Origin of the sequence: Microcoleus sp. FACHB-SPT15, from assembly GCF_014849525.1 — a bacterium.
In the GTDB taxonomy this organism is placed as follows: Bacteria; Cyanobacteriota; Cyanobacteriia; order Cyanobacteriales; family Coleofasciculaceae; genus Symplocastrum; species Symplocastrum torsivum.
The window spans coordinates 1-51059 of the sequence record NZ_JACJNU010000030.1 but is presented as its reverse complement, the minus strand read 5'-3'; the positions used below and the strand labels follow the sequence as shown (position 1 = coordinate 51059).

Below are 51059 nucleotides of genomic sequence, written 5' to 3'. Positions count from 1 at the left end.
AACAAATTGCCTGTGGAGGGGACGGAGCGGGGGCAGCAATGCCTAGCTACCACCCATTGAAGCAGGAACTCTTGAAAGTGATTTCAGGAAGCCAGCGCTCTACCCGTTAGGGTAGAGCGTAGGCGAGGTGTCACGAATTCCATCTAACATTAGCGCCTGCCTCCTTGTACTAATCACTGACTTGGCGCTCTAGGAATGGTTTAAATACTGGAACCAGTTCAGGGCTACTCGCGACGAGTGTGGGGAAGGACTTCGCACTATAATCCTGTCCAACTTTAAGGGGAAAAATTGGCTGTGAATCCAATGGCACCCAAGCGCCACCTGCTGCTTGCACAATCACCCACGCCCCAGCAATATCCCAAATTTTCGGTGTCGCTTCAACACCACCTAAAGCTGCACCCGCAGCAATGGTGAGGAAGTTGTAACTCGCAACTCCCAGCATCCGAATCTTGCAGGGTAGGGGCTGCTGCAATAAGGATGCACTGCGAGAGCAAAGGTTGAAAAAGTGGTTACTGCTGGGATCGTCTGTGCTGCTGCGGATGGCGCGTCCATTGAGAAATGCACTATTTTCTACGTCTGTTATTCCCGATTTACCACTCCAAAAGCCATGAAAGGTTTGTCCAATAGGTGGGAAATGAACGTAACCAAATACAGGCGTTCCTTGATAGAACAATCCTATAGAAATTCCCCAAATCGGAATTCCCCTGGTAAAGTTCGTGGTGCCATCTAGAGGGTCGATAATCCAGCACCATTCTGTATCAGGAAATTTGTGTTCTGCCTCTTCACTCAAAATCCCATGGCGAGGATAGTGAGAAGCGATCGCTTTTCTTATCTCCTCATCCGCCCATCTATCCGCTTGCGTCACCAAACTACCGTCAGCTTTTTGCGATGCCTGCACTTGTCCAAAATCTTGCAACAATTGGGTGCCGACTCTAGCTGTTGTAGTCTGGGCAAAGCTTAAAACGCCTGTCCAAAAATCTGTCATCTGATTTTAGAGTCTGTAGATTGTTCTTTGTTAGTAGTCAGTTGTTGTTTAGTACTGACCACTGACTACTAACAAAAAGTAATTTAGTCGAGATCATTTTCTATGACAGTTGCGATCGCTTCTCTGGCATTAGTGCGAAACTCTTGCACGTTCACTCGCTTAAGAAACCAAACTGCCAGAGCCATACAGATAGCTTGAACAGCAAAGACCAACCCATATGCTAACACCAGGTTGCTAAACAGCCTCTTCCCTGTATCAAACACAACCCCTCCAGTCACCGTCGCCACTCCTCTTGCTAAAGCCTGTGCTAACCCCCAAGCACCAATAAATGTCCCTGCTGTTTCTGCTGCCGTTAGGTCTAGCATCAAAGTAAGAGCGCCTGTTGTTAAGACTCCAGAAACCAAACCAAAAAACAGCAAAGCGATTTGCAGTTGTTCTGGCTTATGGGTAAATCCCGATAATACGACCCAGACTAAGGAGAAGATGACTAATAGACCACCTAATCTAGTCGTCTTGCGCTTCCCCAGACGCGGAACCAGAAGGAAACCCGCCACGCATAGACCAACTAATGTCCCAGTTCCCCAGAATGCGTTGAGAGTAGCTGTTTTACCGACCTCCATGTTGAAGACATCACCACCATAGTTTTCCAGGATGGCGTCTTGCATGAATAACCCAATGGTCATTAGCACTAAGAAAGTAAAAAATAACCCAGTTTGGGGCGTTGCCGTCAAGATGCGCCAAGCTCGATTCAGCGTAATCTTTTCTTCTTGGTTAACTAATGTAGAGCGCAAGGTATAGCGAGAATATTTTTTTTCGACACCCCAGGTTGCCACAAAGGCAAGCCCAAAAACCAGCAAGGGCACAATCAGAAATAAGCGATTAATTTGTACCTGTAGTAACTCAATCGGGGCGTTTAGAGTTAATTTTTTGAGCAAGACACCAATGAGGATTGCCCCAATAATTGTTCCCCCAATCAGCATTGACCAGTCAATGCCCACCAACTTGGAGCGATTATCTTCATCGGAAACATCCACCAAAAGCGTTGCAAAGGGCGTAGAACAAGCGCTGACTGCCAAACCATACAGCGCAAACAGTAGAGCTAGCAAACCCGTCCAAGCATAAGTTGGGGTAGTCCAGCCTCCTGCCTTTAAACTATCGCCCACCTGCCACATCACTTGTACAAGTAGAACCGAAACGATAGCCAGACTTGCGGCGCCAACCCAGATATACCCCGTGCGATGATACCCCCACAAAGGCTTTGTATCAGACATATGCCCAAACCAAATCCGCGCTGGAGCAACAAACAGCGTCAAGGCAAGGATGATTGTACTCAGCGTTGCTGGCACTCCTAACTCTCTAATTAGGACACGGTTGAGTACCCCAAAAACCAGTACTGACATCATTCCCAGTCCTGTTTGAAACAGCCCTAGCCGGAACATAGTCAGTAGCTTGAGTCTAGGAAGCGCCTTATTTTGAACTGAAGAGGTAGGTTGGGAATTGGAGAAATCACTAGTTTCCATAGCTCTCTGTTAGCAATGCTTGCAGAAGTAAGTATCTTATTTCTTCTTATATCTATCCAAGGATATACGTTTTCACGTTCTCTTCCTTGCTGTCGGTAGCTGTTTGTAACGATACACTGAGTGAATATGAAGAAATATAAAGAAGAGGATTGATAATGCAGACTTTGCAAACCACCACATTAGGTGAAAATGGACCAACCGTTACATCTTTGGGGATTGGCACTTGGGCATGGGGAGACAAAATCTTTTGGAACTACGGCAATGACTACGGTGCATCACAAGTACAAGAAGCTTTCGAGGCAACCTTAGATGCGGGTATCAGCTTTTTTGACACTGCTGAAATTTACGGATTTGGTGAATCTGAATCACTTTTAGGGCGGTTTATGAAGCAGTTGGGGCGTCCTGCACAGATTGCCACTAAATACTTTCCCTTGCCTTGGCGATTTTCAGCTCATTCCGTCTCTGATACTCTAACTGAAAGTTTAAAACGTTTACAGGTTGAACAAGTTGCACTGTACCAAGTCCATATGCCCTTTGGCTTCCTCATGAGTCAAGAGACACTGATGAATGCTTTGGCAGATGAAGTGAAGCGCGGCAGAATTGGCAGTGTTGGTGTGAGTAACTACTCTGCTGAGCAAATGCGAGAAGCGCATGGTTACTTGGCAGCACGAGGAGTGCCCCTAGCCGTAAATCAAGTACGATACTCGCTGCTGGCAAGGAAAATTGAGAGTGATGGCATTATGGATACAGCCCGTCAGTTGGGTGTTACTCTGCTTGCCTATAGTCCTTTAGCCCAAGGATTGCTCACTGGAAAATATACGCCTGAGAAACACGTTGAACTACGTGACGCACGCCGAATTGACCCACAATTTAGCAAAAGCGGTTTAGAAAAAATCGCTCCTGTTGTGAAGCTATTGCAACAGTTTGGGGAAAAGTACGATCGCACACCTGCCCAAGTTGCCCTGAACTGGCTGGTTGCTCAAGGTAATGTTGTTCCAATTCCTGGCGCAAAAACAGCACAGCAGGCACAACAAAACGCTGGTGCTTTGGGATGGAGTTTAAACCCAGAGGACGTTGCCCAATTAGAGCAAGTCAGTCGTCCCTGGCTTAGCTAACAAAGGGAGCAGGACTTACGCAGAACCTCTAAGAAGTAGGGTGCCCCGTGACGCACCCTACTACTCCAAAACAATCAATTTATGACTTTTTGGGCTTAGCTGCTTCACTAGGAACCGAAACAGCACGCTCACTCCGCTCAAGATTGGTGTTAATCAACTCCAGCACGGATTTGGCTATTAATTTATTCGCACTCTGCACGAAGTGTCCATCACCAATAAAGTTTTTCAAATCCGTAGCTGGTGCAATATTGTGGGTACTGACATAGGGAATTGAGTTGCTTTCCAGAGTTGGCTTCAGGGCTTGGAACAAATGATCGTCATATCCTCGATCATTAATAATCAAGACAATCGGTAGCTTGCCATCTGCTTTTGCCGTTGCTGAAAATTCTTGAGCAATAGCGCTTAAAACTGGAATATCTAATTCTTTGTTAAACCCAGTAGAATTATGAACCTGATTGGTAACGGCTGTTTGATGGCGTTGTGCCGAAGCTCTACGAATCAAGCGTACAATCGCAGAGTTATCCAGCCAATTGTGTTCAAACAGGAATGAATTAAAGAATTGATCGTGTTCTCTTAGCTGGTTTACCGCCGCGTCCCATTGTTTCTCGTTTTGGAAGGCAGCGCGAAGTTGCGCTAACGATTGAATTTTGGGCGAAATTTCCTTGAGCTTCCCATTATCCACCACGTACCGTGGATAGCTGTAAGGAGCAGGGGCTTCAAACTGCCACGTCGAGCCATTCATGGTTCTCAGTCCTTTGACACTGGATGCCAAAATGCCTAGAATCACGACATTAGCTTGGTGTCTGCCCCGATCTAACTTGTAGGCGGCGTAGGAGTAGTTGGGTGGCGCAGCGGGTCCCGCGATCGCTCTTACACCTAGCTTGGAATCCATTGCCTTCATCTCATCGCCGATGTAGTTTGAAAACGACATGCCGTAGATGGCAACTAGCAAGTCTTGGTCGGGTTCAGGGCTAACGGGTAAATCTAATTTTTTCCATAACTGAGGGTCTAACCAACCCGCCACAGCTAGTGATGAACTTGATTCATCTGTTGCGCCCACCATCCGTGAGAGCTTTCCCTCAACCGATCGCCCATACTCAAAATAGGTATTGAGTTGCCCAGGAGACGTCGCCTGTGGATCGGATGGATAGGGGAACAGAATATTAACGGCAAAATCGAACACAAGCAGGAAGAAAACAATCCAAAGTCCCATGACTAATGACTTACGGATTGCTGGGTTTTTCGGGGAATCAGAACTGAGAGTATATGAACTGTGCAGGTGCATTGCTTTGTCCCATTAACACAATAATGATCAGTGCTGCATAAAGGGCTGCACGCGCTGGGGTTGGGAAGCGACGTTTTAGTTGTGAATTTTCAGCCAGGTATTCAACAACCTCATAGCCAATCAAAAGAGGAATGCCCAAGAGTGCAGGTAAGGGTGGCTTAGGAATACTCAAGGTCAAATTGCCAAAATCGAGAAATAGAATCTTTGTGAAGGTGATAATCTGAGCCAGAGACGTGGCGCGGAACAACAACCACCCGTAGCACGTAAGGATAAAGAAGAATAAGGTCGCTCCTAAGCCGCCTAAGAGACTCAAACCAGTCTTGCTAGGTTGCTGTTTCTTAGCTTTAGGGGTAAAGAATCGATACCCGCATAGCAACGCCCCTTGATAAAAGCCCCAGAGGACAAAGTTCCAGGCAGCACCGTGCCAGAGTCCGCCCAGCACCATTGTTGTCATCAAATTTTGATAGGTTTTGCGATCGCTTTGACGGCTTCCTCCGAGGGGGATGTAAAGATAGTCTCGCAGCCAAGTGGAGAGGCTAATGTGCCAACGCCGCCAGAACTCGCTGGGGTCTTTTGAGAAGTAAGGTAAATTGAAGTTCAGCATCAGCTCGATGCCGAACAACTTAGATACCCCTCTCGCCATATCTGAGTAGCCGGAGAAATCGCAGTAAATTTGGATTGCGTAGAGGAACGTTGCCAAAACAACATCAATCCAGGAAACCGTCCCACTTGTCCCATAAATCGCATCAACGGAAGTCGCAACTCCATCTGAGATTGCCACTTTCTTGAACAAGCCAAATAAGATCAAGTAAACGCCTTCGCTGGATTGCTTAAAACTCAGCTGACGTGGTTTGGCGAACTGAGGCAGTAACTCCGATGCTCGATCAATTGGACCCGCTAGTAATGGGGGGAAATAGGCTAAGAAGAGTGCAAAGTTTACAAACTGCGGTGTTGCTTCGATCTTGCGTCGGTAAACATCAACCGTGTAACTAATCGTCTTAAACGTGTAGAAGGAGATTCCTACAGGTAAAACGATGTTTAAGTGTAAGAGTTCCGCCTGAATACCAAAGGTACGAATCGCTCCCTCTGCGCTGCCAATAAAGAAATTGAAGTACTTGAAGAAGCCGAGAAGGGCAAGGTTAGTAAATATACTAATAAACAGGAATAAGTCACGGCGCGGCTTTTCGTCCATTGCGGTGAAGCGTGGATACAGGAGATTTGCGATCGCAACAATCACCCCTGTCCCCAGGAATACCAGCCAACCTGACCAAGCTGTCGGTAAAAGTTTTGCCCACTGCACAGATAGAGATAAGGGTTGAGTCGTTAACCCAACCGCATCCCACTGCACCGTCACAAAGAAAAACGCGGCGCATACGGCAAACAAAGAAGCCACGCCACGTTTCTCTTTCGACAACTGCCCTCTTCCAATCATTGATCCACAGTAGAAGTCAACTACAGTAGATAGACTGATTAGAAACAAAAACCATACGTCCCACCAGCCATAGAATACGTAGCTGGCAATCAGTAAGGTCAAGTTTTGCCCTCGCAAAGTTAGGCTGCGGTAGAGGCAATAGGTAACTACAAAAAAGACTACGAACTCAATCGAGTTAAATGTCACCTTTCAAGCACCCACATTAACTAGTAGAAGTTCAAAAGTTCCTTCTGACCTAAAATTTCAATACAAAACTTAGCTCAGAAAAGGATTTGTGTTCAAACTTGAGGCGTATTATTGCATGGCTCCCAAGGCAGTGCCACCGATTTTTATCAGCTTCATCAAAGCTTTACTTTATTGCAAAGTTGAACTCATAAGCCTTACGTTCTGGTAGGTTGAGCCAAACATTGTCTTCGTAACACGAGGCTTTCGGTAGTCACGGCTACAAGAAGAAAGATTCTTTCCAATGGCTGAGCCTCGTTGTTGGGAAATATCATATACTCAACTATATTAAGAATGTTTGCGTATGCTTGCATAATGCCAGCATCTACTATCTACCTAATATCTCGTGAGGAATAGCATCAGTGACATCACAGCTACAGATTGCTCAGAAAACTGAAGAACCCTTAATTGCAGCATTTTTCCGAAAATCATCAGGTAACTGGCGCTCTGAACGCCGCTACTATACGCTGCCGGACGGAGACACAAAGGAAGTGGTTAGCCGGATTAATATTCGTTTTTTGGAGCAAGGCTGTGATGAACTACTACAGCTACAGCAACTGCATGAGCTACCCACTGACATGGTTTTGACCTGTGGTGCTTGTGTTAGCTGGAAAAGCAGCGATTCTGTAACGGGAAAAAAGCAGTCAGAAGATTCAACCTTGTTTGGAGCGCTAGGAGATATACTTTATCGCGATCGCGGTTTTGCAACCTCCAAACCAGTCACCGCTCAGTTCTACTTCCCCAACCCTGAAACCTTGTGCTTACGAACAGAATACAAAGGTTCTGTGTTTGAGGAAGAACTAAAACTCGTGGGTGAACACTACCGTACAAGGCAAACAATAATCTCCCGTGCTGGTGAGCAACAGATGATTGGGCAGTACTTGGAAAAGCGGTTAGAGATTGCTGAATAACGGTATGATTTCCGCCAATTCCCCGACTTCTGTATCAAAATTATCCAGTAGCAGTTAGGTTTTGACAAAAAATCGGGTCTGGGTTGTCTTTTATGTAATTCCCTATTAGGTTGGATCTTACTCACTTAACAACTAGATTATGGAATAGATAGATACATCTGGACGGGAAAAATCATCAGTGTACTTATTCAACAAAAATGGGGGATAGAGCTTAAGAACAGCCGCATCTATGAAATTCTTGATTCCCTCAAGAAGCCGATAATGCAAATCTTGGAATTCCTGATGAAGATGTGCTGGCATTTGCTATTAGTGATAATCGCATAATTCTCACACTCAATCGCTCTGATTTGATTCGAGTGTATCGTCCATCAAGATGAAGACACCGTGCGATCGCCTAGCAGCTATTGCGCGATCGCAACATACGGAACGATATTGGCACTTATAACGAAGAAATCGATTCGATGCGCTCAAGATTACCTTGGCAATTTATGCGATCGCACTCTTGTCAATGCGATACTTGATGTTATCAAGCGCCATCTCCAAGCATTACCTACAAGGCGCTAGCTTCAGTCAGGAAGAGCATTCTACTATTCCAGATACCTTACTTGAGTTAGTAGAAAGTAAGTAATAGTACTCTCTTGGCGGCTTGATATGCCACATATTCACTACCTGCCTGATGAAAAACGCATTGAGGTTGATGAAGGCGAAATCATCCTTGAGGCTTCTTTGCGCTTCAAAATTCCTCATACTCACGTCTGTGGAGGGCTAGCCCGTTGTTCTACCTGCCGTGTTCTAGTCGTCGAGGGCTTAGAAAATTGTGGTGAACGGAACTCAGCAGAAAAAGCGATCTGTGAACAACTGCACTTTACTCCAGCGATTCGGCTAGCTTGTCAGACGCAAGTTTTTGATGATGTAACAGTACGCCGAATGGCAATCGACACAGAAGACTTGGAAATAATCAACGATGAAATGAGGGGAAAGGTTGTTCCCAACACCATCGATCAAGAAAAACAAATAGCCATCCTTTTTGCTGATATACGCGGATTCACCTCCTTTTCTGAAACAGTACTTCCCTACGATGTCATCTATGTTCTAAATCGGTACTTCCGGAAGATGGGGCGAGTCATCAATCGCTACGGTGGCATGATCAATAACTACATGGGTGATGGACTGATGGCACTCTTTGGGATGGAAAACTCTCAACAAGCTGCTGAACAATCTGTGAGGGCAGCCCTTGAAATGCTTGAGGCGATGGAAAAATTCAATTCCCACTTAGAAGCGCTGTATCATCAAAGTTTGAAAATTGGGATTGGTATCCACTACGGAAGTGTAGTAATTGGTGAAGTTGGAGCCTCCGATAATAAAAGAGTAACGGCTATTGGTGATGCTGTTAACTTAGCCTCGCGTATTGAATCAGCTAATAAACTTGTCGGCACCAGCTTGCTGATTTCCGAATCCATCTATACACAGGTAAGAGAGCAAGTCATTATCAACCAATCCCATAAGGTGCAACTTCCTGGTAAGAGTGGCGAATACCTACTGTATGAAGTCGTGGGAGTGACTTCCCCTAGTATTCGCCAAGAGATTCTCCCCAATGTCAGTCAAAGTTCATTCTTACGACGTTTTTTCAAGTTTTTTAAACGATTACTCGCTTTTGGTTTAAAGCGGTTGAAGAGAATTTTGAGATAGTTAATTCATTCAACAGGAGCCACTAAACAGTTTACTCGGCTGACCTTTATCAGCCTTGCAAGGAATTATTTAGAGAGCAGTGTCGCTCCCAAACAATACCAAATTAATAGATTGTAGTTGCTGTTAAGTAGAGCAAATGTTTCGCTGAGGCTACACCAACATTGACAGAGGGAAAAAGTACCCATGAGGGTACCGTCAATACCCAATGGCAGTTCATAGAGTGAGATATAGGTTAATTGAATTTGTCCTTCAACTAACAAATATCTTTCAGTGAGTTGCCAATGCAAATCTCTTCAAGATTTGGACAATTTAACCTGCTTTTACTCAGCTTCAAACGGCTAAAAATTCTGCTAAGTAAGCTATTCAAGCAGCCGATTATTCAATCTATTCCTACTGAGCCTATCAATTTAACAGGAGACTTTACGATGCCTGATGTAGTAATTGCCTGGAACAACATCCTGTTGGAAACCTACCGCAAGGTCGGGGGGGCACCTACTCTGCTAGCAAGAGCAGGTGCAATGATGCACGCAGCGATGTACGATGCCGTCAACGCGATCGAGCAGAAATTTGAGCCTTACCTAAATGGACTACCGACTCCCACAGAAGGTACTTCTGCTGAAGCGGCAGCAGTCTATGCCGCTTACGGTGTGTTGAGTCAGCTTTATCCGAGTATATGCCCTCTCTACGACGGGGAATTGAAAATCTCGTTAGCTCAAATTCAACGGTGTGCAACTCAGGCAGAAATCGACAACGGACGCAGTTTGGGAGAAGCGATCGCCAACTTGATAATTGCTGAGCGTGCTGAGGATGGCTCAGATGACAAAACACCCTATGAACCGGGAATGGAGCCAGGAGACTGGCGACCTACTGGGTCGGGTGAGGCAGTCAGTCCTAATTGGTTTAAGGTTCGTCCGTTCACAATGAAGAGTGGTCGCCAATTTCGTCCGCCGCTTCCGGGTGGGTACTGCGACAAGCAGGAATTGCTACGGAGCAAAGAATATGCGGCTCAGTTTAATGAAGTGAAACGCCTCGGTGCAGCTAACTCCACGTTGCGGACGGCAGAGCAAACCCAAATTGCCTTCTTTTGGGCAAATGATTTGGATGGTACCTACAAACCGCCTGGACATTTGTTCCGCTTGACTCAGATTGTTTCTGAACAACGGGGAGTATCATTGGTGGACAATGCTCGCTTGTTTGCACTGGTAGGGCTGGCGTTGGCAGATGCCGCGATCGTTGCTTGGGATGCAAAATACGCTACCCCAATTGACTTGTGGCGACCAGAGACAGCTATTCGCCTCGCTTCTACTGATGGCAACCTACTGACCAAGGAAGATGTTCAGTGGGAGCCGTTGTCAGTGAATCCGCTAACAGGTGAGCGCTTTTCTCCCGCGTTCCCAGCTTATGTTTCGGGACACGCCACCTTTGGGGCAACCCATTCTGGCATCATGCGGAATTTCTTCGGCACCGACAACATCACCTTTGAACTCGACACTGACGATCCTAGCGTCGAGGGGGTAAAGCGGACGTTCAACAGCTTCTCCTCGGCAGCGCTGGAGAATGGCAGAAGCCGCGTCTACTTGGGAGTTCACTACCAATGGGATGCTGATGCTGCCTATATTTCGGGTACTGAGCTAGCGGACTATGTATTCGACAATTTCCTGAAGCCAATATGCTGAAGCCAATATGAGCCTGACAAGAAAGAATCGATCTACTGAATAAGTCTATCTTGTCAGATTCATAGTTATCAGGGAGCCTAGAAGCAACAAAAATTGTGCTTCTGCTTCCTGTTTCTCTTTGTGCTTGAGTTGAAGTTACAGCTCGTTGGAGGGATTAAGGGATGGAGTTTGAGGAGTAACTGAGCAAAAAGCGATCGCAACTATGTCCTATCAGTAAAAGCGTAGCCGTCTTGCCGATAAGTTCTTTTATAATCCAAAAAGTCTAATTTTGTTAGAAACTCCTTAACTTCTAAAGTCACTGACTTGTAAATTAGCAATGAACGTCAGCACTCATCGAATAGATCTACTCAAGATTATCCGCCTACCCTTACAGGCTGTGATTCTAGGACTTAGCCTTGCTAATGGAGGGCTTCTCGCGCAGACACTTCCAGTTTCCTCAAATCTGATTAACTTCAACTCCGCTGAGGGAGAAGAGTTACTGATGGAAAGCCAATCGCGACAGGATTATTTGCCACTGAGTATTCAATTTATTACCCAGAAAAATCAAGCTTACTGTGGCGTTGCAAGTAGCGTGATGGTGCTGAATGCGATCGCAATTCCTGCCCCTGAAGCACCTGAGTTTGGTCAGTATCACGTCTTTACTCAAGACAACTTTTTTAATGCACAAACCCAACAAGTCATAGCGCCAGAAGTTGTTGCTCGTCAGGGTTTAACACTGGAGCAATTAGGCAACCTTTTAGAAAGCTATTCTGTTAAAGCGGAAGTTCACCACGGTGGTGATGTGACACTAGACGAGTTTCGTAACTTGGTGAGCAAGAATCTGCAAGAACCAGGAAACTTTGTTTTGGTCAACTACTTGCGTAAAGCCATTGGTCAAGAAACAGGAGGGCATATCTCTCCTGTAGCCGCCTACAACGAAGAGACTGATCGGTTTCTCATCTTAGATGTATCGCGCTATAAATATCCCCCAGTTTGGGTAAAAGCCGAAGAACTCTGGAAGGCAATGGCGACAGTAGATTCTGTTTCCGGCAAAACACGAGGGTTTGTCCTGGTAAGCGCCCAACAATCATAATAAGTTATGAGCTAAGACAGGCTTCCCGGTAGATATAACCTGTTCGACAATATCAGCGGCTCGGCTTACTCCACCTGCACGAGCGATCGCCTCAGCTAACCTAGAAGCATTGTTTCTGTAAGAATCGTCCTTCAACACCCCTGCGATCGCATCTCGTAATTTGGGAACACTCAAGCGATTAAGAGGTACAACCTCCCCAGCCCCAGTCCAGGCTAGACGTGCGCCCACCCCTGGCTGATCATTGGCAATTGGAATCGCCACCATCGGCACTTCGTTACTTAAAGATTCCAGAGTGGTATTCAAACCCGCATGGGTGATGGTAAGGGTAGTTCGTTTGAGCAGTTCCAGTTGAGGCGCATAGCCAACAACCAGGGGTGAACCAGGAAGATCTGGCAAGGCTTCTGGGCTAGTTGCACCACCCAGAGAAATCACCAACTGGGCATCTAGTCCCATACAAGCCTCAGCAATAGAATGAAAAATTCCTAACAAACGATTTTGTATTGTCCCCATTGAGGCATAAATCAGGGGTTGTCCAGTCAGTTTTTCAAAGGGAAAAGCGACAGGTTCTCGACTGGCTGGATTGTGATAGGGTCCGGTGAAATGGAAGCAAGGCGGTAAATTCTGCCTGGGGAACTCAAACTCAGCAGGCTGTTGACTTAGCTGTGCCAGTTGGGAGTACCTATCATTCGGGGTCAAGTGTTTGGGTAACTTCCACTGTTGGCGATACTCTGCGATTGTCTCTCGCAATGGTCTTCCAACGCGGTTCAGTAGAGAATATGCTCCTCGATTCCTTAGAACTGCCCACCAGGCAGGGTTATAGCCCCAGGATGTATAAAAAGGAGGAACACTAGGTTCTCGATTCAGCGGCAGGGCACTGCACACACTAATGAAGGGAATGTTCAGAAACTCTGCAACAGTTCCTCCTTCCGGTGAAACCTGATCTACTAACAATGCCTCTACACCAGCTTCTTTAAGTGCTGCTGGAGCTTCACGTAGGAACATTACTGCCATCTTTTGTATCCAACTGCTGGTGTACTGCAAGGCAGCAAACTTGCTCTTGGTTCCCAGTTCGGCAAACAACTGCCTCATTGCCCCACTTGGAAACTCAGACTCACCAATTGCCCAGAATTCTAATCCTGCCGCTAGTGTCTTGGGTTTAGCATCAAGTATCCCGATTAATGTGACGCGATGACCACGTTGTTGCAGTTCACGACCTAAAGTAGTCATCAGGTTGAGGTGACTAGCAGTGGCAGGACAGGTGATGCCAATGTGACCCATATGCCAATCCAGGAACAGGGAAAGTTTAAGTTAATCTTAGCTTCCCATCAATTGCCGAAGAAATATAGTGATATCTCTATTTCCTTTTACATACAAGTGCCTGGTAAAGGCGATCGCGTTTTCACCTCAACATTCTTGTACCCTGCTGTGTTCAATAACTGCGTGACTGCGAGTTGAGCGCGATCATTTGCTTGCTCTAGCACACGCTCTCTACAGGCAGTACTGACAATTTTTTTCAATGTCTCTTGTTGAGCGAACGTCTGTAACTGTGGTGCGACATCTGGCCCCAACCCCAAGAAACCGCGATCGTAGTCGTACACACTAGAACGATTCACGTCAATCTTACTATCCAGGAGACGGGGAGGCGGGAGCTGAAGCTGAATGGTATCGTTGACAACTTGCACATTCTCTGGAGTTAATTCTTGTAAATCAACCCCAGCCCTCACCTCACCATAAGCAATGTAGAGAAGAGTCGTTGTGCCAACCTTATATCCCGCCACATTTCTATCCTGACGGGCAGGAACAACAGCTTCCATCGTAAAGACAGCCGTTGTCAGTTCACTTGCACCACGAATTTGATGGACAACAAGGGTACGGACATCAACCTCTGGTTTAGGTTGTGGCGCATTGAATATCGCATTGATTCCCTCAAAGAACCGCGCGCCCGATCGCAACATCCCAATTCCCAAAACCAGTGCAATCAGGATAGAAGCACCTGTCGTCATCAGCATCAAGTTTCTAAATAGCCCAGAAGTCATGTAGCTCATTGGACGCTTCTGAAACTGTTGAAACTGATCTCTCATTTCCTTGATCCTCTTCTTGAAGGCTGTATTGATATTAGTAGTGGTTGAAAGCTGATTACGAATAAATCTACCTAATGGTAAAGCACTCTGCCTATTACTAACGAGTTAGTGCTTTATCTATTATGTCTTCTGCAAAAAAGCGATCGCTGCCTACCATAACAGTGAGTAGATAAGGGCGAAGAGACATAGAGCGACTCCTCATTCGGATATATCTGCCTAACTATAGCCAACAAAAGATTATACAACTCTCTTTCGACAGAAGTATTCCATAGAGTCTACGGTAAAAATTCTTCAAGAGAGAGTTCAGATTAGATTACAACTGAGTACATCAATGAGTTCATTAATCAGACAAGCTAAACGGTTATTACTCAGCACAGTAATAGTGAGTGTTGGATGGACACTACCAGTACAAGCCCAATTGTCTGATGCCCAAGTGGGTGCGCTAGTAGAGGCGCTACGATTGGCAGCACCGCAAACTGGCATTGAAAACGACGGTCTCTATAGTGATTGGCAAATAAAACCGGAAAATATTCCGCGTTGGTCTAGACAATGCACTGGTAAGGAACTGACACCAACACAATTTCAGGATAGTCCTGCAACGGCTCGTTCGATCCTCGTGTGTGTGATGCGTAATGTGTTCAGAGAGCAGTATGGTGCTAGTAACAACAACGAATCATTAGCTGTGCAGCGTACTGCTTCCTGGTGGATGACTGGCGACGCTACACGCTACAACAGCACGCCCACTACTTCCTACACTCAGAAAGTATTAAACTTCTACCAGCAGCAGCGCAGTAATCGCCAGTCTCAACAACCCGCTACTCCTCAACAACCTGCGACTCAAGCTACAGCAAGTCAGCCTCAACCTGCATCCCAATCGGCTACTCCTCAACAACCTGCGACTCAACCCACAGCGAGTCAGTCTCAACCTGCACCCCAAACAACGCAAAGTACAGCACGTTCATCATCTTCATCTCAGATTTCTGATCCCCAGGTTGGGAGGCTAGTAGAGGCGCTACGATTGGCAGCACCGCAAACGGGAGTTGAGAATGACGGTTTATATAGCGAGTGGCAAGTCAAAGCTGAGAATATTCCCCGTTGGTCTAAGCAATGCACGGATAAGGAACTGACTCCAACGCAATTTCAGGATAGCCCTGTAACTGCCCGTGCAATTCTGGTGTGTGTAATGCGTGATGTGCTAAGGGAGCAGTACAGTGCGAGTAATAATAACGAGACTTTAGCCGTGCAGCGTGCCGCTTCTTGGTGGATGACTGGTAATCCAGGACAATACAACAGTGGCTCAACAGCTACCTACACCCAAAGAGTCCTAGACTTATACCAGCGGTCGGAACTGAAGTTCTTCTCTCATATCTAAGTTGAAAATAGGTGTTAGGTAGGAGTTAGGTTGTAGGTGGTAGGGGAGAGGGATTTTCATCGCAACGTTAGTGAGCAACTGTTCATAGGCATCTAAGTTGAAATTAGGAGGGTAAGGGGAAAGGAGAGGTAATCTCCAGCTACTTTTTTTTTTACCTTTCCTCTAGCGCTTACTACAAGCCAACAGCCAAGAATGCCTCCAAACTTGGCACCTTGACCCAGCTTCCGGTTTCATGGGATTGATGGGTTAAATCCATTAATAACTGCGAGTAGACACCTTCTTTGAGTGAGGGTGTTATTGCCTTACCACTATCAATTCCTTGTACCCATTGGTCAACTACCCGAATAAAGGGTGCTAGACGTCCATCGGGATAGACATTAGAGAACGCTAAGCGCTTAGGGATTTTTACCTCAGCAAGCGGTTGACCAGCAGGGGAAGCCAACAGACTAAATCCATGCACATAATCTTTCTGATTGTCGCTTCCTAAAACTAGGGTACCGCGATCTCCATAGACCTCAACGAAGTGTCCCCGTCCCTCATACGCCACGGAACTGATACAAAGTTGGCAAGGTGTTCCATCTTCCAATTCCAGCATCATGAGACAGGTATCATCAGCATCCACGGATTTCAGCCTACCGCTATCCGTAGGGTCTGGTCGTTCTGAAATCGCTGTACTCAGTTGAGCGCACAACCGACGCACTGACCCAAACAACCAACTAATATAGTCAAATGCATGAGAACCTACAGCTCCCAACGCTCCTCCTCCCTTGTCTTTTTGAGCGTACCAGTTCCAGGGACGTGAAGCGTCGGCTCGGCTTGAGACTAACCAATCAATTTTAATTAAGCGCTTCTGCCCGACATAACCTTCTGCCAGATATTCTGCGAAGAGTTGCCATGCGGGGACAAAGCGAAATTCAAAATCCATCATCGCAACAACGCCATTGGCTGACGCAAGTTGGTAGAGTTCCCTCGCTTCACTTGCTCTCAGAGTTGTCGGTTTTTCAAGTAATAGGTGCTTTCCGGCTTGCAATGCACTTTTTGCCATTTCATAATGCAGAAATGGTGGCGTTGAGATGCTGACGGCGGTAACTTCTGGTATGGCTAGGGCATCTTCAAGGCGATCGCAAACATGAGGAATATCATGAGTAGAGGCGATCGCTTTTGCCTTCTCCCTATCGCGGTGATAAACCGCCACAACTTCTGTCCGTGGATGAGCCTGAAAGCCAGGAATGTGAATCTTTTGCCCAAACCCAGTACCAACAACTGCTACACCCACCGTTGCCATCTGCGTAGCAGCACTTTTGTCAGAAAGATTAGCAGGTGAGGAAGACATCATCGCTTTGTTTGTTCCACCCATTCGATTACTTGTTCACCCAGACGCACATTATTGAGCCTGTCGATCTCACGGATACCAGTAGGACTGGTAACGTTCACTTCGGTGAGATAGCCACCAATAACGTCAATACCAACAAAATATAAGCCATCCTTTTGTAGCTGTGGCCCGACTTGTTCGCATATTTTCTGATCTTGGGGAGTCATCTCCGTTGCTGCGACTCTACCGCCAACCGCCATGTTGCCACGAAACTCTTTCCCCGTAGGAATCCGGTTTACAGCTCCAATCGGCTTGCCATTGAGCAGGATAATTCGCTTATCTCCCTCTTTTGCGGCTGGTAGGTAAGTCTGAATCATCACTGGCTCTCGACCGCGTTGGGTGCTAACTTCAACTAGAGAATTAAAGTTGCGATCGCTCGGCTCTAAAAACAAAATTCCTTCACCCCCTTTGCCACCTAACGGCTTGAGAACCCCTGCTCCTTGTTTCTCAACAAATTTCTGAATAACCGACTTATCCTGGCTGACAATCGTCTCCGGAATCACTTCCTTGAACTGGAGGGCGTACATCTTTTCATTTGCCATCCGTATCCCAGCAGGTGTATTAACCACTAAGGTTTTCTGTGGATCGATGTAGTCCAGAATATACGTGGCATAAAGGTAAGGAATCGTTACAGGCGGATCTGTTCGCATGAAGACTGCATCCATGTCTTCCAGCGATCGCAAAACTGCCTCAGAAACGGCATACCACTGCTCACTGACTACCCAACGCCCTTCTACTAGTTCGGCTGGTATTAACTGCACCTGCTCCAAGAGCGCCCATGCCTGAGCATTCATAACACTCAACTTCTCAGCTTGAGTCACCCAAACTTCGTGACCCAGTGCTTGAGCCGCTTCCATAAGCGCTACACTCGTATCGTGACCAGGGTCAAGCTTGGAGAGGGGGTCTATGATGAACGCAAATCTCACACAGGAAATCCTTTAACTCGTCGGACAAACGCCCAGAGCGTTTCTTCTATTAAACCGTTAGAAGGGGTGTTGAACGTTTAATTGCGGAAAATCTCATTGACAAGATAAGTCTAGTAGCCAGCATTTAAACGTCAGTGAAACGTCTTTGAAGAAGAACCACGTACCCTGTAGAGTGGCGATCAACGAGTTGCGGCACCACCTTGCAACAATGGGTCTAAATTTCCCTGAGCTTCCAGATCATAAAGATCATCACAGCCGCCAATGTGTTGGTCATTGATAAAAATTTGGGGCAGACTGCGGCGTCCATTTGCTCGTTTAGCCATCTGTGCCCGTGCCACCTCATCACCATCAATACAGTATTCGGTATAGTCAACGCCCTTGTCATCGAGCAACGCCTTTGCACGAATACAGAAGGGACAGCGGCTCCAAGTATATATTTCCACGTTCGGTTTCATTTCACCCTCCGGTGTTATGCAATACTTCTTAAATTTTAGATCGGCATCGGTTACACAAGCTTAATTCAGGTATTCTTCAAGGGCAACGAACAACAGGTAAGTTGATGGGCATTTCAATTAGAGATTGACTCTAGTCACTTTGTATTGACTGATAACGGTCAACAAAGAACAATTACTTATATGTTCAAGTTGAAGATGAGGGTTGCTTAACAAGCTTGGATTTTAGATCTCACTAATAAAATGCAAAGTACCTTATTTTGCCTTAAAAAACTTATTTGGCAATTTAAGGACAACGTGGTGTGAAAGTTTTATCCTGGAAGTAGCGACTTAGATTGTATGATGCGATACTTCCTTAGCTAAATAGTACTCGAAGCAGGATTTTCCCTAAATGGATGGTTCCTGTCTTCCCCTGTGTATCCGCCGACTGGACTCGAACTAAATCAATCAGGGTTTATTGATTCGTCGCTGTGCCATTACCTAAGTGATCAAAGTCACATATTTTTGTTGTGTAAAGTGCAGGACATCTTGAAGCTGAACCTGCTAACCTTTTGGAAAAGGTAGGTATGGTTTAAGAGCCTACGCTTCAAGCTATGTGATCCTAAAACAGGAATTGGCATAACTGAGCGAGGGTGGCAACCCAAAACCGAAATGAACTTAGCTGCTTTGTGCAACTACTACAGAGGAGCAGTTGGGAGAAATACTTCATTTGTAAGATCTCGTTTGTCTTCTGTCGTGAAAAATTCTCCTTGCTCAGCAAGCTCAACTTTCGTTTAGAGTAGATGGCAATCCCTAAGCAAGCATAGGTCAAATTGGCTAAAGCTCACTACCACCTCGATTGGACTGAGCGCAAAAACAAAACTCTAAATTAACGCTCCGGCAAACGCTAATCAACAACAGTAAAACTTACTAATGGACTGCCTGAAGAAGCCTCTAAGGAAAAATTATGTCTAGTACGCACAACTTGTTCACTATTCAGTTTTGGGGCGTCAGAGGGAGTATCGCCTGTCCAGGGCCGGAAACAGTTCGGTATGGAGGTAATACACCTTGCATCGAGATGCGCGTGGGTAGCGAACGTTTAATCTTTGATGGCGGTACGGGCTTGCGAGTTTTAGGGCAGTCATTGCTATCGCAAATGCCAGTGGAAGCGTATATGTTTTTCACCCACTCCCACTGGGATCATATTCAGGGTGTTCCGTTCTTTATCCCTGCCTTTGTCAAGGGAAATTGTTTTCATATCTATGGAGCGCTTTCGCCCAACGGAGCGAGCCTTAAGCAACGTCTAACTGACCAGATGCTCCACCCAAATTTTCCGGTTCCCTTGCAAGTTATGCAAGCGGATTTACGCTTCAACGACTTGAAAATCGGGGAAAAAGTTGAGATTGGTGAGATTACAGTAGAAAATGCCCTGCTGAATCATCCTGGTGAGGCGGTGGGATATCGCGTAAGCTGGCGCGGGTATTCAGCAGCTTACATCACTGATACAGAACATCTGGCGGACGGTTTAGATAAGAATGTCCTGTGGCTAGCACGTAACGCAGATGTGATGATTTACGACGCTACCTACACGGATGAAGAATACTACTCCAAAGCAAGCAGTAGAGTTGGTTGGGGACATTCAACTTGGCAGGAAGCCATCAAGGTTGCCAAAGCTGCCAATGTGAAAAAACTGGTGATTTTCCATCATGACCCACTTCACAATGATGATTTTCTGGATCATGTTGGGGAGCAAGCCGCTCAGCAATTTCCCAATACATTGATGGCTCGCGAAGGTCAAACCATTCAGCTAGTGGGAGCCTCTACGCAAAATCTAGTTGCTCTTGAAGAAGCAAAGGTTTCTGTTTAAGAAAGCCAGTTGCGATCGCCTTTTAGCTTGTCAGGACATTCTCAACAACGCACTTCGGATAAAACACTCATTGCCGTGGTAAAAAGTTAGCACGTCACTACTTAAATATGTCAAAATGTTAAGCGTGTGGGTTACTTCTTCTCCAGCCACTGCTTTAACACCAACCGCTGTTGCCCTAGGAAACTTTGACGGCGTTCACCGAGGGCATCAACAGGTCATCCAGCCTATTTTACAGACTTCTAAAGCCATTGTAAGGACATCATCGATCGGGGATGAGCAAGAGCCGTATGATTTTAGCGGAGCGAACCTTACAGAGAATTTTGAGCGCAAGGTTAGTGTAGGGACAGGACACACCTATGCGACTGTGGCAACATTCAATCCTCATCCGCGTGAGTTTTTTTCGGGTGAGAAATGGAAGTTATTAACGCCACAGGCCCAAAAGGTGCAACAGCTAAGTCTGATGGGTGTTGAACAGTTGGTGCTATTGCCTTTTGACCGGGAATTGGCTTCCCTAAGTCCACAGGAATTTGTCGAAAAGATTTTAGTGGAGCAACTTGGCGTAACCCATGTCAGTGTAGGACAAGATTTTTGTTTTGGGCATCGACGCGCTGGGACATCCAGTGATTTAAAAGCGATCGCATCTTCCTATGGTATTCAGGTCACCATTGTATCGTTGCAAACTTGTCAAGGAGAGCGCATTAGCAGCTCGAAGATTCGACAATCTCTCCAGCAAGGGGATATTCTTCAAGCCAATGAATTACTGGGACGCCCCTATAGCCTCACGGGAGTAGTCGTCAAAGGTCAACAACTTGGTAGAACAATTGGCTTTCCTACCGCTAACCTCCAACTTCCTCCAGAAAAGCTTTTGCCTAGGCTGGGTGTTTACGGTGTCCGAGTTTATGGTGTTTCACCAGCATCACCGACATCGTCTCAAGTGGGAGTGATGAATATCGGACAACGCCCTACCGTCAACGGCACTAGTTTGACAGTTGAAGTTCACCTGCTAGATTGGTCAGGTGACTTGTATGGACAAACCTTGACCGTGAGTTTAGAGCAATTTTTGCGACCCGAACAAAAGTTTGCTTCCCTAGATGACCTAAAGACACAAATTCAGGCAGACTGTGCAGCAGCAAGAGCCTTTTTAGGAACTAGAGACTAGGATTAGGGACTGGGGATAGCTAGAAGAATTTAGTTAGAACAATTAAAGAATATGCGATCGGGAGAAATCTACCACTGATGAGGCAACAGATTGAGACGTTAACAGAAAACCTTGGGCGTACCATTGTTGGGAAAGCAGATGCAATTCGCTTGGTGATTGTTGCTCTACTAGCGGGTGGTCATGCTTTATTGGAAGATGTCCCTGGCGTTGGTAAAACGCTCCTAGCTAAATCTCTCGCACGTTCTATTGATGGGCGGTTTCAGCGGATTCAATGTACACCTGACCTTCTGCCTACTGATATTACAGGGACTAATATCTGGAATCAAAGCAGCCGTGAGTTTGAATTTCTTCCGGGTCCAGTGTTTGCGAATATTCTGCTAGCCGATGAAATCAATCGAGCAACACCTCGTACTCAGTCAGCATTGTTAGAGGTGATGGAGGAACGGCAAGTCACCGTAGATGGCGTATCGCGTAGTGTACCGAAGCCGTTTTTTGTAATTGCTACCCAAAATCCGATTGAGTATCAAGGTACGTTCCCCTTGCCTGAGGCGCAGATGGACAGATTTACACTGTCTTTATCCTTGGGTTATCCTAGCGAGGCGGAAGAACTTCAGATGCTGCAACGACATCAAGGTGGAATGCTGATTTCGGAGCTTAGCCCTTGTATATCTACAGAAGATGTTTTGGAGTTACGGCAGCTATGCAGTGAAGTCAAGGTAGAGACATCATTACAACAGTACATCCTCAACTTGGTACGCGCCTCCCGCGAAGCTGAAGAAGTGAGCTTGGGGGTAAGTCCTCGTGGTACTGTTGCCTTACAGCGAACAGCTCAGGCACTGGCTTTCCTGGATGGTCGAGAGTATGCGATTCCTGATGATGTAAAGTATCTTGCCCCCCATGTGCTAGCCCATCGTCTAATTCCCGCAGGAGGGCGTCGAGCTAAGCCAATTGTGGAGCAGTTGCTGCGTTCTGTGCCAATTCCTTAGAATTGTTTTTTTAGTAGGTCAAAGCGTGTGAGGTCAAGAATTCGCCAAAAGAAACGAGGGAAGCGTAAAAATCGCTCTCCTGCGGTTTTGTTGCTATTACTGCTCGTTTGGAGTATTTGTTTAGGGTGGGGAATGGCGATCGCACTAGGGGCATCGGAACCGATCGCACGAGGAGCTAGTCCCAACCCTGAAATAATTGCTCAAGCATCACCAGCAACAACAGGTACAGTTGACACTGTCGCAGCTCGCTACCAACTAGGGAAAGAACTTTACTTAGAAAATTGTGCCAGTTGCCACGTTGCTCTGCCACCACAGGTTCTACCTACAGAAAGTTGGCGTCGGCTACTTCAGGAGCCAGACCAGCACTATGGTCAGAAGCTACCACCGCTGATTGGGCCATCCCTCCTGATTATGTGGGACTACCTGCGAACTTACTCTCGTCCCTTTGTAACAAAAGAACCCGTCCCTTATCGGCTTTCCGATTCTCGTTTTTTCAAAGCGCTGCATCCACAAGTTGACTTACCTCAACCTGTAAGACCCAATAGCTGCGCTAGCTGTCATCCTGGTGTTGCTCAATACGATTACCGTAGTCTCAGCGCAGAATGGGAAAACTCACCTTGATGTTATGGCAGAAGGTAGAAGACAAAAGGTGCTGTATGTGGTCGTTTGAGAGGGATAAGTGGCGTTCAGATGTATTCATCGTAGTGCGCCTAAATTAGCTTAGCTAGCTGCGGCTAAGTGAGTTTCCTTGAGCATATTCATAAAGGCATAGACAGCAGGAGGGTGAAGGGCATCTGCTAAGACAGCCACACCAACAATCCGTTCTAACGGGACTGGTAACTGGCAAACTTTCACCTCTGGAGGAATCGGTAGTGCTGCTAGCCGGAAGAGAATAGTAGCCCCCAAACCTTGAGCCACCATACGCACCTTAGTTGAGTCTTCTCCAATTTCGTAAGCAATAGGCAACGAGATACCGCAGTTTTGTAAGTAGTTGCGAAGTCTTACATAGCAATCATTTCCAGAGGCTTCAAAAATCAGTGGATAGGTAGCCAACTGCTTCCAAGTTACCTGAGGAGAGGTGACGTTCGCCGTTGGTGGCAGTAGGGCAACATACTCATCCCGCAGAATTTCGCAGGTTTCAAATTCCTTGCTGGTTGGGAGATTCGTAAAACCAACGTCTATCTTACCTGCCCGTAGGTCGCGTTCGACCTCTAAAGTATCAAGGTATTCAATAAGCGTGACAGCAATATCAGGAAAGCAACTACGAAACTGAGCAACGAGTTCTGGTAGGATATGAGTCGCCACACTCCGGTAAGCGCCAACCCGTACCTGTCCTCCTTTTAAGCCTCTGTGAGAATTTGCTGCCTCAACCATCCCATCTAGTAGTTGCAGTACCTGTCGGGCGTAGCTGATTACACCCTCTCCGGCTGGGGTGAGATTAGCACCGTGGCGTCCTCGTGCTAGTAGAGGGACTCCCAACTCTTCTTCTAAAGTTGCGATCGCATGGCTAACTGCCGATTGCGAAATCTCCAAGTGAAGCGCTGCCTCGCTAAAGTTACCATGTTCAGCGACGACAACGAGGGTACGCAACTGGGATAGCTTAATCCGGTTTTGGTTAATTCCATTCATGGCAGTGCTGAAAGTCTCTTAACTAGGACACAAACCGTTACTCAGTCCAATTTTTATCTATCTATTATATTCATGCATACAATGAATTTTATTTTTTGATTCTTAAGTAAGACAAAAATATAGTGTATTCAGAAGCAAATATCAATCAGAATACATTGTTTGAGGAGTGTTGATTCAATGCATAACTCTATATACGACCTTAAAAGAGAAGAATTAGAGCGAATCTTTCATCAACAACCGAAGCCGACAGTTAATAAACTAGCATTTGCATCAAAAATTAGTAGGATACTACAACAAATGATTGCTTCTTTAACCAAAGCTCCAGAACCGAGAATTGGTACAGTTAAAGATAGCTTTGGCAAGACCGTATGGTGTGTCTATGATCCAATTACAGGTCAGTCGGCTCGTCTTGCTTCCGAAACTGAAGTACGCATTTGGCTTGAGGAACGTTACTATGCTATGTAGTAAATCTTATTAGCTAACTATCAGCTTATGTACTCATTAAACAGAAAGTTAGTTTGAATAACTTAAGTCTTTAAAGGGATAGAGTAAGACCAAAACTCTATCTCTTAATCTAGTTTATTAAAATTTTTAATTGAAGAAATTAAATCATCTTGCTGTAGAGAAGTAATAATTGTGTATCTGAGCACAAATATTGCTGCAATAGTCGCAGTAGAACGAGGGGTCAATCTCAACATTGGTACCAAATAACTCATGGAGAATTTGCGATCGCATTTCTAGTTCTTGCTCTGTCGTAGAGTTATACAATCGAGTAAGACGACGCGCTCTCTGGCGTTCTGCCACGAGTTCGGAATCAACAGCGCGATACAACTCACCTGCCAACATCTTCTGTTTTTCTGTTTTGTCCATTGCAGCGAATATTGATCTAGCGTCTAGATTATCCAACCATGACTCTTGATTTCTTTGCAAAGACCAGTGGTACTTGGATTAATGTGCTAGCTGTAGCCCTGGGTACAAGCCTTGGTTTACTCCTCAAGCACCGCCTTCCCGTGCGGATGCAGCGCAATATCACACAAGGGGTGGCATTGATTACTCTCTTTATTGGCTTCTCAATGGCGGGGAGTCTGACTCAGGTTAAGGCAGGTCGAGTTGATAGTGTTGTGTTGGGGCTAATAACGATGGTGTTGGGTGGTTTACTAGGGGAGTGGTGGCAAATCGAAGCCAAACTCGAATCCCTCGGCGACTGGCTCAAAGCGCGTTTTAAAGGAAGTGGCAGCTTGACACAAGGCTTTGTTGTTGCCAGTTTGTTGTTTTGCGTAGGACCAATGACAGTCTTGGGAAGCCTCAGTAATGGTTTAACCGGGGATGATACCCTGCTCACCCTCAAGTCAGTAATGGATGGGATTTCTTCCGTCGCCCTTTCCAGCAGTTTTGGCATTGGTGTCGGGTTTTCTATAGTAATCATCCTCTTGTATCAAGGTGGCATCTCCCTTGTTGCAGGAGTCCTAGCTCAAGCTTTGCCTAACCCTGCTACTGACCCGCAAATTCTCCTCATAACGGGTGTAGGTGGATTGATGATTTTGGGTACAGGAATTAACTTACTAGAGTTGACTCAAGTACGTGTTGCTTCTTTCTTACCTGCTTTGGGACTTGCCCCTGTTCTTTACCAAATCGCCAAGTTCATTGGGTAAGACTTACATTCTCCAGGAAGATAAGATTTTCATTATTTTTCAATGCGGCAGTAAACAATGCGGGCAAAGATACGGGATACAGAAATTTATTTTGATGTTGAGGGTTCTGGTTTAGTCGTGGATGGTTCCCGGATGCGCGAGAAGCCTGTGATGTTCGTCATTCACGGTGGACCCGGTGCTGACCATACATCTTATAAACCCAGCTTGTCTCCTCTTAGCCAGAAGGCACAGTTGGTCTATTTTGACCACCGAGGTCAAGGACGGTCGGCTCGTGGTGCTAAGGAAACCTATACTCTGGAAAATAATGTTGAGGATATGGAAGCGCTACGCCAATATTTGGGCTTAGACAAAATCGTTGTGCTTGGTTCTTCCTATGGCGGCATGGTTGCGCTTTCCTATGCAGTTCGCTATCCGCAGAATGTCTCGCATCTAATTGTCATTGCGACAGTTCCTGATTTTCGCTTTTTGCAACGGGCAAAAGAGATTTTGGCACAACGGGGAACCGAGGAGCAAAAAGCGATCGCCCAACGTTTATGGGATGGCACATTTGAGAATGAGGAACAACTGCGCGAGTACTTTCAGGTAATGGCACCGATGTACTCGCTCACCCATGACCCAGACTCCCGGCAGAAAGGATGGGATCGAGCAATTCTTTCGGCTGATGCGATTAATGTTGCCTTTGGTGGCTTTTTGCGCTCCTACAACGTCCTCGATCAACTACACAAGATTACTTCACCGACTCTGGTGATTGGTGGACGACATGACTGGATTTGTCCTCCGGAATTCTCCGAAGAGATTGCCCAAGCGATTCCGAATGCTGATTTAAGAATCTTTGAAAACAGCGGTCATTCAGTTCGGGCTGATGAAACGGAAGCACTCCTAGATGCGATCGCTGGTTTTTTAGTTTACAAGCGTTAGGCAAGGCGTTAGCTGATTGCAGGTTCCCTTTACCAGTAGCTGAGCGATCGCTTTGCTAATCGGTTGACCTGTTGCCTGTTGATAGTAGGTAAATCCTGGAGCCGGATTGACTTCAAAACAATACCACTCCCCTGACGGTGTACAACGTAAATCGATGCCAGCTACAGGTAGGTGCAAAGCTTTTGCCAGTATCCGGCATCGAGCTTCTATATCACTGGGGAGGTAACAGGAACGGAGTTCAGCAGGAGCCGCGTATTGTGCTGCATATCGGTAATCATCCGCGTCTGAAATCACTTCACAAGCAAAAACCTCTGTGTCAACAACATGAACACGATAATCTGTTCCAGGGATGTAGTGTTGAAACTGTGTTGGACACCAGGACACATTGGCAAGACGCCCAAGATGCTCAGATCCAAGACGCGAGACTTGACTACGGATACCGCTTACAGACTTGTAAATGACGCTACCGTGACGTTCCCAAAAATCCTGAACTGCTCCGGGATCAGTAGTAATGAGGGTTTCGGGGACATTAAAGCCCAATTCTCGAATCTGAAGAAGCTGATAAGGTTTGGAATTGTTTGGAGCCATCGCCGCAGGACGGTTCACAACTAAGGCGGGTGTCATCTCCAACCAAGACAACAACGCTTCGTCAAATGCGATCGCGTGTCGCCAAGGTGGACTCATTACACCTGCTTTAGCAATCTGGGGCAGACAGCGAGAAGCATAGGGGCGGAGGTAGACTGCCGTTACGGCACTCAAGTCAATCGTTTGGTTATCACTGCGAATTGTCCCTTGGATTTGCTTACCCACACAAAGGTCGATTTCGGTATCCAAGATATCTCGTTGGTCGAGCAAGACGGTCGGAATGCCTAGGCGATTTAATTCGGCATGGACGGCAGTCAAGGGGGATTCTCCTGAAAGCCCCCATAAAAGAATTAGCATTTGCCCTTACCTGTAGTCAGGTACTCTAGTATTGCTTCAGCGATATCTCTAGAAGAGACATCGGGTAACAAGTCAGCACCCAAGAACTCAGCATTAGACTCATTACCGCTAAAATGAACAGCAAGTAAATCAACCCCTGCCACATCAGCAAGGCATCGAGCTTGGGTTGCCAGCACTCGGTCAACTGAACCAAAAATGCGATCGCCCACTACTGTAACTGTCACTGGCGATACTTCAGGAGTTTGTGGTAACACCTCAGCCCCCAGTGCAATATGTTGATGCACCTGACGCACCGGAATATCAACCTGAGCAGCGGCATAAACCCACTGTTGATGTCGCCAGTTTGGTCCCAGTAGATAGCTAGGTGTCGGACGGTTCAATACGGGACATTTCAGCCCCGATAACCAGGAAATCAGGAACGCATTCATTTCCGACGCAACGTAGGCGCGATCGTCTGGGACAATGTGGAGGAGTTCCTGCTCAAAAACACAAGGCAGGCGAGTTAGAACACTACTTATCTCTTCCACTCCAACCACTTGCCCATCAACGACTGCCGTTGAGTCCAGTAAGGATGAAGAAACCTCATCCTTACCGCTTACAGAGTATCGCCAACCAACAACTGACAAATCCTCGCAGGTGAGAAGTCTAGCTTCCTGATTTGCCCAACGGTTTACCAAAGACTGAGCAGCTTCATCATAACGACTGGCGACAACGACAAGCATTAGACTCGATTTCCTGCTTGGTTATTAACCACCTGTTCCCCAACTTCTGGGCGTTCTTGAGGAGAGATGAAAGATTTTCCTGCTGCCTCAATGCGTTCTTCTAGACCATTGATGCGCTCAGCCATCTGATTGAACATCTGCTCTATGCCACCGATTGGGATAGTAGGTACGGTATTATCCGTAACATCTTTGATCGCCTTTTCTGAGAGTTGGATTCCTCCAGACGTATCTATGATGTCTTTGATGTTTTTGGGCAAGACTGGCTCAAAAACAGACCTCAGTGTAAACAGGCTGCTACCCGTCGCTGTAGGAAGGCTGTACACGAGTTGATCAAAGTCAGGATTGGGAGCTGCTAAGTTCTGAGGTAAGAATGTTCCTCGATGCTCAGGAGTCAGCAGCACGTTGAGACCATTGAGATTAAAAGGACTCCGTAAAGAGATATCAACATACCCGCGAATCTCATATTGAGTGGTTATGAGATCTGGTGTCCCAAAGGGAGGTTGAACATCCCGACCAAGGTCAGGTAGTAAAGTTACTAAAACCGTGTCATGAGCCGGAATACTTAAGTCATAGGTGAGCTTTTTGGGATCGGCAGTAGGTACAAGTTCGCCAAAGATGTTGCCAGCGTTGCCAGCCACTACGTCACGGATTACAACGGTATCTGCAAGCGTCAGCGTCGGTGTAGTTGCCGCGAATTGAAGTCGCACGCCCACTTCAACGTTGTTGGGATTGGCAATGGTCAAGAAGTAACCTTGGGCAACTAAGCGAGAAGCCGCTCCGGGACCAAAACCAGGTGTTGAAATTGGTTTAACCAGAAGTTCAAAGGTGGATACAAGCATTGATTTACCTCAATTGAATGTATCTAACCTAACTGCCGATAGATATGGCTCGCAGTACCCGTCTGGGTACTATTCACTCACCCATAAAAAAGCGGTTCTACACTCTTGTAGAACCGCAGACATCACAAGTTAGCGGAGCAAACTTTAACGGACAAGGCTTTGTTGAGCAGTCATGTCAATGGGCTTCATAAAGTACAGTTTTAGCAACTGCCAACCACTGGAGAGATATAGGGGAAGCTTCTGGAACAATTGCAGGAATTTGGGAGTATTTGAAGACGCGATCGCACTCAGTTTTTCATTATTGCGAATGCAAACATCTAAGCGATCGTAAAACTCCGGTTTCTCTACATCCAGAATCACTGGGAACACCCGTCCTGCGGTTTCGTTCGTCTTCTTGATCACATGAATGTCATACTCACGGGCATCCAATCCCAAACTCGAATAAAATCCAGAGCGTTGGATGTCATTGAGGTACATGGTCGCAAAGACGGATAGCAGGAAGAAGCGACACCACAGCTTTGCCTTCCAATCATTCAGAGTATCAGGCTGCGCTCTCATCAGAGCATCGAAGAAGTCACCGTGACGGTTTTCATCCTGACACCAGTTTTCAAAGAAGCGGAAAATCGGATAAATCCGGTCTTCAGGATGCGCTTCCAGGTGCCGATAGATGGTGATATACCGCCAGTAGCCAATCTTCTCAGACAAATAGGTGGCGTAGAAGATAAACTTCGGCTTAAAGAAGGTATATTTGCGGCTCTTTGTTAGGAATCCCAAATCCAACGACAGATTGAAGTCTGACATCGCCTTGTTGAGGAATCCTGCATGACGTGCCTCATCGCGAGACATCAAGTTAAAGCACTCTGCCAGCAGTGGGTTTTTATCCTTCAAGCGGCGTCCCAGTTCTTTGTAGAGCAAGAAGCCAGAAAACTCGGCTGTGCAAGAACGCTCTAAGAACTCCACAAACACTTGGCGGGTTTCCCCATCAATGTGGTTCCAGGACTGCTCAAACTCCGCGTCCCGGACAAAGTGGTGGCGATTGTAGTCGGCGCGAAACTCTTCTAGGATTGCCAGCAGCTCATCCTCGTTGGGCGAGAGATCCATCCGCGCCATTTCATCGAAGTCAGTGGTGTAGAACCGGGGTGTCAGCAGGGTTTCCTTTGCTGGGACTTTGACACCTGGTCGCAGCTCATCAAAGCCCGGTTTTTTGAGGGAATCTACCATCTTCTTTTTTTATCGTTTTGCCTTGGAGGGTCGTGCTAATGCTGTGTTTGGCTAGATGGAATTCAGTCTACCAAGGCGAAGGGGTATGAAACCCAATTAAAACGTTAAGAGTTGCAACATCGTAGTTTGTTATTGGAGGATGGAGGATGAGGATTTAGATCTGAATTCTGCTTCAGAGTCCTAGTCCCCAGCCCCTAGCCTCTAATTTCTCGCCAGCCACTTTTGTGCGTTTAGACGTTGCATCGTGTAAAACACAATCAGGTCTAGCGTTACCCGGCGCTCATCAATCATGAAAGACTCTAGCGTACTAGGTTTTGCACCATTGGTTGCCCAGGAAAAAGCCTTCTGCTTGCTGATGTCTTCGTCAGGGAAATAAACGTTAAATTTGCGCTGTCCATCTTTCCAGGAACCCGCCACTTGCCAGCAGTCATCACCTTGACTTAAACCAGCAATCTGGATTTTGTCCTTGACAAAATTCACCTTTACATCCTCAATGCCTTCTTTGGCAAAGGCTTTCTTCAAGGCTGGCACATAGTCTTGTTCGATAAATTCCTGAAAGGGTTTGTCTTCAACAGCAGGTGCCTTCTCTTTTTTGGCTTTAGCCGCAGGCTTGTCACCAGCAGCTTTAGCCGCAGGCTTTTTTGCCGCTGGTTTATCTTCTGCTTGTTGTTCAGCCGAGGCAGCAGGCACATCAGCATCAGTTTGAGTATTTGTATCCTCAACTGCCGTGTCTGTGGTTGGCTTCTCTCCGGCAGCATTTGGATTAGTGTCTGGATTTAGCGCCTCAGGACTAGGAGCATTAGCCGAGGGAAAATCGGTTGCTACTGCTTCATCGGTACTGGGAGCATGTTCTTTAGAATCATCCGGTGTCCGTGATTCTCCAGCCTCTGGATTAGGAGAACCTGATGTGGGGTCTTTGGTGTTTGGATCGGGATTTGACTTTTCTGCCATAGCTCTGGTGAATCCTTATCTCTATGTCTGGGGCGAGCGCTTAATTTTGGGTGTTTGTATATTTATCTTTAATCTTTGCATAGGATTGCCAAGGGAGTATCCAGCTTCCGAAAGAAGTAAATCTGTTTAGTTGAGAAGCTGTTAGCTAGCTTATTAATGAACTGGTTTTAGGAGAAAGGGAAAAGGCTATTTTCCTTCCAGCTTTTGCTGTTAAGTCAGATTGCACAATTAAATTTGCGATCGCTTAATCCCCTTGTTATAGAGAAAGCCAATGACGTTTATAAGAAAAATGATGATTAGCCGAGAAATTTTACCAATTTACGCAACAAAAATCGGCAGCACTCCTTTCCCTAACTACTCTAGCTAGAGGAAAGAAACGCTACCGCTTCTTAGTTAATTTATTTAATTCGGTTCACAGTAGAAATTAGACTAGCTCAGCCACCAGCAACCGCTGGTACAATGCTTACTTCATCTCCATCTTGAAGAGCTGTCTCTGTACCTTCTAGAAAACGAATATCTTCACTATTCACATAGAAGTTCAAAAAACGTCGTGGTTTTCCTTGTTCGTCACACAGTCGCCCTTTGATACCAGGACAACTGGTTTCTAGAGAGTCGAGCAGTTCAGTAACATTGTTAGCGGCACACTCAATCGTTGCTTGGTCGTTGGTAAATTTTTGCAGAGCAGTAGGAATCAGAACTTTGACAGCCATAGATTAGTTGTTGGTTGTTCGTTGTTAGTTGTTGGTTGTTGGAGTCGTGAGGAATGAAGGTTTTTCACTCACAACGTTGAAGAGTGAGTTACGGTGTTCTGTTAAAAAGCTGATAGCTGACAGCTTTGGAGCTATACAAGGACTTGTTGCCATTCGAGGCGATCAAGAGTGCGGGAACGCTCTAATGCTCGCTCGAAACTCTCTAGCTTCGCTTCAATTGTTAGAGGTTCGCCGATGTAGCCTTGGACAGCTTCTTGAGTCTTCAATCCGTTGCCAGTGATGTAAGCGACTGTGGTTTCATCAGGGTCAATTTTTCCTGCTTCTACCAGCTTCTTCAGTACGGCGATTGTCGTGCCACCTGCGGTTTCGGTGAAGATGCCTTCGGTTTCTGCTAGCAGCTTCATGCCTTCAATGATTTCCGCATCAGTAACTGATTCAATATGACCGCCAGTTTTACGCGCTACTTCCAAAGCATAAACGCCATCTGCTGGGTTACCGATCGCGATCGACTTAGCAATTGTACTCGGCTTAACAGGTGTTACAAAGTCTCGATTTTCCCGGAAGGCTTGAGCGATGGGGGAGCAACCTTCTGCCTGTGCCCCACTAAAGCGAACCGCTTTATCCTCAACCAGACCAACTTTGATGAATTCTTGGAAGCCTTTGTAGATTTTGGTGTACTGAGAACCAGACGCAATTGGAGCAACAATGTGGTCGGGTAGCTTCCAGCCGAGTTGTTCAGCTACTTCATAACCTAAAGTCTTTGAGCCTTCGGAGTAGTAGGGACGCAAATTGATGTTAACGAAGCCCCAACCGTGGGTATTAGCAACCTCACAACACAGACGGTTAACTTGGTCGTAGTTCCCTTGGACTGCCATCACTGTGGGGTTGTAGATGAGCGTGCCCAAGATTTTGCCAGCTTCCAAGTCAGCGGGAATGAAGACGCAGCAATCTAGACCTGCATGAGCTGCGATCGCAGCGGTAGAATTAGCCAAATTGCCAGTGCTAGCACAGGAAACTGTAGTGAAGCCTAACTCTTTCGCTCTAGTGAGAGCAACAGACACCACCCGATCTTTGAAGCTCAGGGTGGGCATATTAACCGCGTCATTTTTGATGTAGAGATTTTTCAGACCAAGGCGACGCGCCAAGCGATTCGATTTCACCAACGGTGTCATTCCCGTACCGACATCAATCGGGGTATCTGTCTCAACAGGTAAGAAGGGACGATAGCGCCAAATTGAATGTGGACCTGCTTGGATACTTTCGCGAGTTACCTGGCGTCGGAGAGCGTCGTAATCATAGCTAACTTCCAAGGGTCCAAAACACAGCTCACAAACGTGCAATGCCTTAAGTTCATACTCTGCGCCACACTCCTTGCAGGTCAAAGCTTTAAATGTGGCAGATGTCGCTGTTGTCTGGGGTTGTGTCGCCTGAGTCATGAGTCAATCTCTTTGCATCCTTCAACGGTCGATTGATAGTAACACAGGCAACAATACCCGTCAAACATACCCGACTTTTTTTGTCGGGTATAAATTTAAATCGCTCTTCCTAAAGGCGGAAATTCGTCCTGATAGTTATCGCCTCTATAGGTATAGAGGAATGGTAGATGCACCCTGTATTCACCCCCCAAGCTGTACGGTTCGGGGGTTTTTTCTTGTCATTTTTTCGGTGCCAGTCATGGCAAATGACTCTGGCAAGCTATATTCAAAAACTGAATATATAATTTAATCAAGATAAATATATAAAGTGTGATATGCCAAATCGAAACAAGGACGACACTCTGGATTTGACCTTGATTGAGGAAGCTATTCTCAATGCACTGATGTTTCGAGATCGTTATGGGCTGGAGATTATGTATGCGATCGCACAAGCTAGTAACGGTGAACGAAGCATCGGTTTCAGTTCGCTCTACCCAACATTACGAAAACTGGAAAAGCGCGGATTTGTGACTTCTCGCTGGGGCGATGAAGCACCGGAAGAAACGACTGGTGCACGCAGACGCTACTACAAGCTCACAGGTTCTGGCTTGCAAGCCATGGAGAAAAAACAACAATTTCTCAAAGCATTACAGCAATTGGAACCTGTATTGGGAGAGGTTTAGACAATGCGACGAACCTCTCAACGACGCACTCCTCGATTTTTGTGGATAGCACGTTTCATCCTGCGTTTTGGCAAAACGATTGCCAAAGCCTTCACTTATCTAATGCTAGAATTCACGCTCTACATTGCAATCGGAGGACTGGCGATCGCTCTCCTATCTCTAGGAATGTCTAGTAATGTTGCTCTCAGTCTGAGTCTAGTTCTAGTCATCTTTAGCCTTTTGACGACTTTTCTTGCTTATTGGCAGCACCAAATCATCGCCAAACGACGGACAAAAGCGAATTCCTCCCTTCTAATTACAGGCGAAGTCAAGTTGGCAGATTGGATTGCTCAAACTCTTTGTGCTAAAGCCTCTCAAGAGTGGGAAGAGTATCAAGACTGGCTACATGACATTCTGTTGGTTCGTCGTCAGTTGCTAGATAGTGGTTCTTCTCGTTGGAAAGTGACTCTACTAACCTACTGGCGGTTAATTGCACTCTGTGTCACTGTCACTCTGATCAAGCTAAGGAGGTTGGTACTTGCGGCAAGGAGGCTGCGCTAGAAATTGGCATCCTTTATAGGTTGTGCAGCTTAACGGCAAAGCTCACTGGCAAACGATAACCGCATACTAACGACGCTCAAACCCTGTGTTGCCTTGTCTGCTCAGAGGTTTCTGAACTGGATGCTGGTAGTAGACGAGGAAGATATTGTTCCAGTTAGCTTTGCCATCCCCTTCTTGAGGGCTAATCTCTAAACCTGAGTGCGGTCAGTTAAGATTTCATAGCCGTCAGCAGTTACCAGCACTGTATGCTCAAACTGAGCCGACAAAGCATTATCAACAGTCACTGCTGTCCAGCGATCAGATAATATGCGTGTGAACTTAGAACCTGCATTTACAATTGGCTCGATCGCTAAAGTCATTCCAGCGCGAAGCTTGACATTCGCCATCTCGCGAGTACGGAAGTTGAAGACATGAGGTTCTTCGTGCAGGTTTCGTCCAACACCGTGACCTGTAAAGTCTTCAACGACACTAAAACCATTGGCTTTTACATGGTCTTCAATCGCACCAGCAAGATCGAGCAAGTAAGCTCCTTCTTTAACTTGTTCAATCCCTTTATAAAGTGCTTCTTCTGCCACACGGATTAACTTAGCTGCATCAGGTGTCACCTGACCAACCGCGATCGTAATGCAAGAGTCACCGTGAAATCCTTGGTAGTACGCCCCCGTATCAACTTTTACGACATCCCCAGCTCGAATTACTTTCTTGGCGCTAGGAATACCATGTACAACTTCGTTGTTGACGCTGGAACAGATAGAAGATGGGAAGCCATGATAACCCTTAAAGCTAGGCGTTGCATCCATCTCACGAATGCGCTTTTCGGCATGGGCATCCAAGTCAGCCGTCGTCATCCCCGGCTCAACCATCTCAGAAATTTCTTTGAGTACCGTTGCGACAATCTTTGCCGCTTGCCGCATGATTTCGATTTCACGCTCAGACTTGATTTCAACACCGCGACGTTTTTTCTTAGTACGAGGCGGTTCCGTTGGTTTGAAAAGCAGATTAGTCAAAATGTTCATGCGAATCAATAAATGGCTAAGATATTGGCATCCAAACAGTTAAGTGTTAAGCCCGACTACATTTAATGGGGTCACAACAGCATAGAAATGTTAGACCAGCTTATTTCACTAAACTGTTTGAGAAGGAGCCGATGCCGAATCAGTAGATCAGGTGATTTTACACTTTACATTAGCTTAACATTGCTTGATTTCGAGGGGTAGAGAACAGTAAAGCTCAGGCTCTAAGTGATCCCAGCTTTGTCGGGTTGAGTCTGTGGGAACTTAGAAAAGACTATGGAGCGATCACAATTTCTCCAGTCATGCCTGCTTCAGTATGTCCAGGTATCGGACACCGCAACGAGTAATTCCCTGTTTTTAGAGGCACGAAACCCACTCAGCTTCGCCTCCGGGCTTCAGTTCTAGTTCATGAATTGCGCCTTTGATTTCTACTTTTCCGGCTTCAACTTTTTGAGTCCAGATACCATCTGCAAAGTCTTTTGCCGTGAAGTAGTGCTTTTGCGGACTGGGGTTATCCAGCACAAGTTTATAGCGTTGACCAGCCACAAACTCTAAACTACTGGGGAAAAACTTTAACTCGTTATCGCTATTGCCCAGTGATACTCTAACTTCATTGATCTGAGGAGCCGCAACAGCTTGTATAGAGAAGATGCCAAAGTAAAAAACTATCCCCAGCATTATCCCTAGACAGCAACGGAGCCACTGGTGGCGTAAATACTTAGTAATAGAAACAATAAACGGCATCATCACCCTATCCACAATCCAATATTTTCAACAACTGTATATTTTCTTTCTCCCTCTGCCTCCCATGCTTATCTTCACAGGAGGAGCAAGGGCATTTGAAAACTTTCCTTACTCCTACTGTCTCATTGAATCGCTCTACCTAGCTGCGGATACAGCAGGCCCCGCAGTGACAACGATCAGATTATCGGGACGAAGCAATTCCTTCGCCGTCTGATTGACCTGTTCTAAGGTAACGGCTTCAATTCGATTGACAAACTCGCGTAGTTCTTCCGGTGCCAAACCGTAGACTTGATTCCTCAAAATTGTCTCGGCTAACTCATCAGGGTTAGCCAGGGCAACCGGATACTGGCTAGTGATTGAGCGCTTAGCTGTGTTGACTTCAGCACTCGTAAGACCCTTTTGTTGGATTTCTTTGAGTAGAGAGATGGTACTAGCGATCGCTTTTTGGGCATCTTCCGGCGCGGTTTGCATTTGAATTAAAAATGGGCCTGGATTCATTCCTGCCTGGAAGTAGCTATAGATGCCGTAAGTCAAGCCTTGGCGATCGCGTATTTCGGTTCCCAAGCGACTCGATAAGGTATCACCACCCAGAATCTGATTGAGTACCAACGCCGCATAGTAACGTGGGTCTTTTCGGTCAATCCCTCGATAACCCAGGTAAGTAACTGATTGGACTTTACCAGGAAGCACTGGGTTTAGTTGAACAATTTTTTGTGGCAGTTCTACCTTTGGATAGTTCGCAACAGGAGGTTTACCACCGACTTTCCAACCAGAAAGCTGAGTTTCCAAAAGCGATCGCACACTTGCCGGGTTAAAATCTCCCACCAAAGCCAGCACAGTTGTATCAGGACGGTAATGTGTCTGATAAAAGCGCACCACATCGTCACGAGTAATACTTTTTAAGCTATCCGCCGTTGGAAAAGCATGGTAGGGATGATTCTCTGGATAAATGGCTTGCTGGAAAGTCCGTCGTCCCAGTTGCGCTGGCGTATCCAACTCAACAGCGAGACTCGTTAAGGTTTGTTGACGAGTCAGTTCCAGCTTGTCTGTTGGAAAGGTAGCATTTTGAACCACATCAGCAAAGGTCTGAATCAGGATAGGTAAGTCTGCGGCTAAGCTATACCCGCCAATATCCACACCCTCTCGGTACGCACCAAAGCCTAGACTCGCACCTCGTTCCTCCAATGCTTTCGCAATCGTCAAAGCCTCTCGTGTTTTCGTTCCATTCATCAGATTGCTTGCTGTCAGATCCGCCAACCCAGCTTTAGCCATTGAGTCAAACTCTGTACCTCCTCGGATACTGCCACTTAGCGTTACAGTCGGCGTACTGGTGTCAGGGAAAAGCAAGACTTGCAGACCATTCGCTAAACGCAACACTTCTGGAAGCGCCTGAGTAGACGGTGTTGCCGATGAATCGATAGGTGGCAGGTACTGCGCTACAACCACCGGGTCTACTGGTGGTCCTGCATTGAAGTTCTCAGTGGTTTGACTTTCCCCTACACTCTCCATATCTGATTGACCATCCAACTGAGTTGGCTCAAAAAAGCCGACCGTTCGCTTCTCGCTCTTGAGGTAAGTTTGTGCAACGCGCTGGACATCATCACGAGTGACGTTCTGAACACCTGCTAAATAGCGGTCTGTAAAGCGATAATCTCCACCTGTTGATTGGTCAGAACCGAGTTGCAGTGCTTGGCTTGTAATATCCCGGTTCCCCAAGATCACATCAGCAGAGAGTTGGCGTTTTGCCCGACTTACTTCTTCCTCGGTAACGCCTTTATCCTGTAACGTTGCAATCTCTGAAGCGAAAACTTGCTCAATTTTGCTAAGTTCTTGACCCGGTGCAGCAGTTGCGGCTAGTTCATACCAGCCTGATTCAATCAAGTTAGCGGCATATCCGGAAAAAGCACTCGCTAAACCAGTTTCCACTACAGCTTGATAAAGCCGGGAATTTCGCCCCTCAGTCAGGATGTAGTCCATCACGTCTATCGCTGGCACATCGGGATGGTTAATTGCAGGTAACGGATAGACTTGCTCTAGAAGTGCAGCACTACCCTCTTCACGCAGAACAATTCGGTTGTTAATTGTTGGTTGTTGGTTGTTGATTGTTGGTTGATTGTTACTAATCTCTTGTGAGGAGTTACTGATTTTTGGTACTTTGCCAAAGGTTTCTTTGACTTGTGAGAGAGTCAGTTCAGTTTCAAAGTCTCCTACGATGACTAATGTGGCATTGTCAGGGCTGTAGAACCTACGGTAGTAATCCTGCACCTGCTCAACGGTAAACTTTTCCACATCTGCCTTGGTTCCACCCACAGGTAAACCGTATGCTTGGTTGGGAAAGGCAGCCCGCATTACGGCGCGGCTAAGTCGGTAGCTGGGGCTGTTTTCGTACCCTTGCAACTCAGAAATCACGACATTCTTTTCACTTTCGAGTTGCTGCGCTTCGATGTTGGAGTTTTGCATCCGGTCTGCTTCTAAAGCTAGCAGCGCTGAGAGTTTTTCCCGCTCAACTGTTCCGAAGTAAGCTGTATTGTCGTAACTGGTAAAGGCGTTGGAGTCGCTGCCTAAGGCACTAAAAAGGCGACCAAATTGAATCGGACGGTCTTTGGTGCCTTTGAAGAGCATATGTTCGAGTTGGTGAGCAATTCCATTCACGCCTTGTGCTTCGTTACGTGACCCAATTCGATACCAAACCTGTACACTGACTACTGGTGCTGTATGTACTTCCTTGGTTAAGACAACTAGACCATTGTCTAGTACTGTTTTTCGTACATTTTCAGTAAGTGCTAGGGGGGCGACCTCAGTGCTTGTGGCTGGAGGTGGGGACTGAGAAACGTCTGTCTGAGTAGAAGAAGCTTTCGTAGCAAATAACACAGCACTCAAGCAGAGGCTAAAAAGCAAAACTAGAAAGCCGCGACGACGCCAAGTTGAGCCGTAATACATAAATTTAGTTAAACAACATCGTCAATAGAATTGAGGATTTATCAAGGTTGAGTGTTAAGTTTTCACCTTGATTGATAGGTAGTTAATTTTTCCGGTTCGAGCTATTTGAGTTACAAGCTCAAAATTAAAAATTTTAAACTATTGCGGGCTAAGAACGCGGATAAATTCTAAGGGTAGACCATCGGTGTCGGCAATGAAAGCGACTTCGTAAACCTGGGAACCAATCATCTGTTGGGTCGGTTCTAGAAGAATTTTTAAGGGTTGGAATTCGTCAGGGTTACGGCGTGATGCTTCGGTAAAGCGTTCTTGTAGACTGGTTAACCACGTTGGGAGGTTAGTTGTCGCACTTGTAAGGTCAAATGATAAATGGTAGTACCCAACGTAATGCTCATCTCCAAAGGCATCTGCTGCAGGTTTTGGTTCAGGAATTTGGATAAGTTCAATTCTGCCGCCGAGTCCTTCCATCCAACAGGCGAGGGTAATCCCGGCGGTAAAGCGTTCTGAAATTGTAAATCCTAACTGTTCGTAGAACGAGATCGCTCGATGAATATTCGCAGTACGAATCGAAGCGTGGTGCATTAGCGTTAGTTGCTCGTTGTCTGTTGTCCTAGGTTAGTAGCAACATCAAAGACTACTAACCTAGGACAATGCGTTACCTTACTTACTCAAACAGTCGGAAATAAGGATAGCGCACCGGGACACCTGGTTCTTTTTCCAAATCGAAATTAATTACTTCCCAGCAAGGGTCTTGTTCCGGTTCCGGGCTAAATTCCACGGGTAACCCATAAAGTCGAGGTCGTGCTGGTTCTGATTGTCCGCGCCAAGGCGTACTCCGCTCCAAATAAGCACTCACTAACTCTCGATAACGACTGGCAATGATTACCCGCGTTGCTCGATAGCCCTGAGTATAGAGCCGATCTAGCGCTTCATGAATTTCAAAGCGAATTCCGTCAGGATGCGTGTGCTGTCGATACCACTCATCTTTCCACTGACGCCAATGACGCCCAGATTGTAAATGAATCAGTTCACCCGTCTTTGGGTCTGCCTCGAAGGCACCATGACGCGGACAGAGATAAGTATCAGTCAACGTCAATGCCGGAATTGACTGACGACAGTGAGGACACTGAATCTCCGGACCAAATACCGGGTACTGCAAGCCAGAATTGATCATCAAGTGCTATGGGCGTCTCTACCGTGTGTGCTAGTACCTTTGGTTTTTATTATAGATTGCCACCGAGGACACCTTTCTCTTTTTTACGGATTGGGACACAAGGCTAAATAAAAACTTGAAAGCCTAGGAATTCAGCTTTAAGGTACTGCTAAAGTTAAATCATACTGGACACTAGAGTTCAAGCCATACACTAAATTCAAGTCTTAACAAGTCCTGAGTCGTGAATCATCTCAACTCACATTTCTCGTCTACTACGTCCTACTGGTCTCCCCCTGATCTTTCTCAAGCTGCCTTTATCGCCCCCAATGCTGTAGTCATTGGTCAGGTATTACTAGCGGCTGGAGCTAGTATTTGGTACGGTGCCGTTGTGCGAGGAGATATTGAGCGTATCGCGATCGGCAAGTGTACAAATATTCAGGATGGTGCAATTTTGCATGGAGACCCTGGCAAGCCAACGATTCTAGAAGACTATGTTACCGTAGGTCATCGTGCGGTCGTTCATTCAGCTCATATTGAACGCGGTAGCCTGATTGGGATTGGTGCTGTGGTGCTAGATGGTGTCCGGGTTGGTTCAGGCAGTATTGTTGGTGCTGGTGCTGTGGTGAGTAAAGACGTTCCGCCTTTATCACTGGTAGTTGGCGTTCCGGCTAAGCAATTACGCGATGTCTCACCTACCGAGGCAGCTGAACTGATTGAACATGCAAAGCGATATGAGAAGCTTGCACTAGTACACGCTGGAAGAAGTACTGACTTGGGATTTACGACACCCCACTAACTGAAGTACCAAACACAAAGAAATCCTGTAGCCATCTGAACCAATTTGCCTAAAAATAGAAAAATGAGAAACGTTCAAAAAACTTCAAGCGTTAAGTGAGGATAAAAACATGGAATTTGATTGGCGTATAGTAGCCGTTTTGTCTCCTGTCATCTTGGCAGCTAGCTGGGCATTATTCAATATCGGTGCTGCTGCGCTTAAACAAGTCCAAGGATTTCTCAATCGGTAAGTCCTAGACGGCACTAGGTACAAATGACAAAAAGCCAGCTAACCAATGACCAAATAAAGTTAGCTGGCTTTAGTTATTCGTGTTCTACCCGAAACACATTAGCGTAGAGACTTGCAATGATTTGCTTTCCGGTAACTGTCAACTCTAAGTAGCGTAACGCTGGCTGGATGTAACCAGAGACAACGTTCCAGTAGAAGTTTGGATAGTTCTTACGCAAATCACCACCAGAAGAGTAACCAAACGTCTTGTTCACGCCAGTTTCTTCAAACTCATAGAACAAGGCAGGCAGTTTTTGCAAGTAGCGTGGGTCAGCCAGTTGACCAATTAAGTCAGCCGCCCTTACCAAACCTGGATAATTAGCCGTCTCCAAGTACTTTTTATCTGCTGGTACTGGAAAACGAGTTAGTTCAATATTGCGCTTAACCGCTTCTGTATCAATCAGTGAATGAGTACCAAAGCGCTCATCAATGAAAAGTTTAGCTCGGTCTACGTGAAAAGGAGCCAAGCTGGCGTCGGTTGAACCAAACGGCAACGAGATCATCATATCGTCTAGCCCCGTTGCATACAACTGATCATCTTCACTGTCACTACGGCAGATCCCCTTGACATAGCCAATGTCGTGGCACAGCCAAGAAATGATTAGGTTTAACCAGTCTTCGCAGGAGACGCTTCCTTCGCGGAGGTACTTACCCCGCAGAACTTCCTGTCCTACTAAAGTTACTAAGATAGTGTGTTCTACGTCGTGATAGAGAGCGTCGCTGTTGGCAATAACTTCCAAAGCCATATTTCCTGCCCAACCAAGAATATCAGCATATTCTGATCTGAAGCTGCCGAACGTTTGGCGATATCCAGCTTGCAGGCGCTTAACACAGTTATTAATTATCACCTCTGTAAGATTAAACATCTTGCTAACCTCTGAAAAATTTAAACTAAGTAGGTGAATTAAATTAATGAAGACATCTGTCTAAACTCCTCGTTATTCAAGTCGTTCGCCTCAACGAAAACCAACTTAAATTAACTATCATTAGTGTGTGTCAAAAAAACAATAAAGGCAACCAGAAAAACTCATAGTTTTTACATATCCTATTTAAGCTGTTTTGTCTACGAAGGCTTGACAAATTATCTGAAGACAAACAAACTCATAAAACCTCAGTAAAGCTCATGAATTTAATGAGTATCTACTTGTTTTACTAGGCGAGAATTACAATAAGAGCAATGTTGCTATTTCCTATCCCAGAGCCTAAAGGTTATTAAGAGATGATTGAGCGTAGCTTAGCGCTTGAAAAGATACAGCTTATGATTAACTCCAGGTGTCTTACTTCTTGCCTCCGTCCACAGCTAAAGAGTTATCTCTTCATTGTTACCGTCATCACTTATTTGACAGAAATAAACATAATATGTTGTTGATGTAAAATATTTCTCTAGAAGATTTTCATCACTATTTTGTCGATTATGTTCATAGATAAGTTATGTCATTTTTTAGAGATTTTAAACAAACTATGAATGTTGAAGAAGCATTAGAGTTTGCAGACAAATTAATTTATTCTCAAACAGCAAAGCATCTAAATGACCTTGAGCGAGAAATATTTTTAGGGTCATGGCAAGGTCAGACTTACGAAAAAATGTACCCACTTAATCCTGAGTACGTAGAAAAAGATGTTGGTTATAAGTTATGGAAAAAGCTCTCAATGGTCTTGGGAGAAAAAGTCACTAAAAAAAATTTCCGAGGGGCATTAGAGCGAGCTTTGAAGCAACAGCAGTCTCAGTTAGGAGAATCACCATCTCAGTTAACTGACTCACCAGAAGAAAGAGTAGAGGTTGCGACAAAGAGAGTTTTCATTTCACACCGATCGCATGAGCCAGAACTTAGTCTCGCCGCACACTTATGTAATGCCATCAACGCTTCGGGAAACCAAGCTTATATCGCTAATGTCGGAGCAATGTCTTCAGAACGTTCTCAACTGGGGAAAGATTGGCTGTCTCAGAGTGATTCAGCATTTGAAGAGTGCGACTACTTCTTACTACTACTATCTCCACAAGCTGCCGTGAGTGAAATGGTGCTTGAGGAGTTACGGCGAGCTAAGGAGTTGCGTGATTCTCGCCGAACAAATAAACCTGTTGTGCTGCCCATCCGAGTAAATTGTCCTCTTAATGCCCCATTGAACCACGACCTACGCAGCTACCTCCAAGGGATTAAGCAGCGTGAGTGGACATCAGCGGCTGACACACCAACAATTGTGCAAGATGTTTTAAACCTTTTGTTGAGGAATCGAGAGGACATTGGCAGTAATGAAGAACTTATAACTTCGACAAATACCGATGAACCAGGTAACAGTGAAATCTTCTCCCCCACTTCCTACTCTCCACTTCCCACTCCCTTACCTGTTGCAGAACCGGAGTTGCCGAGTGGTCAAGTGCGTCTAGCATCTGCGTTTTATGTGGAGCGAGTTCCGTTTGAAGCTCAGTGCTACAAAGAGATTTCACAACCTGGCGCACTAATCCGGATTAAAGCACCGAGGCAGATGGGCAAAACGTCCTTGATGGCGAGGATTCTCTATCAGGCAAAAGAGCTAGGCTATCGCACTGTTCCTCTAAGCTTTCAACACGCTGATGCTGCCGTTTTCACCAATCTGAATGAACTTTTGCAGTGGTTCTGCGCCAGGATTACTCGGAAGCTGCGGTTACGCTACCAAGTTGATGAGTATTGGACTGATACTTATGGCAGCAAAGATAACTGCACGATTTACTTTGAAGATTGTCTATTGTCGGAAAGCGAGCAGCCATTGGTGTTGGGCTTAGATGAAGTCGATCGCGTTTTCCAGTATCCCAAAATTGCTGATGATTTTTTTGGTCTGTTGCGTGCTTGGTACGAAAACGCTGGCTATGGTGACCAAGATAGTGGCTTATGGGAAAAATTTCGATTGGTGGTGGTACATTCAACAGAGGTTTATATTCCACTTAATGTTAATCAGTCGCCCTTCAATGTAGGGTTGCCAATTGAGTTGCCGGAATTTACTAGTGAGCAAGTAAAGGATTTAACCCAGAGGCATGGTTTAACGTGGAATACGGCTCAGATTGAGCAACTTATGTCCATCGTCGGCGGACATCCCTATCTGGTGCGAGTTGCTCTTTATCACATGGCGACTGGGCAGATTACGCTTGAACAGTTGTTGCAAGTTGCCCCTACAGAAGCGGGACTCTATGGAGATCATCTGCGTAGGCACTTATGGACTCTTCAACAGCATCCAAAGTTAGCGGCTGCCTTTGCGAAGGTAGTGACTACTAGCGAACCTGTGGAATTAGAGTCAGTACAAGCTTTTAAGTTACACAGTATGGGTTTGGTTCAGTTGCAGGGCAACTATGTCACGCCTCGTTTTGACTTATATCGTCAGTATTTTCGCGATCGCTCTTTGGAGGGCGAAAGCGAGGGCATAACTACAACCTCATACGAATGTCACTCTCACAACAGCGAAAAGTAATCATTTGTAGAAAAACCCAGCTTGGGGGCTGGGGGTTAGGCTTTTAATGCACAAGGTAATCAAATGCGATCGCTTTCACTCAACTCACTGCTACTACCGCGTTTTCAAATCCAATCGCTGCCTACCCAGTTTCGCCTCCAATTCTCCCTTGATGCGATTGAGAATTGAAGTTTCATCCAGAGAAGAGAGAATACGACTCACAATAGTTTTTGGACTATCTGGCCCCCAAGATGCCCCATTTGCCAAATAAAACTTCGTAACTTGTCCTATGGCATAAGTAGAGACACCCGCAACACCTGCCTGAGTTACTGCTACAGACAGATAAGGCGCTAAGGATACCCCCCCCGTTGCTGGTACCGAAAGACCCAACAAACCTTTAAGGGAACCCAATCCAAGCGTTGCCAAAAGTTCACTTGCGCCAATCCCACCCATACTAAGCGCGATTTTTTGCAGCAACCCGATCGCACCCTGCTGGGTCATAGAAATGCCGTAGAGTTTGGATAAGGTGAGAATCATCACCACATCAATTACAGTAGCGGTGAGAATGTCAAGGACGGTAACAGGATTGAGTGCGATCGCAACTGCCTTCGTCATTACCGCTTTCCAAATAATCTGATTGGCACTCTCCTCCCGAATCGTCATTTTCCGTTTGACGAGTTGCTCATTCAGATCACCCGCATACAGCATCGTGTTGAGGGCAATCAACGACTTTCCTTCTCGATGCAAAATCTCTAAGATTTTCAGCTTCAAATCCTGAATCTGTGGTGTGCCTGGACGACGCTGTACCCCAACAGTACCATCAGCACGTCGAGTCGCAACCGCCACTAATGGCGAAGCTGCCACCATGACAATCTCCTCTGGTGAAAGCAACTGACGCACCCGCTCATCTCGAATTTTGCAGTAGATTGCCTGTCGATCTGCATCGGGATACTGGTCGATTTTGTTGAACACCAACAACATCGGTTTGCCACTTTCCCGCAGTTTAGAAAGCGCCTCGTATTCCACCTTAGTCATATCACCTGCGATGATAAACAGAAGCAAGTCTGCCTGTTTTGCGACTGCGATCGCTAACGCTTCACGAGTTTCACCCTCTACTTCATCAATTCCTGGCGTATCAATAAGCTGAACTTGGGAATCGCCAATACTCGGTAGTGCGACTCGCAGGATCTCCTGATTTGTGTCTCCCACCGTTTCTTGCGTCAACTGCCAGTTAGCGTTATGACTATCACGGGTGACACCATGCAAAGCCCCCGTTTCAAACACAGGTTGACCCAATAAGGCATTGAGTACCGAGGATTTGCCACGTCCCACCATACCAAAAGCCGCAATCTGGATACAAGAATGTTCCAGTTTGTCCAGTAGGTTGGTTAAATCATTGATTTGGGACTCTAAACCCGCTTGCTCTTTGGGTGTCAAGTCGAGATTCGTCACCAAGTCCCGTAGTGCGTCTTGTGCCTGCTTGTAGTTCAGTTCCGCCTGAATCTCTTCAACACTCAAGATCGCCCTGTCCAACTCCTGATCTGAAGCAAGAGAATCCAGGAAGTCAGGTTCTGGTAATGAATCTGTCAAAATTGTACCTCCTGCCATTGGCCACTTTGAAAGCTTGCTTTGCCGTCAATACTATATGACTACTATTCTCATGCTAGTCACTGTTGGGCTAAGCGGCTTGTATCAAGAGTGTGGAATCCACCATCCCAAGCGCCAGCATTTGTGATGCCATACTCTCTCTCAGGCATTGATAATAGTATTGAGACATAACGGATACACCATTGCTCAAGCGAAGAAGACACTATAAATTGCTTTTTTATTGTTTTCTGGGTCTGAGCCTAGTCATTTTAGGTTCAGGCGCTTTTCTCTACTATCAATTCTTACAAGTTGCTGGAGAGAGGCATTCAACCAACTATAAAATTTATAGTCAAGCACCTTTTAATCAGTCTAGTTATTATCCTCTAAATCAATCGATTTCATCTCGTCACTATCAACCAGTAGGAACATGGACGGGACGATTGATTTTACCAACAAAAGAGCAACGCCAAACGGTTAATGGTGTTCTCTTTGAAGTTCATCATGCGGATGCTGTCCATCAGAATTTAGTAGGAACGATAGTGAACTTGAGGTGGAGCAATGATGCAGAGGTGCAAGATTATGTGCAGGCGGTCACCCAAGATGTTCGCTTCACCCAACAAACGCAAGAAAGTAAAAACCAAGGAAACTTGCATCCCGATCGCTTAAATAATTGGCTGCAAGTTGACCCCTTAGAGTCACTAGCTGGAGCAAGACCTGATGATAATGTGATGGTAATGCTGAAAGCACCAACTGTTGTAGAGGAAACAGGCAGCGATCGCCCAACATTGCTCCTGAAAAACGAACCGATCCAAATTACAGGTCGTTATTACGGCTTAGTGACGATTACTGAGCCGCAGATTAAGAGTTCTGATACATTTTTAGTGCGTCACTTTAACCCAAATTCAAAGCAATTTGATGGTTCCGAAGAGATGATTCGAATTCCGCAAGTTCCAGCAGATCGGCGTGGAGTATTCCGCTCTAAAAACCAAGGTTTAGAAAAATCACCTTTTAACTCAAGTGGCTGGTATATCTATGGCGCTAAAGATGCCGATGGCATTTTTGTGACACAAGCGATCGCACCTCGCGCCCTATTACAACTCCAGCCCGATGAAGTACGCTTGGGAAGAAAAGCGGCAGTTAACTACATTAACAAAAAATACTGGCGAGGCACCCAGGCACAAAAGGGCAAAGCGAAAACCGTTCTTCTCGACCCAACTACGAAACAAAGCAAGCAAGCGCTATCTCAATGGCGAGAGGGAGACCAAGCAATTGTCCTGCATACTTTTGGGGGCATTGGTGGGAAAAAAGCAGAATCGGCTTCCCTTGGTGTAGTCACAGGTCATTTTGCCTATGGACTAGCTAGTGTCGTGCGGGAACCCTTGACCCAAGAATTACGCTTTGACATTGAATATCAACAAGTGTATGCCCATAACCCGGATGGTATTGTTTCTGGGACAATCTCCTGGCCAAGTTACATGGGCGATTTGCAACGGGGTTGGTTGGGTAATCGTCCGGTTTCGGATATTCTAATCAAACTGGATGCGGTGACCGAAGATTACAACTTTGACGGCATCATAGTGTCACCTCTAAAAGAATTTACCCGCCAGATGGATATCATGATGGCGCGTTACCGGATTGGAGATGGTACAGGTGTTGCCGTCGTGAAACCAGCTACCTCTTGTGTCCAGGATGCTAATCAGGCACTATATGCATCTATTAAGCGGATTGAAGCGGCAATCCAGACTAACCCAGATATTCAAGCTTGGCTCCAGCGTTATCCCGATCACTCTCAAACTCGGCGCTTTGGGAAGTTGGTGGAGTTAGGGCGATCGCTAGAGCGTCAACTGGTGCCACTGGGGATTGTGCGCTCTGATTGGCACAAAAATGCTCAACTCCTTGCAGGAACTCAATCAGAAACAAGCTCTGCAAGTAATTTCTTGGCGGCATTGACGACTTGGCGAACGGTACTGCCACGACGAGCACACGATGAAATTGCCACAACTTTTCTCAAGAATGGAGCGTCTATGTGGTTAATCCGCACGAATCAGGTTGGTGGATTCGACCCAGATATTGAGCCGCTTGCCCCTACTGCATTATTCGGTCATCGCGTTCATTGAGATTTTATAGTGTTGGTGTCCCCTCTCATTGGGTACAACAGCTAGACGAGAGTGAGTAACGTTTGCTTCATCGAAAAAGTCGGCTGCTAATCCTTGCAAGGTCAGACTTAAACTTCATCAGGATTGATACCCAGTTCCCGTAGCTTCTGGGCTAGTCGATCGGCACGTAGCCGTTCGGCATCTGCGCGTTCTGCACCCGTGGGAATGACTTGTCCGTCGCGATCGCACCAGCGCAACCACAGCCGACTCACGGCCTCTTCAAACTGCCCTGCCCACAGCGTTAGCCCCAATCCAACGGTTTCCAACCAAACAGACTGCCCCACTTCGGCAATTCCCTCGACTGGTGTGTGTTCCACATACCGTCCTGATGTCAGCGTCCAGACTCGCAGCAGCGCCCGATTCATCTCACGCTCACCCTGAATCTGCCGCAGTGGATCGAACACCACATAGTAAGGGACACCAATCTGAGCATAAATGTCTTTCTTGCAAACTTCCTTGCCCTTTTGTTGCGATTTCTGGCTCAGGGTTAACTCATCGCCTTCCTGATTCGACACGATCTCAATGCAGACATCGGGGACTTTGCCAAACTCCCAAACGAAATAGGAGCGATTTCGCCTCTGAGATAAATCCTCGGCGCGTTGCACCCCTAAACTGAGCAGAACATCAGGAACAATTGGATCGCCCTTCAACTTGTAGAACAGTCCCACATTTGCTTCAGCGACGAATGGCAATGGAATGGCTCTGGAACTGCAAGGGGCATCTATCAGTAACCGTTGCTGTTGAGCAGATTGAAAATTATCCACAGGGGTATCGTCCTCGATGACAAGGTGGCTAATGTCAAGCTCGGTGACGATTTCTTCCGAATTTTCTTCTGTATTGAGAAGTTGTTGAGTCATGAGCAGCAATCAGAACCCGACAATTTATTATCGTCTAATTAGCTATTGGTATTTAGACTAAGGCGCTCTGACTCAGCTACGCTGAGTAGAGCGAAACGCACTTGCAGTGACATTTCGGAGTAGAAATTGATGACAAATTAGCTCAAGGACAGTGTTCTTGAGCAATGCTAAGTAAAAAGAGAAGGATTTAGGGCATTAAGACGACTTGTTTCGGCGTTTTTTGACTCGATTTGAGCCTTTTTTGACTAGAGGATAGCGGGTTCTGGGCTGCCGTGCCTGACCTGGAGGCCAGCCGGGAGATTTTCCGCGTTGTTTAGGAGCTTGAGCTGGTGTATCAATCGCGGCTAAAACTCCAGCAAAGGCTTGAGCGACCCGTCCGGGAGTGAGTTTGTCGATTGGCTTATGCCAAGGTAAGGGATTATCTGTGACAATATCACGCGCTAACCACAATTCCCAGCTCATTAGAGGCATTAAGTCACTCCACCGCTCACACTGTTTGGGAGTACTCAGTTTAGGAAGAGTCCAGTGAAGACGTTGCTTAGCGAAACGATACCAGTGGTCAACACCAAAGCGGCGTAAGTAGAGCTGCCACAGTTGACCCAGAGGCGGCATCTTCTCTCCAATCCAAGCTAGCCACAAGGGTTTGGCAAGATGTCCTGTTCGTCGCGGCTCGATACGTTCAACTCGCAACACTTGCATCGGGTGTGAAGCCGCACCTCGGAAATGTAAGTTTGACCACAGGCAGATTCTCAGGAGTCCTAGCTTTGGGTCATCCACTTCTAACTGTTCATCCGCTTCCCTCCAAGTTGAGGAGTCATTGAGCTTGAATTTCTGCCCATGCTTACGAGGACGACCTTTGCCACCATAGGGGGGCGGTGCTGTCCACAGACAAAGATTAGAGCGTAGGCGCATCAACTTATCGGCTGGAATGTCAGCGGTTTTTAGCACGAACGGAGCACAGCCATACTCACAATCCCACAACGAGATCGGTCGTACTGGTAATACACAGCACACTTGTCTTAACTGCCCAGCCGCTTTTTCGAGGGGGGTTTGCCAACTGGTAATCCTCTCATGCCTCAGGGGTAAAGCCCAACTACCTGACTCTTCTGGTATCCAAGCAATCGTACTGTAACCCTGACCGATCCCAATCGGACGATTCCCTGGCACCGCTGTGCAGCAATGCTCAATGGTACGCTCTTGCAGTGTCACTGCCTCCGGTCGTGGCCAGATGGTATGATCACCAGCAAGGATGGGACGCACAGATGCAGGTATCTGCTCAATATACAGCTTCATCAATTTTTGCCGCTGCGGTCGGCTATCTTGCAATGCTTCATAAATGCTGGGCCACTTGCGTCTAAATACTGGACACAGCGATAAGTCTGCCAGTGAGTAAGCGTTGCGAGTCAGTAGGACGGCATCTGTTAGTTCAAATGTTGCATCACGGGCTTTGCCTAGGCGCTCGTATGCCGCTTGACGAAAAGCTCTCAGTTGGTCAAAAGTTGGCATAGCGGTTGTTGAGATTTGGTTGTGCTTGTCTCATCTTCCGCCCTGGGGCGTCTGTTTCTATTGCAGACTGCCCTTGGTTCTCAACTTCTTTGTCTTAAGCGCTTCCTTCCCGTCTTGAGCCTACGCTCCTATGCTTGCGCTCTCTCAGCGTAGCTGAGTAGAGCGCGTTAGTCTAAAGTACAATAGCTAGGGTTTGCTGAATAATTAATGGAAGACCCACAGAAGGATTGATGAGTTATTCAAGCCGACAACTCAATAAGCTTTTGTTTTCCTTCATGAATAGAACTATAGCTTTTGATA

At 46.3% G+C, this 51059-nt stretch carries 51 protein-coding genes; 21 read left to right on the top strand and 30 right to left on the bottom strand.

From position 1 onward, the window contains the following. Nucleotides 1–169 precede the first annotated feature (169 nt). Both H6F98_RS10730 and H6F98_RS10725 read right to left on the bottom strand, forming a co-directional pair. Entirely contained in the window at nt 170–985 is an 816-nt protein-coding gene (locus tag H6F98_RS10730) for an inositol monophosphatase family protein (protein ID WP_192218673.1), read from the bottom strand. An 83-nt stretch (nt 986–1068) separates the two neighbouring features. Then, nucleotides 1069–2505, bottom strand: a complete 1437-nt coding sequence (locus tag H6F98_RS10725) for a BCD family MFS transporter (protein WP_192218672.1) — start codon at nt 2503–2505, stop codon at nt 1069–1071. Between the two features lie 164 nt (nt 2506–2669). Here H6F98_RS10725 and H6F98_RS10720 point away from each other — a divergent pair, with 164 nt between their 5' ends. Beyond that, on the top strand, nt 2670–3620 hold the full coding sequence (locus tag H6F98_RS10720) for an aldo/keto reductase (protein WP_192218678.1): 951 nt from the start codon (nt 2670–2672) through the stop codon (nt 3618–3620). A gap of 79 nt (nt 3621–3699) precedes the next feature. Here H6F98_RS10720 and H6F98_RS10715 read toward each other — a convergent pair whose 3' ends face one another. Together H6F98_RS10715 and H6F98_RS10710 are read right to left on the bottom strand one after the other, a co-directional pair. After that, nucleotides 3700–4905, bottom strand: a complete 1206-nt coding sequence (locus H6F98_RS10715) for a hypothetical protein (RefSeq protein ID WP_192218671.1) — start codon at nt 4903–4905, stop codon at nt 3700–3702. Further along, on the bottom strand, nt 4871–6298 hold the full coding sequence (locus tag H6F98_RS10710) for an MBOAT family O-acyltransferase (RefSeq protein WP_396811406.1): 1428 nt from the start codon (nt 6296–6298) through the stop codon (nt 4871–4873). Before H6F98_RS10710 ends, H6F98_RS10715 begins: the two co-directional genes overlap by 35 nt. Nucleotides 6299–6921: 623 nt before the next feature. Between H6F98_RS10710 and H6F98_RS10705 the strand changes: the two genes are divergently transcribed. Then, on the top strand, nt 6922–7470 hold the full coding sequence (locus tag H6F98_RS10705; RefSeq protein ID WP_192218669.1) for a phycobiliprotein lyase: 549 nt from the start codon (nt 6922–6924) through the stop codon (nt 7468–7470). A gap of 132 nt (nt 7471–7602) precedes the next feature. Here the strand turns inward: H6F98_RS10705 and H6F98_RS34015 are convergent, their stop codons facing one another. Then, entirely contained in the window at nt 7603–7770 is a 168-nt protein-coding gene (locus H6F98_RS34015; protein WP_192218668.1) for a hypothetical protein, read from the bottom strand. An 84-nt stretch (nt 7771–7854) separates the two neighbouring features. On the opposite strand from H6F98_RS34015, the gene H6F98_RS10690 reads away from it, so the two are divergent. The 4 genes from H6F98_RS10690 to H6F98_RS10675 all read left to right on the top strand — a co-directional run bounded on the left by H6F98_RS10690 (nt 7855) and on the right by H6F98_RS10675 (nt 11907). Continuing rightward, nucleotides 7855–8034, top strand: a complete 180-nt coding sequence (locus H6F98_RS10690; protein ID WP_192218667.1) for a hypothetical protein — start codon at nt 7855–7857, stop codon at nt 8032–8034. 87 nt (nt 8035–8121) lie between these two features. Further along, nucleotides 8122–9159 carry an adenylate/guanylate cyclase domain-containing protein gene (locus H6F98_RS10685; RefSeq protein WP_192218666.1) on the top strand — a complete coding sequence of 346 codons (1038 nt, stop codon included), beginning with the start codon at nt 8122–8124 and terminating at the stop codon, nt 9157–9159. Nucleotides 9160–9440: 281 nt separating this feature from the next. Next, nucleotides 9441–10835, top strand: coding sequence for a vanadium-dependent haloperoxidase (locus H6F98_RS10680; RefSeq protein WP_242058473.1), 1395 nt, complete (start codon nt 9441–9443; stop codon nt 10833–10835). A gap of 316 nt (nt 10836–11151) precedes the next feature. Continuing rightward, entirely contained in the window at nt 11152–11907 is a 756-nt protein-coding gene (locus H6F98_RS10675) for a phytochelatin synthase family protein (RefSeq protein ID WP_192218665.1), read from the top strand. Here the strand turns inward: H6F98_RS10675 and H6F98_RS10670 are convergent. Both H6F98_RS10670 and H6F98_RS10665 read right to left on the bottom strand, forming a co-directional pair. Further along, nucleotides 11902–13185, bottom strand: a complete 1284-nt coding sequence (locus H6F98_RS10670) for a glycosyltransferase (protein ID WP_192218664.1) — start codon at nt 13183–13185, stop codon at nt 11902–11904. The genes H6F98_RS10675 and H6F98_RS10670 overlap by 6 nt on opposite strands. Nucleotides 13186–13271: 86 nt before the next feature. Beyond that, nucleotides 13272–13988 (bottom strand): DUF4230 domain-containing protein, encoded by a 717-nt coding sequence (locus H6F98_RS10665; RefSeq protein ID WP_192218663.1) that lies wholly within the window; start codon nt 13986–13988, stop codon nt 13272–13274. A gap of 331 nt (nt 13989–14319) precedes the next feature. Between H6F98_RS10665 and H6F98_RS10660 the strand changes: the two genes are divergently transcribed. Continuing rightward, a complete protein-coding gene (locus H6F98_RS10660) occupies nt 14320–15360 on the top strand; it encodes a hypothetical protein (protein WP_192218662.1) in 1041 nt (346 codons plus the stop codon). Between the two features lie 172 nt (nt 15361–15532). Here H6F98_RS10660 and H6F98_RS10655 read toward each other — a convergent pair whose 3' ends face one another. The 3 genes from H6F98_RS10655 to grxC all read right to left on the bottom strand — a co-directional run bounded on the left by H6F98_RS10655 (nt 15533) and on the right by grxC (nt 18113). Further along, nucleotides 15533–16645, bottom strand: a complete 1113-nt coding sequence (locus H6F98_RS10655) for a Gfo/Idh/MocA family protein (protein WP_192218675.1) — start codon at nt 16643–16645, stop codon at nt 15533–15535. A 47-nt stretch (nt 16646–16692) separates the two neighbouring features. Continuing rightward, the gene (gshB, locus tag H6F98_RS10650) at nt 16693–17658 is read right to left on the bottom strand and encodes a glutathione synthase (RefSeq protein WP_192218661.1); all 966 of its coding nucleotides are present in this window, start codon (nt 17656–17658) and stop codon (nt 16693–16695) included. A gap of 179 nt (nt 17659–17837) precedes the next feature. Beyond that, the gene (grxC, locus tag H6F98_RS10645; protein WP_192218660.1) at nt 17838–18113 is read right to left on the bottom strand and encodes a glutaredoxin 3; all 276 of its coding nucleotides are present in this window, start codon (nt 18111–18113) and stop codon (nt 17838–17840) included. A gap of 943 nt (nt 18114–19056) precedes the next feature. Here grxC and H6F98_RS10640 point away from each other — a divergent pair. From H6F98_RS10640 to H6F98_RS10625, 4 genes are all read left to right on the top strand, one after another. Then, a complete protein-coding gene (locus H6F98_RS10640) occupies nt 19057–19956 on the top strand; it encodes an MBL fold metallo-hydrolase (protein WP_192218659.1) in 900 nt (299 codons plus the stop codon). A 124-nt stretch (nt 19957–20080) separates the two neighbouring features. Next, nucleotides 20081–21115, top strand: coding sequence for a bifunctional riboflavin kinase/FAD synthetase (locus tag H6F98_RS10635; protein ID WP_192218658.1), 1035 nt, complete (start codon nt 20081–20083; stop codon nt 21113–21115). Nucleotides 21116–21192: 77 nt separating this feature from the next. After that, the gene (locus H6F98_RS10630) at nt 21193–22101 is read left to right on the top strand and encodes a MoxR family ATPase (RefSeq protein ID WP_192218657.1); all 909 of its coding nucleotides are present in this window, start codon (nt 21193–21195) and stop codon (nt 22099–22101) included. A 27-nt stretch (nt 22102–22128) separates the two neighbouring features. After that, a complete protein-coding gene (locus H6F98_RS10625) occupies nt 22129–22722 on the top strand; it encodes a diheme cytochrome C (RefSeq protein ID WP_313929836.1) in 594 nt (197 codons plus the stop codon). 99 nt (nt 22723–22821) lie between these two features. On the opposite strand, the gene H6F98_RS10620 is transcribed toward H6F98_RS10625, so the two are convergent. Continuing rightward, a complete protein-coding gene (locus tag H6F98_RS10620; protein ID WP_192218656.1) occupies nt 22822–23730 on the bottom strand; it encodes a LysR family transcriptional regulator in 909 nt (302 codons plus the stop codon). Between the two features lie 177 nt (nt 23731–23907). On the opposite strand from H6F98_RS10620, the gene H6F98_RS10615 reads away from it, so the two are divergent. Further along, on the top strand, nt 23908–24195 hold the full coding sequence (locus H6F98_RS10615; protein WP_192218655.1) for a hypothetical protein: 288 nt from the start codon (nt 23908–23910) through the stop codon (nt 24193–24195). A gap of 144 nt (nt 24196–24339) precedes the next feature. On the opposite strand, the gene H6F98_RS10610 is transcribed toward H6F98_RS10615, so the two are convergent. Then, nucleotides 24340–24600 (bottom strand): maltose acetyltransferase domain-containing protein, encoded by a 261-nt coding sequence (locus tag H6F98_RS10610; protein ID WP_192218654.1) that lies wholly within the window; start codon nt 24598–24600, stop codon nt 24340–24342. Between the two features lie 38 nt (nt 24601–24638). On the opposite strand from H6F98_RS10610, the gene H6F98_RS10605 reads away from it, so the two are divergent. Together H6F98_RS10605 and H6F98_RS10600 are read left to right on the top strand one after the other, a co-directional pair. Further along, nucleotides 24639–25382 carry a DUF554 domain-containing protein gene (locus H6F98_RS10605; protein WP_192218653.1) on the top strand — a complete coding sequence of 248 codons (744 nt, stop codon included), beginning with the start codon at nt 24639–24641 and terminating at the stop codon, nt 25380–25382. A gap of 57 nt (nt 25383–25439) precedes the next feature. Beyond that, on the top strand, nt 25440–26300 hold the full coding sequence (locus H6F98_RS10600; RefSeq protein ID WP_192218652.1) for an alpha/beta fold hydrolase: 861 nt from the start codon (nt 25440–25442) through the stop codon (nt 26298–26300). Here the strand turns inward: H6F98_RS10600 and H6F98_RS10595 are convergent. The 7 genes from H6F98_RS10595 to thrC all read right to left on the bottom strand — a co-directional run bounded on the left by H6F98_RS10595 (nt 26283) and on the right by thrC (nt 33121). Further along, nucleotides 26283–27242 carry a RimK family alpha-L-glutamate ligase gene (locus H6F98_RS10595; RefSeq protein WP_192218651.1) on the bottom strand — a complete coding sequence of 320 codons (960 nt, stop codon included), beginning with the start codon at nt 27240–27242 and terminating at the stop codon, nt 26283–26285. The two genes, H6F98_RS10600 and H6F98_RS10595, sit on opposite strands and share 18 nt — an antisense overlap. Further along, nucleotides 27236–27964 carry a hypothetical protein gene (locus H6F98_RS10590; RefSeq protein WP_192218650.1) on the bottom strand — a complete coding sequence of 243 codons (729 nt, stop codon included), beginning with the start codon at nt 27962–27964 and terminating at the stop codon, nt 27236–27238. Before H6F98_RS10590 ends, H6F98_RS10595 begins: the two co-directional genes overlap by 7 nt. Beyond that, nucleotides 27964–28803 carry a hypothetical protein gene (locus H6F98_RS10585; RefSeq protein WP_192218649.1) on the bottom strand — a complete coding sequence of 280 codons (840 nt, stop codon included), beginning with the start codon at nt 28801–28803 and terminating at the stop codon, nt 27964–27966. Before H6F98_RS10585 ends, H6F98_RS10590 begins: the two co-directional genes overlap by 1 nt. 144 nt (nt 28804–28947) lie before the next feature. Continuing rightward, on the bottom strand, nt 28948–30024 hold the full coding sequence (acsF, locus tag H6F98_RS10580) for a magnesium-protoporphyrin IX monomethyl ester (oxidative) cyclase (RefSeq protein WP_192218648.1): 1077 nt from the start codon (nt 30022–30024) through the stop codon (nt 28948–28950). Between the two features lie 201 nt (nt 30025–30225). Then, nucleotides 30226–30975, bottom strand: coding sequence for a DUF2996 domain-containing protein (locus H6F98_RS10575; RefSeq protein WP_192218647.1), 750 nt, complete (start codon nt 30973–30975; stop codon nt 30226–30228). Nucleotides 30976–31409: 434 nt separating this feature from the next. Beyond that, nucleotides 31410–31685 (bottom strand): MoaD/ThiS family protein, encoded by a 276-nt coding sequence (locus H6F98_RS10570; protein WP_192218646.1) that lies wholly within the window; start codon nt 31683–31685, stop codon nt 31410–31412. 131 nt (nt 31686–31816) lie between these two features. Then, nucleotides 31817–33121, bottom strand: a complete 1305-nt coding sequence (gene thrC, locus H6F98_RS10565; RefSeq protein WP_192218645.1) for a threonine synthase — start codon at nt 33119–33121, stop codon at nt 31817–31819. Here thrC and H6F98_RS10560 point away from each other — a divergent pair. The 3 genes from H6F98_RS10560 to H6F98_RS10550 are packed head-to-tail and all read left to right on the top strand — an operon-like array spanning nt 33120 to nt 34323. Further along, on the top strand, nt 33120–33410 hold the full coding sequence (locus tag H6F98_RS10560) for a hypothetical protein (RefSeq protein ID WP_192218644.1): 291 nt from the start codon (nt 33120–33122) through the stop codon (nt 33408–33410). The genes thrC and H6F98_RS10560 overlap by 2 nt on opposite strands. Before the next feature lie 25 nt (nt 33411–33435). Further along, nucleotides 33436–33783, top strand: coding sequence for a PadR family transcriptional regulator (locus H6F98_RS10555; protein ID WP_192218643.1), 348 nt, complete (start codon nt 33436–33438; stop codon nt 33781–33783). Nucleotides 33784–33786: 3 nt separating this feature from the next. Beyond that, nucleotides 33787–34323 (top strand): hypothetical protein, encoded by a 537-nt coding sequence (locus H6F98_RS10550; RefSeq protein WP_192218642.1) that lies wholly within the window; start codon nt 33787–33789, stop codon nt 34321–34323. Nucleotides 34324–34511: 188 nt separating this feature from the next. Here H6F98_RS10550 and map read toward each other — a convergent pair whose 3' ends face one another. The 6 genes from map to H6F98_RS10525 form a co-directional block, all read right to left on the bottom strand. Continuing rightward, nucleotides 34512–35339: a type I methionyl aminopeptidase gene (gene map / locus H6F98_RS10545; protein WP_192218641.1), complete on the bottom strand. Its 828-nt coding sequence runs from the start codon at nt 35337–35339 to the stop codon at nt 34512–34514. A 271-nt stretch (nt 35340–35610) separates the two neighbouring features. Beyond that, the gene (locus H6F98_RS34590) at nt 35611–35703 is read right to left on the bottom strand and encodes a sulfocyanin-like copper-binding protein (RefSeq protein WP_396811386.1); all 93 of its coding nucleotides are present in this window, start codon (nt 35701–35703) and stop codon (nt 35611–35613) included. After that, on the bottom strand, nt 35694–36083 hold the full coding sequence (locus tag H6F98_RS10540; RefSeq protein ID WP_396811383.1) for a hypothetical protein: 390 nt from the start codon (nt 36081–36083) through the stop codon (nt 35694–35696). Before H6F98_RS10540 ends, H6F98_RS34590 begins: the two co-directional genes overlap by 10 nt. A gap of 132 nt (nt 36084–36215) precedes the next feature. After that, nucleotides 36216–39020 (bottom strand): pitrilysin family protein, encoded by a 2805-nt coding sequence (locus tag H6F98_RS10535; RefSeq protein WP_192218640.1) that lies wholly within the window; start codon nt 39018–39020, stop codon nt 36216–36218. 138 nt (nt 39021–39158) lie between these two features. Further along, nucleotides 39159–39599, bottom strand: a complete 441-nt coding sequence (locus H6F98_RS10530) for a VOC family protein (protein WP_192218639.1) — start codon at nt 39597–39599, stop codon at nt 39159–39161. A gap of 82 nt (nt 39600–39681) precedes the next feature. After that, nucleotides 39682–40191 (bottom strand): TIGR02652 family protein, encoded by a 510-nt coding sequence (locus H6F98_RS10525; RefSeq protein ID WP_192218638.1) that lies wholly within the window; start codon nt 40189–40191, stop codon nt 39682–39684. 220 nt (nt 40192–40411) lie between these two features. On the opposite strand from H6F98_RS10525, the gene H6F98_RS10520 reads away from it, so the two are divergent. Both H6F98_RS10520 and H6F98_RS10515 read left to right on the top strand, forming a co-directional pair. Continuing rightward, a complete protein-coding gene (locus tag H6F98_RS10520) occupies nt 40412–40966 on the top strand; it encodes a gamma carbonic anhydrase family protein (protein ID WP_192218637.1) in 555 nt (184 codons plus the stop codon). A gap of 109 nt (nt 40967–41075) precedes the next feature. Continuing rightward, the gene (locus H6F98_RS10515; protein ID WP_192218636.1) at nt 41076–41195 is read left to right on the top strand and encodes a photosystem II protein Y; all 120 of its coding nucleotides are present in this window, start codon (nt 41076–41078) and stop codon (nt 41193–41195) included. Between the two features lie 73 nt (nt 41196–41268). Here H6F98_RS10515 and H6F98_RS10510 read toward each other — a convergent pair whose 3' ends face one another. Further along, nucleotides 41269–42099, bottom strand: coding sequence for an Npun_R2479 family HD domain-containing metalloprotein (locus tag H6F98_RS10510; protein ID WP_192218635.1), 831 nt, complete (start codon nt 42097–42099; stop codon nt 41269–41271). Between the two features lie 595 nt (nt 42100–42694). Here H6F98_RS10510 and H6F98_RS10505 point away from each other — a divergent pair. Further along, nucleotides 42695–44674 (top strand): AAA-like domain-containing protein, encoded by a 1980-nt coding sequence (locus tag H6F98_RS10505; protein WP_192218634.1) that lies wholly within the window; start codon nt 42695–42697, stop codon nt 44672–44674. A 93-nt stretch (nt 44675–44767) separates the two neighbouring features. On the opposite strand, the gene H6F98_RS10500 is transcribed toward H6F98_RS10505, so the two are convergent. Both H6F98_RS10500 and H6F98_RS10495 read right to left on the bottom strand, forming a co-directional pair. Beyond that, nucleotides 44768–46243 (bottom strand): DUF697 domain-containing protein, encoded by a 1476-nt coding sequence (locus tag H6F98_RS10500; RefSeq protein ID WP_396811376.1) that lies wholly within the window; start codon nt 46241–46243, stop codon nt 44768–44770. 77 nt (nt 46244–46320) lie between these two features. Continuing rightward, entirely contained in the window at nt 46321–46464 is a 144-nt protein-coding gene (locus H6F98_RS10495) for a hypothetical protein (protein ID WP_192218632.1), read from the bottom strand. Nucleotides 46465–46680: 216 nt separating this feature from the next. Here H6F98_RS10495 and H6F98_RS10490 point away from each other — a divergent pair, with 216 nt between their 5' ends. Beyond that, complete coding sequence (locus H6F98_RS10490; RefSeq protein ID WP_192218631.1) at nt 46681–48357, top strand: abortive infection protein; 1677 nt, start codon at nt 46681–46683, stop codon at nt 48355–48357. Nucleotides 48358–48464: 107 nt separating this feature from the next. Here H6F98_RS10490 and H6F98_RS10485 read toward each other — a convergent pair whose 3' ends face one another. Then, a complete protein-coding gene (locus tag H6F98_RS10485) occupies nt 48465–49253 on the bottom strand; it encodes a Uma2 family endonuclease (protein ID WP_192218630.1) in 789 nt (262 codons plus the stop codon). A 195-nt stretch (nt 49254–49448) separates the two neighbouring features. Beyond that, a complete protein-coding gene (locus H6F98_RS10480) occupies nt 49449–50759 on the bottom strand; it encodes an NF041680 family putative transposase (RefSeq protein ID WP_192218629.1) in 1311 nt (436 codons plus the stop codon). Between the last annotated feature and the right edge of the window lie 300 nt (nt 50760–51059).

Coding starts and splice junctions, on each gene's coding strand:
- H6F98_RS10485 (WP_192218630.1), bottom strand. CDS start 49,253: ATGACTCAACAACTTCTCAATACAGAAGAAAATTCGGAAGAAATCGTC.
- H6F98_RS10715 (WP_192218671.1), bottom strand. CDS start 4,905: ATGCACCTGCACAGTTCATATACTCTCAGTTCTGATTCCCCGAAAAAC.
- H6F98_RS10560 (WP_192218644.1), top strand. CDS start 33,120: ATGAGTCAATCTCTTTGCATCCTTCAACGGTCGATTGATAGTAACACA.
- H6F98_RS10515 (WP_192218636.1), top strand. CDS start 41,076: ATGGAATTTGATTGGCGTATAGTAGCCGTTTTGTCTCCTGTCATCTTG.
- H6F98_RS10730 (WP_192218673.1), bottom strand. CDS start 985: ATGACAGATTTTTGGACAGGCGTTTTAAGCTTTGCCCAGACTACAACA.
- H6F98_RS10505 (WP_192218634.1), top strand. CDS start 42,695: ATGAATGTTGAAGAAGCATTAGAGTTTGCAGACAAATTAATTTATTCT.
- H6F98_RS10685 (WP_192218666.1), top strand. CDS start 8,122: ATGCCACATATTCACTACCTGCCTGATGAAAAACGCATTGAGGTTGAT.
- H6F98_RS10670 (WP_192218664.1), bottom strand. CDS start 13,185: ATGGGTCACATTGGCATCACCTGTCCTGCCACTGCTAGTCACCTCAAC.
- H6F98_RS10575 (WP_192218647.1), bottom strand. CDS start 30,975: ATGGCAGAAAAGTCAAATCCCGATCCAAACACCAAAGACCCCACATCA.
- map (WP_192218641.1), bottom strand. CDS start 35,339: ATGAACATTTTGACTAATCTGCTTTTCAAACCAACGGAACCGCCTCGT.
- H6F98_RS10655 (WP_192218675.1), bottom strand. CDS start 16,645: ATGGCAACGGTGGGTGTAGCAGTTGTTGGTACTGGGTTTGGGCAAAAG.
- H6F98_RS10660 (WP_192218662.1), top strand. CDS start 14,320: ATGAGTTCATTAATCAGACAAGCTAAACGGTTATTACTCAGCACAGTA.
- H6F98_RS10480 (WP_192218629.1), bottom strand. CDS start 50,759: ATGCCAACTTTTGACCAACTGAGAGCTTTTCGTCAAGCGGCATACGAG.
- acsF (WP_192218648.1), bottom strand. CDS start 30,024: ATGGTAGATTCCCTCAAAAAACCGGGCTTTGATGAGCTGCGACCAGGT.
- H6F98_RS10600 (WP_192218652.1), top strand. CDS start 25,440: ATGCGGGCAAAGATACGGGATACAGAAATTTATTTTGATGTTGAGGGT.
- H6F98_RS10530 (WP_192218639.1), bottom strand. CDS start 39,599: ATGCACCACGCTTCGATTCGTACTGCGAATATTCATCGAGCGATCTCG.
- H6F98_RS10680 (WP_242058473.1), top strand. CDS start 9,441: ATGCAAATCTCTTCAAGATTTGGACAATTTAACCTGCTTTTACTCAGC.
- H6F98_RS10605 (WP_192218653.1), top strand. CDS start 24,639: ATGACTCTTGATTTCTTTGCAAAGACCAGTGGTACTTGGATTAATGTG.
- H6F98_RS10535 (WP_192218640.1), bottom strand. CDS start 39,020: ATGTATTACGGCTCAACTTGGCGTCGTCGCGGCTTTCTAGTTTTGCTT.
- H6F98_RS10725 (WP_192218672.1), bottom strand. CDS start 2,505: ATGGAAACTAGTGATTTCTCCAATTCCCAACCTACCTCTTCAGTTCAA.
- H6F98_RS10665 (WP_192218663.1), bottom strand. CDS start 13,988: ATGAGAGATCAGTTTCAACAGTTTCAGAAGCGTCCAATGAGCTACATG.
- H6F98_RS10675 (WP_192218665.1), top strand. CDS start 11,152: ATGAACGTCAGCACTCATCGAATAGATCTACTCAAGATTATCCGCCTA.
- H6F98_RS34015 (WP_192218668.1), bottom strand. CDS start 7,770: ATGCCAGCACATCTTCATCAGGAATTCCAAGATTTGCATTATCGGCTT.
- thrC (WP_192218645.1), bottom strand. CDS start 33,121: ATGACTCAGGCGACACAACCCCAGACAACAGCGACATCTGCCACATTT.
- H6F98_RS10630 (WP_192218657.1), top strand. CDS start 21,193: ATGAGGCAACAGATTGAGACGTTAACAGAAAACCTTGGGCGTACCATT.
- H6F98_RS10615 (WP_192218655.1), top strand. CDS start 23,908: ATGCATAACTCTATATACGACCTTAAAAGAGAAGAATTAGAGCGAATC.
- H6F98_RS10555 (WP_192218643.1), top strand. CDS start 33,436: ATGCCAAATCGAAACAAGGACGACACTCTGGATTTGACCTTGATTGAG.
- H6F98_RS10610 (WP_192218654.1), bottom strand. CDS start 24,600: ATGGACAAAACAGAAAAACAGAAGATGTTGGCAGGTGAGTTGTATCGC.
- H6F98_RS10620 (WP_192218656.1), bottom strand. CDS start 23,730: ATGAATGGAATTAACCAAAACCGGATTAAGCTATCCCAGTTGCGTACC.
- H6F98_RS10585 (WP_192218649.1), bottom strand. CDS start 28,803: ATGCTTGTATCCACCTTTGAACTTCTGGTTAAACCAATTTCAACACCT.
- H6F98_RS10590 (WP_192218650.1), bottom strand. CDS start 27,964: ATGCTTGTCGTTGTCGCCAGTCGTTATGATGAAGCTGCTCAGTCTTTG.
- H6F98_RS10595 (WP_192218651.1), bottom strand. CDS start 27,242: ATGCTAATTCTTTTATGGGGGCTTTCAGGAGAATCCCCCTTGACTGCC.
- H6F98_RS10540 (WP_396811383.1), bottom strand. CDS start 36,083: ATGATGCCGTTTATTGTTTCTATTACTAAGTATTTACGCCACCAGTGG.
- H6F98_RS10525 (WP_192218638.1), bottom strand. CDS start 40,191: ATGATCAATTCTGGCTTGCAGTACCCGGTATTTGGTCCGGAGATTCAG.
- H6F98_RS10550 (WP_192218642.1), top strand. CDS start 33,787: ATGCGACGAACCTCTCAACGACGCACTCCTCGATTTTTGTGGATAGCA.
- H6F98_RS10570 (WP_192218646.1), bottom strand. CDS start 31,685: ATGGCTGTCAAAGTTCTGATTCCTACTGCTCTGCAAAAATTTACCAAC.
- H6F98_RS10640 (WP_192218659.1), top strand. CDS start 19,057: ATGTCTAGTACGCACAACTTGTTCACTATTCAGTTTTGGGGCGTCAGA.
- H6F98_RS10510 (WP_192218635.1), bottom strand. CDS start 42,099: ATGTTTAATCTTACAGAGGTGATAATTAATAACTGTGTTAAGCGCCTG.
- grxC (WP_192218660.1), bottom strand. CDS start 18,113: ATGAAACCGAACGTGGAAATATATACTTGGAGCCGCTGTCCCTTCTGT.